Below are 57,671 nucleotides of genomic sequence, written 5' to 3' on the forward strand. Positions count from 1 at the left end.
TTCTCTTCCTTCGGGGCCTCGGCCACGGTGGCGTCGGTGGTGAGGATCAGCGATGCCACAGAGGCGGCGTTCTGCAACGCCGTCCGGGTGACCTTGGTCGGATCGATCACGCCAAGGGCTACCAGATCGCCATAGCTGCCGTCGGCGGCGTTATAGCCGTGGTTGCCCTGGCCCTCTTCGACCTTGGCAACGACCACCGAGGGCTCGTCACCCGCGTTGGCAGCGATGGCACGCAAGGGTGCCTCGAGTGCACGCAGCACGATCTGGATGCCGGCATCCTGGTCGTGATTGGCTCCCTTGAGGCTGCCAGCGGCATTGCGGGCGCGGAGCAGCGCCACGCCACCACCGGGCACGATACCCTCCTCCACCGCGGCGCGGGTGGCATGCAGGGCGTCGTCTACACGATCCTTCTTCTCCTTCATCTCGACTTCGGTCGCAGCGCCGACCTTGATCACTGCCACACCGCCAGCAAGCTTGGCGACGCGCTCCTGCAGTTTCTCGCGGTCATAGTCTGACGTGGCCTCCTCGATCTGGGCGCGGATCTGCTTGACACGCGCCTCGATGCCGGACTGTTCGCCCGCGCCATCGATGATGACGGTGGATTCCTTGCGCACTTCCACGCGCTTGGCGCTGCCCAGCTCGGCCAGGGTGGCTTTCTCGAGGGTCAGACCAGTTTCATCGGAAATCACCGTGCCGCCGGTCAGGACGGCGATGTCTTCCAGCATGGCCTTGCGACGGTCGCCGAAGCCCGGTGCCTTGACCGCGGCAACTTTGAGCACGCCGCGCATGCTGTTGACCACCAGGGTGGCGAGCGCCTCGCCTTCCACATCCTCGGCGATGATCAGCAATGGACGGCCGGCTTTGGCGACTTCCTCGAGCACCGGCAGGAGGTCGCGGATGCTGGAGATTTTCTTGTCGAACAGTAGCAGCATCGGGTCATCGAGCACCGCGACCTGCTTGTCCGGATTGTTGATGAAGTAGGGCGACAGGTAGCCGCGATCGAACTGCATGCCTTCGACCACGTCGAGTTCGTTCTCGAGCGATTTGCCTTCTTCGATGGTGATGACGCCTTCCTTGCCAACCTTCTCCATGGCCTGGGCGATGATCTCGCCGATGGCTGCGTCAGAATTGGCGGAGATGGCCGCCACCTGGGCGATCTCCTTGTTGGTATCGCAGGGGCGGGAGATCTTCGCCAGTTCGGCAACGACGGCGCCAACCGCTTGGTCGATGCCGCGCTTCAGGTCCATGGGGTTCATGCCGGCAGCCACATGCTTCATGCCCTCACGGACGATGGCCTGAGCCAGCACGGTGGCGGTGGTGGTGCCATCGCCCGCTACGTCGGCCGTCTTCGAGGCGACCTGCTTGACCATCTGGGCACCCATGTTCTCGAACTTGTCCTTCAGTTCGATTTCCTTGGCAACGGAAACGCCGTCCTTGGTGATATGCGGCGCGCCGAAGCTGCGCTCGAGTACCACATTGCGCCCCTTCGGACCCAGCGTCACCTTGACCGCATCGGCCAGAATATTGACGCCCTTGACGATACGTTCGCGGGCGTTGTCATGAAATTGAACGATTTTTGCAGCCATGATTCTCAACTCCTTTTCGTGATCCCGTGTCGAACTCAGGCGGCCTTGCGCTCGGCCACCGTGTCCGCATCGAGGACACCCATCACGTCTTCTTCGCGCATCACCAGCACTTCCTCACCGTCGATCTTGACCGTCTGCCCGGCGTATTTGCCGAACAGAACCCGATCGCCGGCCCGGACCTGCATGGCGAGCAACTCGCCCTTGTCGTTGAGACGGCCGGGGCCGACTGCGAGCACTTCACCCTGCTCGGGTTTTTCAGCTGCGTTGTCGGGGATGACGATGCCGGACGCAGTCGTGCGCTGCGCTTCGAGCCGCTTGACGATAATCCGGTCGCGTAGAGGACGAATTTGCATTGACGCTCTCCTTAACGATTAAATATCACCAATAGAACAAAAGGTTATGCCGCGACGCCTTGCCCGGAAGGGCTGGCGTCGAACGGCACGCAGGGGGTCTCCGCTGCTGGGTCGTTTATTGGGGATGGGAGAAAAAAATTTCAAGCGTCCCGATGCAGATTTTTTCGCGCCGACCGGCATGCGCCCTGGCGCCCGAGCGTTATCCTCACCTCGATGGCAGGATGATGTGATCGATCCGGCCCAGGCGATACACCTCCGGCGCCCGCTCCGGTTCGGTCAACCGGCGCGGACTCACCGGACACGGCGGCTTGCGGCTGCCATCGGCTTCAAGCGTGTCGTCCACAGCGAGCGTGCGCCACAGGCTGTCGCGCACCGGACGGAACTGCCAGCGCACATACCCTTTGCGCGCGGCGACCCGGAGCATCTCGCCACGATCTGGTGCTTCGGCAATCAGGTGGGCTTCGTCGCCGGGTTTGAAGGGATTGTCACCGAAGGCCTGGCGGCATTCGAGCGCCTCCCGGCTCGAAGCGCCAATGGTCTCGCAGCCACGACGGTCACGCCGCTCCATGTCCCAGGCACCCATCTGCCAGGCCGCATCGAGCACCTCTGCCTCGATTTCCTCGACGCGAAGCCAACGTGTATTGAACTGCAAGGCTGAGCCGGGCACCGATTGCGCCTGCATCGGCGCCTGTGGATCGGCATCGCCGCCAGTGCGCCGGAAACCGTGCCAGTGGAGCATCAGCAAGGCAGGCGTATCCGCCGCCCGCGCTACCGTCACAGTCACGGCATAGAGCGGCATGCGCATACCGCCGATCTGATCCAAGATGGTCGCCAGTAGATTCATGGCCGTCCTCCTTTCAAACAGATGATCGACCCGTCGGGGCTGTGAAACGGGCCTGTGCGAAAAGCTACCGGCAGCGCAGGCACAAGGCAAGCACCATGGTCCTGCCGCGCCGGATGCGCGCCGACCGGGAGTCGGCATGAGCACACGATGCAAGCCGACGCCCTGCGGCAGCGCACAACTCGGTCATTGGCGCTAAACTCGCTACCTGCCCCAACCGTCGCCATCGATTCGACATGCAACTCCAGGCCTGGTATCACTCATGTTCTGCGGGCTACACGCTGCGCGGCGAACACTCCCTGCCCTCGGGCAAGCCGGTGCTGCATTTCCTGCATGGCAACGGCTATTGTGGCCGCACTTACGAGCCGATGCTGGCACGCCTGGCGCCGCATTTCGATCTCTTCCTGTCGGATGTGCAGGGGCATGGCGACAGTGACCATGGCGGACGCTTCCATGGCTGGAACCGTACCGCCGAGTTATGCCTGGAGGCCTGGCGGGCACGTGGGCAGATCTTTCGCAATGCGCCGGTATTTGCGGTTGGCCACAGTTTCGGTGGTGTCATCACCAGCCTGATGCTGGCCAAGGCACCCACGCAGTTTGCGCGCGCGGTGCTGCTCGACCCGGTGCTCTTTCCGCCCGCGATGATCGGTCTGATGGCCTTGTCGGATGTGGTCGGCCTGTATTCGCGCAACACGCTGGCCAGTCGCACGCGCAAGCGCCGCCACCATTGGCCGGACAGGCAGTCTGCGTTTGCGTCGCTGCAGGGGCGCGGCATGTTCAAGGGCTGGAAGGAAGAAGCCCTGTGGGCTTACGTCAACCACGCGTTGCGCAACGTGGCCGACGGCGGCGTCGAACTCAAGTGCAAACCCGCGCGCGAAGCCGAGATCTTCAGCTCCTACCCACGTCGCCTGTGGTCATCGCTGGAGAAGATCCGCACGCCAACGCTGGTCTTGCGTGGCGAAGACACCTACCCCTTTGCCATCAAGGGGATCGAACGCTGGTGCGCCAGCAACGACGCCGTCAGCCAACGGGTCATGCAAGGCGGCCATTGCTTCATGCAGGAAGACCCGGCGGCAACGGCGGCGGCAATTACGGACTTTCTGTCGGCAGGCTAGACTGCGCAAGACGGATACGGGCCTGCGCCACGGCCACACGAGACGGGCGGATCAGTAACGCGGCGGCCCCATCAGCAGTTCGGGCGCCACGTCGACGGTTTCCAGTCCGTTGGTCGCCCAGACATGGCCGTCCTGCAGTGTGAATTGCAAGCGCATCGTGCGATCGGTGAGGCGGGCAAGTGCCGGGGCCAGCTCGGGGGCGAGCCGGATCACGGTGAGACTTTGCTGCCGTAACAGCTTGCTCTTGATGCCGTCCCACCAGATGCCGGCAGCACGGCCAAAGCACACCACCACTACATGGTCAGACCGTCCGCATGCCTTGCGAATCCACTTTTCGTCCGGCTGCCCGACATAGATCCAGCGCTGGATGGCGCCGGTCAGGTCGCGCTGCCACAGGTCGGGTTCGTCGTCTACGCAGAGTCCATTGCCGAACGTCAGCGCCGGATCGGCATAGAGTGCAAACGCAAGCAGGCGCACCATCATGCGCTCGTCGGTTTCCGACGGATGGCGGGCCAGCGTCAGAGCGTGGTCGCCGTAGTAACTGCGATCCATATCGGCGATCTGCAGTTCGGCCTTGTACACCGTTGATTTCAAAGCCATTGTGATCGCCTCAGTGCACGGTGTCGGACGGACGGCTTGCGCGCTGCCACGCCATTACGGCTTGCGCGGCGTGTGCCATGATGACATCGCGTTCAGCCTTGGGCAGCTCACGCGATAGCGCCGCAAAAAGCGACTGCGTGGCCTCCTGGGCAATGCCCTCCGTCGCGAGCCCTTCCGCAAGGCAACGAAGCTGCACATGCGCCAGTGCATCCGCCACCAGGCGCCAGCCCGCAATCGGCATGTCCCGCACCAGCGCCATCAACAGACCGCCCAGTTTGGCCACGATACGCATCGCCTCATCGCGTTCTTCGCTGGCAATCGCGGCATGCCACAGCGCAAGGTGAATGCCACGGCGCAACTCCACCTTGAAGTCGATCGCGTTGGCCTCGGCGGCATTGACCGCTTCGAATTGCTGCAGAAAACGTGACTCGGCCTGCGGATCGAGACCGGTGCGAAGCGCGCCGAGCAGTTCGGTCAGACCTGGAATGGCCGCCAGTTCGAACGCCTGGCTCCATGCCAGCCCCCATTGATCCGCACCGGCAATCAGCATTGCCAGCCGCAACGCGCTGGCGTCGTCGCCCTCGCCGGCCTGCGCCCAGTTGCGCATGGCTTCGCACAGCGCATTCACGCCTTCTGCACGTGCCTGATCAGTGGCTTCGAGACTGAGCCGGAACACGCGGCCGAAGGCGTCCTGCGCCATGCGCGCCGCCTGGCGCTGAACGTCGGGCACCGCGAGCGCACTCAGTGGGTCGGCAGGCAACACGGCGTCGGGCGCCCCCGAGAAAGCTGAAGACATGAGACGGATCCGGAAAACGGGCGCACATTGTGCCGATCAGCGCCCGATCGGGCAACGATCATGATTGAGCGAAGATCCCCTGCGCCAACGCGGACGCTGCGCGATTGCGCCGGTTGCGCGTCAGGACGCCCAGCGAAAACTCGAACGCGGTTTCTCCAGCGCAGGCACGCCATCGCGGAAGGCATTGAGCATTCGCGTCAGGGCCGCGGCGTCTTCTTCGGTGAAACCGCGCTTGAAGTCGGTGAGGATGAGGCGCGAACGGCTGAGCCAGTTGCCCGGCGCATCGTCGATCGCGCACCAGGCCGACGCCGAGATGTCGGCCTCGTGCTGTGCCAGCCACAACATCGATTCACGCTCGCGCAGGCCATGGAGTTCGGCCCCTTGCTTGGGCAGCATGTGCGGGGTGACGCCCGCCACGCGGGGCCGGATGTCCTCCGAAAAGCGCGCGACGAGCTTTTGCAGCGAGAACAGCATGCGCCAGTCGGAAGAGATGACGATCTTCACTTCTTCGAACTCGCGAATCACGGACTCGATGAGCGGCAGGCAGCGGAAATCCTCCACCTCGCCCCAAGGGTGGGTCACCCCGTCAAAATCCATGAAGATATAGGTCGTTCGATTCATTTATTTGCTCTACGTCATTGCCCGTGCAGGTTTTTCCCCGGATCGGGTGTATTGATGCTGCAATGCAGAATATACTGGAAACCATGTCTTTTGCACGACGCCAGAAGATTTCTTTCGCGCCTGTATCCAATGGCCGTCATCTTTATCGGCTTCAATAGTGCACTGCAACCAAATTGATCACACTCATACAGCGGAGAGCACCATGACCCCCATCATCAACCTGGAAGGCAAGATCGGACTCATCACCGGTATCGCCAACGAGAAATCGATCTCGACCGGCGTCGCCGAGGCGTGCGCCCAGGCCGGCGCCACCCTGATCATCACTTACCAGAACGAAAAGACCCGCGCCTTCATCGAGCCGGTGCTGCACCGCCTGGGCGTGAAGGACGCCTATCTCCTCGACGTCACCCAACCGCAGACCATGAGCGACGTGTACGCACAGATCGATGCCAGCTACGGCAAACTCGATTTCGTGCTGCACAGCATGGCGTTTGCCAAGCGCGACGATCTTCACGGTCGCGTCGTCGACACCTCGGCCGACGGCTTTGCGCTGGCGATGGATGTCTCCACCCATTCTTTCGTGCGCCTGGCGAAGATGGTCGAACCCCTTCTGATCAAGGCCGGTGGCGGTTCGCTGGTGACCATGACCTATCTCGGCTCGGAGAAGGTCATCCCCAACTACGGCGTAATGGGTCTGTGCAAGGCGGCGCTCGAAGCCGCCACCCGCTATCTCGCGGCAGAACTGGGTGAAAAGAACATTCGCGTCAACGCGGTGTCGCCCGGTCCGCTGATGACGCGTGCCGCCTCGGGCATCGCCGGCTTTGACGGATTGATGGCAGCCGCCGTCGAGCGTTCGCCGATGCACAGCTTGGTCACGCCCGAGGACATTGGCGCGCTCACGGCTTTCCTCGTCTCCGACGCCGGCCGTCTGATCAGCGGCGGCGTGCACTTTGTCGACGCCGGCTACAACATCATGGGCTGAAAGAGGCCAGGGCCTTGATCGACCTGTCGGACGCACGCGCACGGATGGGCCGGGAGAACCTGGTCCTCCCGGACCCGGTACCGCCCCACCCGCTGCTTGACGGCAAGCCGGAGATCGGTCGCGGCGAATACTCGATCGTGCTCGACAAGGGTGACGGCGAGCGGGTGTACAAAGTGGTCAGCTCACCGGCCGACTATTTCCTGTACACCGCCGCCGATCGTCCTCAAGGAGAGCACTTTCCGATCGTTCACGCCGATCATGGCGTGATCGGCCGGGCGCAGTCCGGCTACCCGTTTCATCTGATCGAAATGGAGCGACTGTATCCGCTCAAGGCCGACTCGCCCGCCGCCGATCTGGCCACGCGCCTGATCGAGTACTACTGGTCGGCGTGCCAGCAGTGGAGCCGTCTGGGCATGGACATGGGCCGCATTGCGCTCTACCACATGACGGTCAATCCGCTCGACATCAATGATAGCGTGCAGCAGGCGCTCAAGGCGCTGTCGGACTTCGTCGAGGAGTACCACGTGCTGCCCGACATTCTCAACGCCAACAACCTGATGATGCGCAAGGATGGGACGCTGGTGTTCTCCGACCCGGTGTTCATTGCCTGATTTCCGCCCGTGACGGACTGCGGGCGTATGATTCGGGTTCAGGCAAGGAAACATCGTCATGGATCACGATCATCACCCCCCACCCGCGGATACTCCGCGCAGCATCGGCATTCCCCGCCACGGCAATTTCGACGCACCTGCATTCGAGCGCGCAATCACCGACCTGTTGCATGCGTGCGGCATTACGCCCGACTCCAGCCACACCGGCCGCACGGCGGTAAGGGTGCGCGAACTGTGGCAGAAGCGTCTTCTCGGCGGATACGAACTCGACCCAGCCGAAGCGCTCGGAGAGGGATTTGAAGACGACCGCCGCGACATGGTCGTGGTGCGTGGCATCGCCATTCACGGCGTCTGCCCGCATCACCTCGTCCCGTTTCGCGGCTATGCGCACGTCGCCTATGTACCGGGCGGCCGACTGCACGGCTTCGGCCGCATCGCACGCCTGGTCGACGCCATCGGCCACCGTTTCACCTACCAGGAGTGGATGACGCGGGACATTGTCGAAGCGCTGACGACCCATGGCCAGGCGGCAGGTGCGGCATGCGTCATCGAGGCGGAACAACTCTGCCTGCTGCTCGGCGAAGACCGCCGCGGCGACGAACGTGTGGTGACGCAGGCGTTTTCGGGGAGCTTCGAGCAGTCGGACCAACTGCGCAACGAGTTCCTGCGCGCCATCGACCACCCCAAACGCTGAATTGCGGATGCACGGCCCGCACCATGGTTGCAGTTGTGCCCGAGCGCGTCAGGGAAACAGCGGGTACACGTTATTGCGATGCTCGGTAATGTCGAGCATCGCCACCTCGCGCCCGAGCAGCACCACCGATCCGCGATATCGATCGAAGCCCGAATCCGAGTACTCGAAATCGTAGGCCCGCTGGATCATGAGGCGCCCGTCCGCGTCCCGGGCAAGGCGCAGCGACCGCCCTGAGACGGTTTCATCCAGCAGCTGCACGCCCTCGCGTTCGCACGCATTGCGCGCCGCCGCCACACCGACTTCGCGGGCCTTGAGGCTGTCGAACCAGAACCAGACACCAAAGCCCAGCACCAACAGCGCGGATAGTTCGGCAAATGACATGGTGCAAGCTTAACAGGTCATCAGCTGACCATCATGCCCCGGATCATGTAGAAAATCATCGCCGCCATCAGCGCGGACGCCGGCACCGTAATGACCCATGCTGCGGCAATCCGGATCAGTTGCGAGCGCTTCACCAGTTGCCGCTTGTAGACCTTGCGCAAGCCACGACGCTCGCCCTTGGAGAAATTGGCCGGATCCTGGCGGCGCTTGGAGCGCGCCTTGAGATCCTTGAGCATTTCACCCTTCTCGTCGATCGAGGCCTTGTTGAACACGACCAGGAAAGCATCGATTGCAGCCTGGTCGCCTTCCGGGTGGTGGGCCTTGATCTCGGCCATCATGCGGTCGTAGTTGCTCTTCAAATATTCGCGCAGAAAACCGACACCGAACACCCCCCCGACCGCGATATGCGTGGAACTGACCGGCAGTCCGAGCTGACTGGCGACAATCACCGTGATCGTGGCCGACATGGCGATGCAGTAGGCGCGCATCTGATCGAGCTCGGTGATCTCCGAACCGACGGTACGGATGACCTTGGGACCGAACAGGGCCAGCCCCAGCGCAATGCCAAGCGCGCCGACCCCCATGACCCACACCGGGATGGCTGCGCTGTCGTTGATCGCGCCGCCCGATGTCACGACATCGACGATGGCGGCCAGCGGCCCGACCGCGTTGGCGACGTCGTTGGAGCCGTGCGCAAAACTGAGCAAGGCGGCGGCAAAGATCAGCGGCAGCGTAAACAGCTTGTTCACGTCCCCCTTGGTGTTGGCAATGACATTGCCAATGCGGTTCGCGCGCTGCCGCACGAGCAGGAACACGACGACGGAAAACCCCAGGCTGTAGAGTGCAGCCGCCATGAAGCTCAGTTTCCAGACCTTGCCCAGGCCCTTGAGCAGGATATAGGTCCCGAAGCTCCAGGCCATGAAGGCGATCAGCATGGGCACCATCTTGCGCGCCGCCGCCGCCATGTCCGGCTGATAGGTGATGCTGCGCTTGATCAGATACAGGAAGCCGGCCGCAACCACCCCGCCCAGCACCGGCGAAATCACCCAGCTCGATGCGATCGCGGACATCGACCCCCAGTTCACGATGTCGAAGCCCTTCGCGGCCACCCCGGCGCCGAGCACGGCACCGACGATCGAGTGCGTGGTGGACACCGGCGCACCCACCGCAGTGGCGAAATTCAGCCACAAGGCACCTGCCAGCAAGGCGGCAAGCATGACCCACACGAAAGTCTCGGCGGAGTCGCGCAGCATGTCCGGGTTGATGATGCCGCTACGGATGGTGCCGACCACCTCGCCGCCGGCAATCAGGGCACCAGCGGCCTCGAAAATGGCCGCAATGGCCAGCGCCCCGCCCAGCGTCAGCGCCTTCGAGCCGACCGCAGGACCGACGTTATTGGCAACGTCGTTTGCACCGATGTTCATCGCCATGTAGCCGCCGATTACCGCCGCGATGACCAGCACGATGCTACCTTCGCCCTGACCGCGGATGGCGGTGTACAGCATCACGCAAACGATGAAGATCAGGGCAAAGCCGATCCGGAACAATTCGCCACGACCTTGCTCGGTCGCGCGTTCGATGTCTTTGATGTCTTGCAGATCCACGCCGAATATCCGGAAATCGGAAAGGCGCCATTGTTTCAGAAAAGTGACAAGTCCCCAACGACAACCGGCAATTAAGGGCTGCGGGCCGGTCAAGGACGCGGCGTTGACGCCACAGATGCAGGGCGGCGGCGCGTCGTCATTCAGAGCCGGTCGTACTTGTCGGACCGCCCACGCGCCTTTTCTGCCGGATAACGCGCCGCATTGATCACCAGCTTGCGGCGTGCGGCATCGGCGAGATCGACATTCAGCACGTCGGCCAGACGCACCAGGTACAGTAGTACATCGGCGAGCTCGAGTGCGACTGCCTCGCGGGTATCTTCATCGAGCGCGCCAGATTGCTCGGCACTCAACCACTGGAAGTGCTCGATCACCTCGCCCGCTTCGCCCGCCAGTGCCATCGCCAGGTTCTTGGGTGTATGGAAGGGCCCCCAGTCGCGCTCGTCCGCAAACCGGCGCAGGCTGTCGCGCAATTCGTGAAGAGCGTCCACTTTCATTCGATGTGATGCTCCAGGTCGAAACCGGCCTCAGCATCCTCGCCCAGCACCTCGACCAGCCACGGCATGACCGCCTCGAGGCGCTCGGGCAGCACCCAGGGTGGATTGATTACGAACAGCCCGCTGCCGAACATGCCGAAACCATCCTTGGGCGCCCCCTTCACCGCGAGGCGCACGTCCAGCCAACTTTCCGCCCCAAGGGCAGCCAGCCGCTCGGGCAATTGCCGCGCTTCGGGTCGCGCCAGCAGCGGATACCACAGCGCGTAGGTTCCGGTCGGAAAGCGACGCATGGCATCGCGCAGGGTATCGACCGCATGGCGATAGTCGTCCTTCACCTCGTACGGCGGGTCGATCAGCACCACCGCACGGCGCGAGGGCGGCGGCAGAAGGGACCGCAGGCCGGAGAAGCCATCCGCCTTGCGGACCTGCACGCGGTCGGGTTCGGTGGAAAAGGTCTGCTGCAGCGACACCGTGTCGGCCGGATGCAGCTCGAACAGGCGCAACCGGTCTTGCGGTCGCGCCACCGTCATCGCCAATGCGGGCGATCCCGGATAGAACACCAGCCGACCGTGCGGGTTGAACTGGCGCACCGCCTTGACATAGGCTTCGAGCGGCGCCGGCAGATCGTCACGGTCCCACAGGCGAGCGACACCATCGACGAACTCCGACGTTTTTTCCGCCTGCTCGGCATCGAGCGCATAGCAGCCGGCGCCAGCGTGGGTGTCGATGTACATCCACGGCTTGTCTTTGCGATTGTAGTAGTCGAGCAGTTCAAGCAACACGAAGTGCTTGAGCACATCGGCATGATTGCCGGCATGAAAGGCGTGGCGATAACTGAGCATGGGCACAAACGGAGAGCGAAGGCGTGGAATGCTACCACCGCCAGCCGCGCTCAGGCGTTGCACCGCTGCTGCGCGCTGCCAATCCGGTTTACAATCCGTGCTTCTGGCGAGTCGATCGCCCATTGCCATTACCGGATCACCCATGCTGCGAATCACCGAGCTCAGACTGCCTCTTGACCATCCCGAGGAGGCGCTCAAGTCGGCCATCATCGAACGTCTGGGCATTGCGGCGACCGAGCTGCGCGCCTTCACCGTATTCAAGCGCAGCTACGACGCCCGCAAGGCGGCGGCGCTGAGTTTCATCTACACGATCGATCTGGCGGTCGCCAATGAGGCCACCGTGCTGACGCGTTTTGCCGGCGACCGACACGTCAATCCGGCGCCGGATACGACCTACCACTTCGTCACCCAGGCGCCGGCCACGATGGCCACTCGCCCGGTGATCGTCGGATTCGGCCCCTGCGGCATCTTCGCCGCACTCGTGCTGGCGCAGATGGGATTCCGCCCCATCGTGCTCGAGCGCGGCAAGGCGGTGCGTGAGCGCACGCAGGACACCTGGGGCCTGTGGAGAAAAAAGGTACTCAATCCGGAGTCGAACGTGCAGTTCGGCGAAGGGGGTGCCGGCACCTTTTCCGACGGCAAGCTCTACAGCCAGATCAAGGATCCCAAGCACTACGGCCGCAAGGTGCTTACCGAGTTCGTCAAGGCAGGCGCACCAGAAGAAATCCTGTACGTGAGCAAGCCGCACATCGGTACCTTCCGTCTCGTGGGCATGGTTGAAACCATGCGTGCCGAGATCGAGTCGCTCGGTGGCGAGATCCGTTTCCAGCAGCGTGTCACCGACGTCCGCATCGAGGATGGTCATATTCGCGCGGTCGTGCTGGCCGGCGGCGAAGAGATTCGCACCGATCGCGTAGTCCTTGCCCTTGGCCACAGCGCGCGCGACACGGTCGAGATGCTGCACGAGCGCGGTGTATTCATGGAGGCCAAGCCATTCTCGGTGGGGTTCCGTATCGAGCATCCGCAGTCGCTGATCGACAGGGCCCGGCTGGGAAAACATGCCGGACACCCGCTGCTCGGCGCGGCCGACTACAAGATCGTGCACCATGCCCGAAACGGACGCTCGGTGTATAGCTTCTGCATGTGCCCCGGCGGCACGGTGGTTGCCGCCACGTCAGAGCCCAACCGCGTGGTCACCAACGGCATGAGCCAGTATTCGCGCAACGAACGCAACGCCAATGCCGGTATCGTGGTCGGCATCACCCCGGCGGACTACCCCGGTGGCCCGCTGGCCGGCATCGCCCTGCAGCGCGAACTCGAATCACGCGCCTTCGTGCTCGGCGGCGGCACCTACGAGGCACCTGGACAACTGGTGGGAGATTTCATTGCCGGCCGCCCGTCGACCGCACTGGGTTCGGTCGAGCCTTCTTACAAGCCCGGCGTCAGGCTCGGAGACCTGTCGACCGCCCTGCCCGCCTACGCCATCGAAGCCATGCGCGAGGCGCTGCCTGCGTTCGAGCGCCAGATCAAGGGCTTCGCCATGCACGATGCGGTACTGACCGGGGTCGAGACACGCACCTCGTCCCCGGTACGGATCACACGCGGGGAAGACCTTCAGAGTCTGAACGTGAAAGGGCTCTATCCTGCGGGCGAAGGGGCGGGTTACGCAGGTGGCATCCTGTCTGCGGGCGTTGATGGAATTCGTGTGGCGGAAGCCGTGGCCTGCGACATCAACAAAGCGGCTTGAAAGTCGCGCGTCTTCGCTGCAAAGGCGATTGGCAGAATCAACTGCCACGATGCCTGGCCTCAGCATGAATTGCGGCGCCCGGCGTAAACGGGTTACATTTGCGCCCACACAACACCGGCCAGACACGCGAAGACTTGTCGCGCGAGTCAGATACCCCATCCATGCGCGTACTCCACATCGGCAAGTTCTTCCCGCCCGACCCCGGCGGCATGGAAACGTTTCTGGCCGACCTCGCCGAGGCCCAGCGCGCTGCGGGCGATGAGAGTTTTGCTCTTGTACATGGCACCCCCATGGACGAAGATCCGTCATGGCTGATCAGGGTCCCCGTTTCGCGGCAAATCCTCTATACGCCGATTGCACCAGCATTCCGCGCCCATCTGAAGTCAGCCATCCGGCGCATCAAACCGGACGTCCTGCATCTGCACATGCCAAACCCGTCAGCGTTTTGGGCGCTCACGCTGTCGGAAGCATGCGATATTCCGTGGGTGGTGCACTGGCATTCGGATGTAATCCCGACACTTCGACGCTCTGCGCTGTCTCTCGCATATCAAGTCTATCGCCCCTTCGAGCAAGCCGTTCTGAAGCGTGCGCAGCACGTCATCGTAACCTCGCCGGACTATTTGGCCGCTTCAGTCCCATTGCAACGCTGGCGCGACAAATGTCGTATGGTTCCGCTTGCGCTCGACACACGGAAGCTGCCTGCACACCCACCTGGCCTGGCCGTTGACCCCTGGCCCGCGGGCACATTTCGATTACTGTCGGTAGGCCGCCTCTCGCATTACAAGGGGTATCAGACACTGATAGACGCGGTCGCCGGCATGGATGGCGTCCATCTGGTGATTGCAGGCGATGGCGAAGATCGGCTTGCACTTCAGGCGCACATAAAGGCGCAGGGGCGTGACGCGAGGACAACCCTCGTCGGGCGGATCGATGAGAGTACCAAACATGCGCTGCTCGCCCAGTGCGACGCGTTTTGCCTGGCCTCACGAGAACGTACCGAAGCGTTCGGCATTGCGGTCATGGAAGCGATGTATTACGCCCGCCCATGCCTCGTCAGTGCGCTGTCGGGCTCTGCCCTCCCCTGGTTGGTCACTAGCAGCCAAGCCGGACTGACCGTACCGGTAGGCGATCTGCCACGGTGGCGAGCGGCAATCAGCACATTGCGTGCCGATCCTGACCTCGCGGCAATCGCCGGCACCCGAGGTCGAGCGGCAATTCTCAAGCGCTTCGACATCGCGCCCTCAACGGCCGCAATACGCTCGATCTACCCCCGACCCGAAATCGATCCAGTTCGCTTCAGCCAACCGCTCGTCGTGATTCCGGCACGGAATGAAGCCCCGACGATCGAGGGCGTCATCGCGGCCGTGAGAGCCCAAGGACTGCACCACATTGTCGTGGTGAGTGACCAAAGCACGGATGATACGGCGGCCATCGCCCGTGCAGCCGATGCGGTGGTTCTTGAACCGGTTCTGTCCGTCGGTGCTTGGGGAGCGATGCAAACCGGTATCCGTTATGCAATGCGCAACGGATACCGTCAAGTGATCACCCTGCATGCGAACGGCCAACACGAGCCCAGCTGCCTTCCGGAAATACTCGCGGCAGCAATGACCGCCGACGTCGTGATCGGCGCTTCCACCGGACACGGCAGCCGGACTCGTCGTCTGGCGTGGTCTTACTTCAGGACGATCTCCGGATTTCGTATCGACGACCTGACTTCCGGACTACGCTGCTATAGTCGAGCAGCATGTGAAATACTGGCAAGCGAAGAGGCAACACTCCTCGACTACAAGGACCTTGGGGTCCTGCTCTTACTACGCAACGCCGGGCTGTCGATCATGGAGGTGCCTGTCGAGATGCACCCTCGCGCGAGTGTATCTCCGCGCGTCTTTACCGGCTGGGCGCGAATCGCCCGGTACATGATGGAGAGCACACTGCTTTGCATCTCGCGCGGGCATCCAAAACACTTCCTTAAGCAATGACACCCTTCCACCTGACGACGACATTACTGGGATTCGGGCTTGCCATCACCATCATTGCACTGGTCCGACGCGATAAATTGCAGGCACGCCAAGGGGTATTCTGGATCTTTGTAGCGGCCGCCGCCGCGTTGCTGGGCGTATGGCCGGGTCTTATCGATCGTCTGGCCCTCACCGTTGGCATCAGCTACGCCCCAACGCTACTGCTGCTGGCCGCAGTCATCGTCCTGCTGATCAAGTCCTTGCAGAGCGACATTGAACTGGCGCGACTCGAGCGCCAGCTGCGCCGTCTGAACCAACGTTTGGCCTTGTCCGAATTCGAGCGCCCGAACCAGAAGAATCCAGACGATTGAATTTACCCGGCAGGACCGCCATGCTGAACCGTCATCGACCAAGCGACGCTGCCAGCCATCGCCCGATACGGCGTTCTATTCTGTAGAGCGACGTGCTCTGGTACCTTGCGCGCACACTGGCCCGCAACCAGAGCAGACGACTCCTCCATGGAGACGCTTGATGCGACTCAAGCGTGCGGTAGGGCGCGGTGAACTGCGCATCCGCTGCAATGATCGACTTCGGCAAGAGAATGGCGTCGTCTATGCCGTAATCGAGTTGATGGAGCAGAGATGGGCGCACATGGCCTTTTGCCACCTCATCTTCAACGAAACCTCTCGATATGGCCCCCTCCTGTAGCGCCTGACGAAGCGTCCTGACCCAAAGGTAGCCCAGCGCATTCAGGTGCGACACCCACGGTTGCGTGTTCATGTCGGTATAGTGCAGCAAGGCCGTCTGGCCCGCTTTGTACGTTTCCAGCGCATTCCAGTCGGGTTCGATTACCGCGTTTGCGTGGGCGAGCGAAAAATCGTACATCAACTGTTCGTAGCTCAATTCGCCGGCGTCCAGCGCACCTACAATATCTTGAATACTCCATTCGAGCCGGCTGCAATCCATCACCATCACGCTGTACTGAGGCTTTCGACCACTGGAAGTACTCGAATATGCGGATAGCACATTGGCCGTTCCGAACGGGCGACGCCAAAGATCTACGATATCCCTGAATACGAGCATGTCAGAATCGAGATAGATTGCACGACCAGCGAAACCGCACACCTCGGGAATGATGAAGCGCTGAAACGAAAAGGGCGTACGAGCACGATTCTCCGGCGCAATCGGCTTCGGGATGGAGATACCCGCGTCGCACAAGGGGACGACTACGACCGTGCTGCTTGCGTGCTTTTTGATCGAGTACTCAAGCACCTTTACCGGCAACGCCTCACTGGCGCTTGACGCGACGCAGACGCGAATCGGCGTTTCCATGTCCAGCGGAGCATAATCCACGCCCGTCCTTGCGATGACCGTCGCGAAGGATTCGAATTGACGGTCAAAGCTCCGATGCCCGTTGGCCAACAGAGATACGGATGTCAGATCAGAGAACTCTGCGCTGTAGGTCGTGCCGCCATCGACACCCAAAGATCGCACTTGCCTGACGCCAGCCGTAGCCAGCAGGTCGAAGGCGGCTTCCGAGCTGAAATAGTACGCCGAGATGACCGGGTAATCACCGCGCCTTACGGGAGACGAACTCAGGTCGTACCAATACAAGCGTCCTTCCGCTGCAAGCTTGGCCAGCGCCACATGGCGGGCAGCGAGAGTGAGCAGATCGGTGCGCCCCGCTTCGTGATTGAAATGTGGAAACCAGGGCAAGACAACGAGAATGTCCAGCCGTTCCGACAGCGTATCAGCGCACCGCTCGTAGGCATCGAAGTCGACGAAATGCGCTATGGCGACGGCTTCACATTCGCGCAGGCTGTCGTTCAAGGACAGGACCTTGTACTGAGACAGATCATAGTTGCCCCTTGACGCAAAACTCGGCCCTTTGCCCAGAATGAGCCATGGCCTCTCCAGCACCTCGGGGTGATCGGTGAAGTGCTCGAAAATATGCCTAAGCGCAAGCGGCATGACGCACCTACTTCTTGAATCCAATCATATTGATCATCGCTGGTGCCAGCGAATATGCCGGTACGTCGCCACCCTCCAGCTTGTTTCGCTTGCGTTCCAGTTTTTCCTCACGCGACTTCGGCCGGAACAGGAAACGGTTCATCTTCTCCATGTTCCTGTTCCTGAGCGACAGCGTATCGCCCTCCTCGAGTGTGGAGACTGACGAGTATCTGTACTCCTGAAAGTCGATACCGGGAAACAGATAGCACACGGCTTCGGGTGTGAAGCGCCAAAGATCACCCGGATACCCGTGATACCGAAAAATAAAAGGCACGGATATGAAAATTGCACCACCCGGGCGTAACAATTGCGCGATATTGCGGCACGCACCGAAAACATCCGGAATGTGCTCGAGGAGGCTGATGCAGAAGACCGTATCGAACCTCCTGCCACCCAACGCTGCTTCGATCTGATCGAACGATGCGGTGAGATCCAGAACGATATCGACGTTCTCGCCGGCCGCCATGTCGCATCCGGTAAAGTTGATCTCCTTGCCCTTGCCGATCAAGAGATTGCGGAGATCCAGGTATGCATGCTCCTTGTATCTCTTCGAGCCAAGCTCGAGCACGTCGGTTCCGGCGTGGCCGATGTTCTTTGCAATCCATTCTGCTACGTTAGCCGAAGCCATCATTAATCCTTGATTGTTCCGCAAGCATTCACGGCGGCCGATTTCAGCAAGTAATCCGATTTGAATGCCGAGTAGATTTCACGTGTGGCAAGTATGTCCGCAAACCCTTCAAACCGTGAAACATCCAGATCCGACAGCAGGGAACTCGGGAGAAACCGTTCCGGGACAAGGCGCGACATGTACAAACCCAGCCGTCCGCGCGCCAGATGCCGCACGTAGATTTTTTGCAGGATACGTTGCCATGTCGGGCTGAAGGGGCGGAGCAGCCTGAAAAAGAGACGCGAAAAAAGCGGCAACGCACGAAGTCTGCGTGAGTCGATGCGTGCGTTCAATTTCTTGGCGGACGAGCGCTTGTCAGCGGCGAGACCTAGACGGCTCTCGATAATGCCATAGAATCTGTCCGCGTCGCTCTTGAGCAGTTCGACCGGGATGGTAATGACGCGATCCCCGAACGCTTCCTGATAAGTTCCAATGAGGTAGTTGTAATCGAGCAGATCCAGGATTGGATTCGCGTAATCCGTCAAGAATTCCGAAAAGAAGAGCACCCCGCCCTTTGAAACGTACTGTGCGTAGAATGATTCGAGAAACTGCGAAAAGCCCCGTGTTACGATCAGCACGTAAGCATCCGGAAATAGATCCCTGAGCTCCTGACAGCGGCTGCTCTGGTACGCCTTGATCGAATCAGCATTCGCGATCAAGCCACTCGTTGCATCAAACGCCAGACCAAGGGATAAGCGCTCATCACTCAGCACACACACTTTCTTGTCTGCCGCTGCGCCTTTGACAAGCCCCTTTTCGGAGAATCGCCAGATCTCCGGATGACGCTCGAACCAGTCCTGCAAGGTAGTTGAGGCTGCCTTGCCATATCCAATGTGAAGTAGGACTCGCATTGCCTATCCCGCTTCGGAAAGGGATGGCTTGCGCCTCAGATAGCCTCTCGGGTTGGAGGTGAGAATGAAGCGCTCACGCGTCATGTCCAGTTCGTAGAGCTCGGCATTCTGTTTGAGGAAACGCCTGGCGGCAGGCAATGGCCCGCCCTCGGGAAAGCTGTGTGCCATTCGGCTTTGCAGCGGATTATAGAGATCCACGACGCCATCCTCGACGATGAGGTATTGACCCGCGGTCACAAATTGAGCGTAGAGCGCCAGGTCACGCGTCACGGCCTCCTGGGTATGGTCGGCATCGTGAATGACCATGACGCTACCGTCTTGAACCAGACTCCTGACTTGATCAACGATCTCTGACGAGGCGCAATCCCCCGTCAACTCGACTATTCGGGGATGACTGACGCGATAGTTCTCGCGGGAAATATCTATGGAAATGATTGATCCATGGCCCATCATGTCACACACGTTGGCCATGAAAAGCGCGCTGCCCCCAAAAAGGCTACCGATTTCCACGATGTAGTCGGGCCTGCACTCGTGGATAATCTCCTGATAGACCCACATGTCCGGCAGCATCTTCCTGGTCGGGATACCCAGCCAGCTGATGCTATGCATCATGCGCTTGTCAGCAAAATACCAGTGAACGTACTCGGCAATACTGGACGACCAACGTTCACGATAGTCAGGATCCTTGATCAGCGCACCGCCCTGGGCGCAGCCTTCGTCATGAATCAAACGGAAGGACGCGAGTGGATGCCGGATGACGCGAAGGATTGTACTCAAGGTCGATCTTGCCGTAATCGGGTACGACATCCTCGAGGGGCGACGAAATTTCTTTGGCTTTGGCCGGTCCGGCTTCGGCTCTATGGTTTCAGGCGAGTTCGCTTGCATCATGTGATAGACAATTCTCAATTGATAGTCCGGAGACATCCAGCTGCAGACCGCTCGCTTTCGGGGAATTGGTCTGCAGCCCGAATACAATCAGCTTGATCTCTCCCGTGGCGCTCGTTGCGGCCCCCTGTTTGACAAGGTGCAGTGCCAATCCGTAGTGGTTCCTGGGCAGATCGGGTATTAGAAGCTTGAAGCGAATCTTGCTCGGCCTGCCTTGGCGAAAATGTACCGCATGCACCATCAGGACCGTGCGCCCGACCTCCAGCCCATGGCCCGAATGCAGGCTAAGCTCAACAGCCTCGCACGGGAAAGACGCATTGGGAAGGAGATCAACGCTTACATCCAGGGTTTCGCCCGGCCTTCTCAGAAGTCGCAACCTGGAACGCTCATATTGTTCACCGTCGACAACGATGCGCTTCGCGATCGCGACATGGCTCAATGCCTGTTTGGCGCTTCGGCGCTGGAAACGCTCATCCTCCTCCTGCATCGACGCTTCTGCATCTTCCGACTGAAACGCTGTCAGCCGCCCAGCCTCTTCGACATGCGCAATCCCGCCCATCTCGTCTTCCGGGTCGAAGACGGCATCTGGTTCCAGAGCGAGGTCAGATGTGGGTTCAAGGCCCATATCCGACCCATCGGACTGCCGCAGGAAATGCTCAAATGCCAACTCGGTGTGAAATGGTCCATACAGTCGCCCCTGCTGCAGCACCATGGACTGGTCGGCGACCTCCTTGAGGAATTCGAAATCCGTACTGACGACAAGCGCCGTACTGGCCAGAATGCGCTCGATCAACGCCGCCCGCGTCGCCAATCGGGCCTCGCCAGCCCCTGCACCAACGAGTTCATCGATCACGAGCATCTCGGCAGGAATCTGCAAGAGCAAATCCATCCCCAACTTTCTGATCAGGTAAGGCGAAAGATTGCCCAGTGGGCGCTCCGCCACTTTGCTGTCGATGAGATTGCCCTGCAACACCCTTCCGACGGCACGGTCCAGATTCTCTCCCAGCAGGCCGGCGAGTGTCCCACGAAAAGCCAGGTTCTCCCGCAGACTCAAAGCAAGCTTGAAGCCCGCCGTGGGCCGACTGACAAGCAAGCTCGAAGACCTTGCCGCAACTCGCCCTCGAGTCGGGTGTAACACCCCACTGGCGATCCCAGCCAAGGTGGATTTTCCGCTGCGGTGAGCGCCGATGACGCCCAACTTCTGCCCCCTGCGCAATTGAAGAGTGATATCTCGCAACGCAAAGAAACTGTCGGGTCGGGGACGATTCAGCAGCGAACGGGGCCAGAGCATCTCACGCAGTACCGCGGCCGGAACGTCTGCGATATCACGGGGGAACGACCGGCTGACCTGATCGAGACTCAGAACGATGTCGCAGTCTTGGGTCATCGTCAATGGCCGATATAGGCTGCCGCGAGGCGCACTTTTGCCTGGAAATAGTAGAGGCCAAGGCCGAGAAAAAGACACACGAGAAATAGCAAGCCCAGTACTGCGCTCGCATCAGGCATCGTACCGGTCAGCATGTCCCTGAAAGGTACAATCATGTAGCTGAATGGATTGATATGATTGATCAGCGCCAACGGGCCAGACTGCGGTGCAGTGTAGAAGACTGGCGTCGCGAGCAGAAGGGCATACTGGACAAAGGGCATGGCATAACGGACATCCAGCAATGCAAGACTCAGCGGCAACGTGAAACACGCCATCGCCGCGCCCGCCGCCAGCAGGATGCACACAGCGAGTGGAAACCATGAAATGGACGCGGTAAATGGCACTTGAAACCAGATCAGGGCAGCAATCAGAACCGGGAGTTTGAGGGCGAATGCGACCAGCGCCGACAGTGCGCCTGCGCCCAGCAAGACTCGAGCATCGAAGACGACAGATCGAAGGAGCATGTTGGCACGTCGTGCAAGCCTCATGGGCTCGAGCCACGTATCGGCTACCAATTGCCACAAAAGGAGTCCCGCGAGCAATTGAACCAGGTAGTTCTTCGATTGCCCTTCGCGGTACAACCCCAGGTCCTGCCCCACGAACAACGCCATCGAAACAAGGGTGAAGAGCGGCACGAGAAACCAGACGACGCCCAATAAGGTCCGTCGAAAGCGCACTCGAAAATCCCTCATGACGAGTGACCACGCAGCCCACAGAAAAGGCTTCATGGCTTGGCTCGGGATCGCTCGCGCAGCCTTTTCACCGCGGGACGGGCCGTCATCGAATACAAGACGTAGGCGGCCCGAAATCCAAGACTCGGAAGGCGCCTCAAGAATCGCAAAGGTCTTCTGAAACCTTTCAGCCGAGACTTCAACGTGCGACTCTTCGCAACTTTGCCTGATCCCTTTTTCAGCTTGGAATAACGGACCGTCCGACGTTGCAACTCGTCTGAGTGCAGAAGCAGATACTGCTCTGCAGTAAGGCGCTGTTCTGGCACCACGAAGAGGGAATCCAGCGTCAGGTCCGGCATCTGTGGTGCGACACCCCCCTCGAGCAATGCGTTGACATCGCATTGCAGCGAGGGACGAACGAGTCCGGCGCGAATATCGTCATCCACCATACCCGCATCGAGCACGCCCATCGCCATTGCCTGCTTCACCCATCCAAGCCAACGTATGCGCGCAGGAGAGAATGCAGAATACCAAGGCCGCTGCGTAAATAGCAGCGCGCTGGTCAATCCGTCGGCGCCGATCTGCATCGGAAGGCTCCCCGCACTGAAACCCTCATACCGGCTGATCGCCTCGTAATCGGCCCCACTTGAAACAAAGTCCTGAAACTGCCGTACTTGAGCGTGCGCATTATCGACGACAAACAAGTCGAGGTCTGCGACCGTGGTAAATCCGTACGCTGCAAGCGCCTCGGTCCCGGATGCCAGCAACGCGATCTCTCCCGGCACGATATGACCAGGCAGAAAAACTGTCACCAGATCCGGAGCCGATTCGAGCGCCAGCAGGCGCAGCGCCAAGCGACGAGACGATTCCGCAGGCACATCGTCCCACGTCCGCCATTCGGTCAGCTGCGAAGATCTGACGATCTCTCCCTGCGCACGCTTCTCGAGATCGGCTGCGAACGCGGACAAGACCGCGCGCTGCGTGTTGCACTGCGTTGCGTCGTCGAGAATAAAGCGGACTCGGGTCACATCAGTTTCCTATAGAAGGTAGGCCAGAAAGTGCTTGTGAATCGCACCTCGCCAGATCTCCTTGATCAACTCCAGACGCCCCACCGCACCAGCCCGGACAGCCTCTCTGAGCCACTTGCCCCAAAATGCCGTCAATGGATGACCCGGATTCTTCCAGGGCTGGGAACGAACGTAGCTGAAATGGGTGAGCTTGCTGTCGGGCTCCACGATATTGAAATGATTCCAGCGCGGATCGATCGGCTGGATCCTGTCCTGATCGAACCAGGTCAGCATCATGAAATCGCGGTAATGGATCTGTCCCTCGCCAAGCTCGGCGCGATTGGGAACCACGTTCTGGAACATGGTGTCGGGATTCCAGTCGCGCAATTTGGCACACTCCATTGCCATGACGCTCGTCTGGTTGTGCTGCCCAACGGCCTTTGCGCCAAACGTCCCCTTTGGCTCCTTGACAAGCGCAATGCTATGGTCATCGTCAAGCGAGTCCGCCAACTCGTTTATGTCCGTGAATACCAATTGATCAGCGTCGAGATAAATGGCCTTTCCCTGATAGCCGTTGAGCTTGGGCACCAGGAATCGTACAAAACCGAAATTCGTGCCCCCCACCCGTTCGATTTCCTGCTTGACAGCGCGCACCTGGACGGGCCGCCTTGCATTCTTGTGAATCGAATACTCAAGAACCTTCTGCGGAATCAGCTGGTCGTCCTCGGTTCCGATATAAACAGTCAATGTCATGGCGCCTCACTTTCAACGGACAGTTTGGTGAACTCGGCGACTATTTCATCGGGCCCGATGTCGCCCTTCAGCACTTCGTATTGATAATCAACCAGATGATAACCAATGACTGGCGACAGATTGAGGACACGAACGCCCTTACGGCGCAGAAAATCCTGCACAACCAGTGTTCCTTTGACATAGCTGTCATAGTTTCTGACTTGCCCGCGCTTCAGTACCTCGTCCTCGCGGAACTTGTTCTTGTCGTATTGAGCGTAGTGTTTACCGCCCAGGGTCGTGCTGTCGCAACCGATCGTGTAGATAGTCCGAGCGCCCATTATCCAGGCCAGTTGCAAAGCCCCGTGCAAAGAACACCCTTCCGGGGTGTAGTACAGATAGTCGCCATTCTTCGACATTTCGTAAATCTGGTCGATGTCATGACTCCAGTCAAAGAAATAGAAATATGGATTGTCCCAATCGACAGCCGCCTTGCGATTCCGGCCCGTCCCTTTGACAACAGGATATTTGATACCGGAAAAATTCGGATGCAGGGGGGCGTCTACCGTATTGCCCTCTCTGCAATACGTCTGATGGTGCATGAAGGCAATCGGTGTGATATTTGAATTTATCTTGAAGCTATCGTTCAACGACATGCAGATCTTGTCGGCCAGAAAATCCATTGGGAAGACGTTGGCCGTTGGTCCGCTGCCAACGATGTATATTTCCTGGCCCGAATAGATATCTCTTAGATCGGATAAACGCATTCACTTTTCTCCCACCACTCGCATGTCACGTGGATCCTGCTGTTTGAACATGGCGCGCTCCTGGCGCACGTTGCGGAATCCGCAGCGCATGAGCAAGTCCACCAGAGTTGTCGGCGTGTAACCCCAACGATGACACATCAAGGGATCCTTCCAGGCCGGATCACCATAAAGCGGCCACATGGCCATCTGGCCGTCTTTTCCCACCGCACGAGCTGCACGCTCCGGCTCCTTGAGCAGCATGGCAGCAGCAGTCAATATGTTGGGACATTCCAGCACCAACGAGCCCCCGGGCTTCAGGATGTCACGCCAATGATTCAGCAGATCCTCCGCTTCCCAGGGGTAAAAATGCTCAATGACGTGGACCGACAGAATCTCGTCGGCATACTCCCGATCAAATTTCAGCGCACGCAAGTCTGCAATGACATCCGGCCTGTTGCCTTTGCGTGATTCGGCGAAATCCACATTGACGTAGCCCTCCAGGATCTTGTCTCCGCACCCCAGGTTGAGTCGGACCTTTCCGTCAGGAGGTGGTGGGGACCACTTCATCTTCCTGACACGGCCAACGTCTCCCAGCCCTTTGACGGCACCTTTGCCCAGCAGCCTGCAGAGCATCTCCTTAATGACCTGAAGCAACTCTGCTCCTTCGCTTTTCAAGGACATTCTGGAAAAACCCTTCGAATTGATTCGCGATGCTAGTGATGTGAAAACGCGGCGCCACTTCAAGAAACCGCTCGTGAATGCGAAGTCGGAGCGCATGGCTGTCGATCAGGCGATCGAGCTGTCGTTCGAACGATCCGGGCTGGTTGGTGAAGAACAACACATCACCGGTATCCGTGTCATGCGCCGACATTTCTTCGTAATGAACGAGCGCCGGCGTGCCAGATCCAATGGCATTCGCCAGTTTGACGTTCGACTTGAACTGCCGCGCGAGAAAACTTCCATGCTCTCCACCGCGGGCCAGGATGACAATATCGAGGTCGGCCAGACGCTGGGGATTGGCAACAAATTCGATCCCCCGTCGCGCGCAGGCCTGCTCGATTCTTGGCCGCCATTCGCCGAGGTAATCGCCCCCTTCATACCCAATGACGGTGACTCGCTCACGAATCGCATTCTTCTCGATCCGCGGCCGGAAGTGGTGATAGATCGTTATTTTGTCTCGCACCAGGCCGCCAAGACTCTCCTGCATGCGCCGCGTCGGAAAAATGTATCCGTCCGCATCGATGCCCTTCCAGACCTTCGAGAAGAACTCGCGCGCCTTGACGGTGTCGGTGTACTTCATGCCATCTTCGGGTTGCGCCCACGAGTCGACGATATCGAATACGAGGGCCTTGCCCATCCGACGCGCTCTCTCAATCACCCGAGGATCGGGTCTCTTGACCAGACACACGACATCGGCTTTCTCGAGATCTTCATCAGAAGGTTTATTCAGGGCCGTCCAGTTGCTTCGCATGGATGCAATCTGCACCCCCCGAATCTGCCACGCCCCAGCAGATGATCGACTGGTAAAGCAGACATTGACTGGCGAGGCGCCAACGCTGTCGGCCTGCGGCGGAAGCTCCACACCCGGACTCGCATTCCGGGAAAGCACATTGAGGGTCATTGACGCTATGGATTCCTTGGCAACGCTGCCACAACCAGGCCGATTTCGCGCAACGGCGTTCGTCGAAATATGCCAGGACACATCAACCCGTGCAGCCGGGATCGAGCGCCACCCCCTTACACTTCCGCGCAGCGTCCCGACTTGCCACGAATTGCCGGTGTGCGCCGCGCGCAACATTCGTGGGCCGAAAAATTCTCACCAGGAGGCGGAATTCGCCCCGCGGCGGACGATCTTAGCTCGACTATGCCGTCACGACAACTCCGAATTCATGACAGCCAGACGTGCCTTAACGCGCCCCCCTCACCCGATCGTCGATCGCCTGGGCATGTATCCACGAGATGATCACCGCGGCCCGACCGCCCCAAATGGAGCTGAAATTCGAGACAAAAGGCGTTTTCTTGCAAGAAGCATCCTAAACATCAGAAAAGCCGCCCTCCAATCCAACACATGATCGGACGAATCCGCCGCTTGGCGACCAAAGGCACAGGCCAGCGTGTGCCAGATTCTCCCGGACATGTCTTGAGATATACTGCCGGCACACTCAACGGATCGACTCCGAAAGAGAGTGATTTGGTTGGCTCCGTTGATTTCAGAGCTTCAAACATCGCCATTGCACGGACGCAGTGCGTCGGCAGAGACAACCCAACAGATGCCCGAACACCATGAGTGAAGCCATTTACCTCCAGCTCAATCAGATCTTCCGTGATGTGCTGGACAACGATGATATCAACCTCACTGCGGACACCACCGCTGCTGACGTGCAGGGCTGGGATAGTCTGGCCCACATCAATCTGATGCTGGCGGTCGAGCGGCACTTCAAGGTGCGCTTCGCGACGACGGAGATCGGCAGTTTGTCGAATGTTGCCGAACTGGTCTCGCTGCTCGAAGCTCAGATCTGATTGACGCCGGATGCCTAACCTCGCTTCGTTACCCTGGCTGCCTCAAGCGCCCGAAGATTTCCGTGCCAGATGCAGAAACATGGGCAATGGCGACGATGCGCGCCAGCTTTCTACGCATGCGCTGGATCTGACTCAATTGGGTCAGTTGGCCCGCTCGATGCGGCGCCTGACCTCGCTCGCGCCGTTGACACCCTTCAAACTGGCCATATTGGGCAGCGCGACCGTCGATTTTCTGATCGAACCCCTCGTTGCAAGCGGGGCGCGCTATGGTTTGGCCCTTGAAGTGTTCGGTTCGCCCTTCGGTCAGGTGATGCAGCAGGCGCTGGACCCTCACTCTGACGTCATGCGCTTCGACGCGAATGCGGTGCTACTGTATCTGGATTACCGTTTCTTCAAGCCCCCACAGGAAATCGGCAATCCATCCTCCCTGCAGGCTGCCGTTGACGAGGCGATCGAACAAACCAATTCATTGCGGCAGTCTTTACGGCAGTCGGGGGCCACGGTCATTGTGACCACCATGCCTCCGCCCCCCTTGCCGCTGTTCGGCCATCTGGATGCCCGTGTAGCCGGCACAGGACGTGCGTTTGCTGAGTCATACAATACAGCCCTTATCAGGTCCCTGTCGCATACATCCGACATCCTCCTTGATGCGGCAGCCCTTGCGGCGACGGTCGGCCTTGCGACGTGGCATGATGCCCCGCAGTGGCTCGTGGCGAAGATCCCCTTCAGCATGGATTGCGTTCCCCTGTTTGCAGACCATGTCAGCCGTATCGTGGCCAGCATGATGGGTAAGGCACGCAAGTGCCTCGTACTGGATCTGGACAATACGTTGTGGGGCGGCGTCATCGGCGATGACGGTCTCGAAGGCATCGAGATCGGCAATGGATCAGCCACCGGCGAGGCACACCTTGAATTGCAGCGAGCCGCCCTTGCCTTGCGCCAGCGTGGCATTGTGCTTGCGGTCAGTTCAAAAAATAACGACGACGTTGCCCGCAAGCCATTTCGCGAACATCCGGACATGCTGCTTCGAGAGGAGCACATTGCCGTCTTTCAGGCCAACTGGCAGGACAAGGCAACAAATCTGGTTGCAATTGCAAAGTCGTTGAATATCGGTGTCGATGCGCTCGTATTCCTTGACGACAATCCGGCCGAACGCGCACTGGTGCGTCAGGCCTTACCCCAAGTTGCCGTTTGTGAGCTCCCCAAGGACCCCGCGCTCTATCCCGAAGTGTTGATGCAGGCCGGCTATTTCGAAGCGCTCGCATTTTCGGAAGAGGATCGTCTGCGTGCCGGGCAATATCAGTCGAATGGGGCCCGGGCTGCACTCGAACAGGCCGCAGCGGATCTTTCGACCTATTTGCACTCTCTGCAAATGGTCATCGCCTTCTCGCCATTTGATGTGATCGGGCAGGCACGTATTGCGCAATTGATAAACAAATCGAATCAGTTCAATCTGACAACCCGTCGGTATTCCGAGACCGATATCGAGTCCATCCGCAACGATCCTGCGCTCTTTACACTGCAGGCCAGATTGACTGACAGGTTTGGCGACAATGGCATGATCAGTGTTGTGATCTGCCGTCCCGAAGGCCAACACTGGTCAATCGACACATGGCTGATGAGTTGTCGCGTACTGAAGCGTCATGTCGAACTTGCCGTCCTCGACCAGATCATGGCCGCTGCCAGCGAGAAGGAGGTCCGAGAGGTGCGAGGCCGCTATTTACCGACCGAGAAGAACGATCTCGTTCGCAATCATTATGAAGAATTGGGATTCACACAGATCTGTGCACACGAGGACGGCACCACGGAATGGCGGATGAACGTCGCGGGATATCAAGCGCACGACCTCCCCATGGTCATCAAGACCTCGCTCCGCAAAGCGCCCTAGCAGTGAATGTGAACGCACTCGACCGTCGTCGCTTCTGCCACACCGATCAGATCGAGTTCGCCCGCTTTTCGGGAGACCGCAATCCAATTCATCTCGACCCGGTCATTGCTCGGCGCACCATTGCCGGACAGTGCATTGTGCACGGCGCGCACAGCGTCCTGTGGGTACTGAATTCCCTGGCCCGAGTGTCGGTCGTAGCGGGAAGACTTCGCGCGCGCTTTCTCAAGCCTATTTTCCTGGACGAAGAGATTTCTTGTGTATGGAATTCACAGGCCGGGAAGGTGCATCTGAGCGTGGACGGCATCACACTTGTCGATATCACGTTCTCCACCGCGCAACTCCCCACCAGGTCCGCCCTTACCCTTCCACCTCTGCCTGGTCGCGACACGCCCGCCGAACGCTCATTCGCGGAGTGTGCGACGCTTACTTCTCAAGCATTCGATCTACACGGCGATACGCATCTCGCTGCTGCTCTGTTTCCCGATGCCGTCCGCCTCTACGGCCAGCAAACTGTCAACGAGATCGCCGCCCTGTCGTACATCGTGGGCATGGAGGTGCCTGGAATGCACTCCTTGCTTTCGGGATTACGCTTTAGCCTCCGCGAGACAAGTGGCAGCTCAGTTTATTCCGTCACCGAAAGTGACGAACGATTCAAGCAACTGCGCCTCGCAGTAGCGGGGCATTTTCTTGATGCCGAGGTCGAAGCATTTCACCGCCCACTGCCCACGCGAATGCCCTCGTTGTTCGGATTGCGCTCCCGAGTCCACCCCGGGGAACATGCGGATGCTCACGCTCTTGTCATCGGAGGGTCGCGTGGATTGGGCGAGATTGTAGCCAAACTCATCGCTGCAGGTGGCGGGCGCGTCATCATCACCTACAGTACGGGCGCCGAAGATGCAGAAAGGGTGGTGGACGAGATCCGGAATGCCGGCGGTCAGTGTCAGGCCATTCAGTTGACGCTAGGCGCGTACGCCGCAATGCCCACCAACCTGCCGCTGATCAACCAGCTTTACTACTTTGCAACACCGAAAATCTTCGGCAGGCGTACAACTCCCTTCAATGAGGATCTATACCGGAACTTTCGATCCGTCTATGTAGCCGGTTTCGAGACCGTCTGCACGTGGCTCATCGGGCGCGGCAATCGCTGCTCCGCCCTCTTTCCGTCGAGCATCGTCGTCGAGGATCCGATTCCTGAACTGGCCGAATACGCCAAGGCCAAGGCTGATGGAGAGGCACTGTGCCAACGCCTGAATGAAAACCACCAAATAGACATACTTACGCCTCGTCTGCCTCGCACAGTCACGGACCAGACACAATCCCTGCTGCACACTGCAGGCGAATGCCCCGCCGACGTGATCGCTCCGTTCGTACGCCGGATGACTGAACTCATCAAGTGACATCACCTATCGCCCCCAACAGGCACGGCGCGCATGCTCTTCAACGACTATTACTTCATCTTCTGGTTCCTGCCCCTGACCCTGCTGCTCTACCACACGGCGCTGGCCACACGCCGGACTACGGCTGCGAAATGGGTGTTGCTTGGATCTTCCCTCCTTTTCTACAGCCTGTGGAAGCTCGCATTTCTACCGCAATTTCTCCTTTCCATTCTCTGCAATCACTTAATAGGGACGCGGTTTCAATCACGAACGGATGTCAGCGCCTCCCGCCGTACCAACCGTGAAAAGGCACTTCTGTGGCTTGGCATGGGCGCAAATCTGGCCCTTCTCTTCTACTACAAATACCTGACTTTTTTCGCCAGTCAATCGAACCTGCTGCTCGGTACCGATTTTGTTCTGGCAAAGATCGTCATGCCTTTGGGTATCAGCTTCTTTACATTCATGCAGATGTCCTATCTTTTTGAATGTTATCAAGGCCGGGTAAAATCGAGAACGACCCTTCTTGACTACGCTCAATTCATCACATTTTTCCCGCATCTGATCGCAGGACCGATCATTCTCCACAAGGAGCTCATACCGCAGTTCAATGACCATACCCGAATGCGGACCATACCGTTAAACATGGCGGTGGGTCTATTCTTGTTCGCACTTGGTCTGTTCAAGAAAGTCGTCATTGCAGACAGCCTGGCTGAGAATGCGACACTACCATTCGACCGAGCCGCCTACGACGGGGTAAGGGTCTGGATTGGCGTGCTGAGCTACACGCTACAGTTGTATTTTGACTTCTCCGGCTACATGGACATGGCAATGGGTATCGCCCGCATGTTCAACTTCGACCTCCCGGTCAACTTCGAAAGTCCGCTACGCGCCACCAATATCAGTGCCTTCTGGCGGCGGTGGCATATCACCATGACCCGCTTTTTCATGAACTACGTTTTCATGCCGCTCGCCATGCGCGCAGCGCGTCGGCATGCGGACATTCCCCCAGGCCGGCAGCGACGCTTTATTGAGGCAACGGCCATGCCAATCCTAGCAACATTCATTCTGGCCGGTATTTGGCACGGAGCGGGCTGGAACTTCATCGTTTTTGGCCTCTGGCATGGCTGCGGACTTGTGATTCATCGCCTGTGGGAAATGTCCGGACGCAAGATGCCCACTGTCCCGGCATGGATGCTGACATTCCTTTTCGTGACCGTTGGGTTCATCTTCTTTAGATCGCCAGATCTGGAGGTTGCGGGCAAGGTGCTCAGTGGGATGCTCACCCTGAACGGCGACCCCGCCGAATGGAGGCGCCTCCCCTTGATCGGCGTGGCCATTGCCATTGCACTTCTGCCAAGAAACAGCCAAACCTTGGCAAGCGCATTCCAGCCAACATGGCGCACCTTCGGGTGGACAATGTCAGCCATCATGGCATCGCTCGCCCTGATAAACCGTCAAACAGCATTTCTGTACTGGCAATTCTGATATGACAGAAAAAGGCAGACTCTCACTCTGGGTCTGGGGCGTATTGGCCTCGACCCTGGTGTTCCTTCTCCTCAATTTTGCCGTGTGGTTCTTCAATCTGAATCTGCTTTTCATGCCCTATCCGAACTGCGGCGATCTGGCGCGAATGGCATTGGCACCGGAAATCAGTCAATGTCGCGAGGAAGAGCGCAATCTTTCCAAGCAGCTTCAGAACCCGACACTCGACAGATCATCGACTTTTCCCATTCTGACTTTTGGTGACTCGATATCGCGAGGACGCGGTGGCGGTGAGAACAATTACTGGCAAGACTTCGTGGCAACCCGATCAGGACTCGACATCGCATGGGTCTCCGAAATCGATGAGAACAACTACACTCAAGACATCGTTCGCTTGCGCAATAGTGGTTATCTGCAAAGTCACAAGGTGCGCTATCTGATAGTCCAGGCGGCCGAGCGTACGGCCGTGAACCGCTTTACGAAGAACGTGAACTGGCACGAGACCATGCCACTCGATCGACTCGAAGCAAGACTTTCAGAGCAGTCCGCTCAACTATTTCTCGGTCACCAGTACATCGAGGAATGGGAAGCCCAAAGCGTTGTGCGGCAGGCACCATTTTCCGCACTGACCGCAAAAGCAATGCTGACGCAACTGATAACCATGCACTCTGCGCGCCTCGCCCTCGCCCTTGACAACACTTACAGGTGGGTCGCCAAGTATTACATGTCGCCGCAGGAGGCAAGTGAAGCCGAACCTGTCACCAACGCCATCGCATCCATCTTTTCCACCGACGAAGCGGTTTCCGACCTTCCTCGAGCTGCACGCATGAGTTTTCTGGCGGACGGCATACGGAACCAGATGCCAGCCGCCATCAACAACAACTACAAATGGCTGCAGCGCAAGATCAGCAACCTTATCGGTGCAGACAAATACACGGAAGCCGCGCAACGCTGGAAACTCCGTCACCCCCTATTCAGCGCCGAATATGGCGACACACTGATGTTTCATCTCGGGGACTACAAGGCCAACCGAAAAAACAGAGATGACTCCGGAATCATTGAGATGCATGAAAATTTGAACCGTCTATCGGATTTTCTCGCACGTGACGGCATCCGACTCTTCTTCATGCCGACTCCCAACAAGTTGACGATCTACCAGGACTATCTGGAGGAACCCATTGAGACGAGGAGCACATTCTTCCCTCGTCTCCGAAGCATGGAAGGCAAGCGATACACGTTCATTGATACCGAACAGGTGTTTTCAGAACTAGTGAAAATAGGCGAAAGGGATCTCTTTTTCATTGACGACACACACTGGTCCAACAAAACTTTGCCGCGGATCGCGGAGCTATTCCAATTTCCTTAGCGCGACATCACCGGGCAGATCGCTCAAATACCGTTTATCTGAAATAAGTCGCAAATCATAAACCATTTCCCAAGACCCCGGAATCAGGAAAATGCTCGGGTACTACCGATTAACGGCGGCGATTGGCGTGCTAATAGCACACGCCAACCTTGGATCGGACAGCATGTCACGTGCGATGGTGGGGGCATTCTTCATCCTCAGCGGCTACCTCATGGCGATGACGCTCTCAGGAAACTACAGCGGAAACCCGCTACCCTTCTACTGGAACCGTTTTCTGCGAATCTATCCAATGCACACAATAGTGGCCTTGGCTATTTTCGTCCTGACCCCATCCTTTGCCCGTGAGGTATTGGGATCAGGCCCCACCGAGGATTACGTTACTGCACTCTTTGGGTCCCTCACGCTAATGTTCGGATATCAGCCGCTAATCGGCCCAGCGTGGACACTACCGTACGAACTATCCTTCTATCTCATCGCGCCAATCTTTCTTCCACTTCGATGGAGATCCATGCCCATCGGCTTGCTCATTCTGGTGACAGCCTCCACGGCATGGCTCTATGTGCATGCCGCACTACCCTTCATGCTGAGGCCTTTTGCGATCGGGTACACTCACCCCGTCACCATTCCGACTTCCATGCTCATGTTCGCCTTCGGAGCCATATTGCATGAATTGCGTAATCACATTGGCCACACTCGCGCCGATGGAGCTCTTGAATGGACTGGTATTTTGCTCCTTCTGGGATTAATCATCCTGGGTTCTCGCTACATCAATCCGGACATGAAAGAACTCGACGCAAATTTCGGCAACACTTTTCAGATTGTCACGTATCTTTCAGCAGCACTCATGCTGTTGGGCTGGCGACGCTCCGAATCGCCGACATCGAAGCTCGCAGGCGACCTGACCAACCCGACATACTTGGTACATTGGCCCCTCCTTCACGCAGGAATTTTCAATCTGACGATTCTTCGCCAGACAACCGACTGGTTTGGAAAGCTCTTCCCACTCGGTCACCTTGTGGCAATTTCGACAATCGTTCTATCCCTTACGCTTCTCCTCTCCTACGTACTGTTACGCTTCGACGCTCGCTTTATCCAGATATGCAGATCTCGAGAAAGAAACTCCATACGCCGACGCATCGCTCTCAGCTAATCCGAACCCTCTGCGCGATGCTGCCGCCCCCTGGCTCTTGGACTTAGCATCGAAAGGCCTCATGTTACTCCTCGGACCGCACGAAATCATTCACTAATCATCAAACAACCGACACTTCGCGAGTCAACTCCTGTCTTTCAACTTCCAGAAAAAAAACAGTTGCCTGATCGCACTTCTAAGATAACCCGGTTCATAAAACCATGGGGTAACGAAATAGCCAAGCCTATGAGCGGGTTCTGCAGAAACGCTTTCGAAGATCTTCCTGCGCTTTCGAAGAAGATGACTCCAGTTTCCGAACCCGTCTCGATATATTCGTAAGGTCAATCCCAATTTTCCACGCATCACGTGCCGCAAAACAATTCCGGCATGAAGCAGGAGGACCCAGTGCAGATTCCGGACCAGCAGAGCCACAGGGAAGGACTTTATCAATGTCCAAATTGAGTTTCTAATTCCATGATAATAGACAAAATCGCTAAACCCCCCTCCACTACTCGCTTGACCTTGATGATAGGCAACAATTTCATCGGTGTAGGCTGCAACATATCCCATTAACCTTGCACGAATGCACAGATCGGTGTCCTCCGCGTAACAGAAATAGTCCGGATCAAAGACATAACCGTGCACACGTCGCATGGCCTCCAACATTCTTCTGGAAAGAAGTGCGCACCCACCCGTCGGACCGAGAAAGATCTCTTCATCGTGCTTGCGATTGGACGCCAGAAGTGTCTTGTAGAGTGCAATACCATGTGACTCAACAATACCCGTAAGGGTTACGCTTCCATCATCGGCGACCAGAAGCCGATTCACTTTTCCGCCAGTCAGATCGGCCTCACTGGACATTGCTTTCCAGGTCAGTTCACGCAAGCCGTCTCGCGCCAGAATTGCATCACTATTCAGCAATAGAACATGACTGCATTGCGCGTCGCAGAGCGCCTCTTCAATCAGAAAATTTGATCCCGCTGCAAATCCAAGATTTGACTCTGACCTCAACAAACGACAAACCGATTCAGGACGAAAGGCACGTTGTAGAAACTCATAGTCAGCACTTTCGGAGCCGTTATCCAGCACCAGGACACGCTCAACGCCGCTCTCTAATAGCGAGTTCACGCAACGCACCGTGAGCGCTGCGGTATTGAAATTAATGACGATTGCGGTTATACAGCATGTCGTCTTCGTATCTGTCATTGCCGCAATATCCCTGTACATTGAAGCGGGACATGGATCAAGCCCTGAAGTCCAAGTGTGGTCGAGGATGTGCGGGTGACCATGGTGTTGCACCTTATCGAGCGTGCAGGTACGGTGCTTTCTGCTTGAGACTCACGCGAAGACGTTTCGTATCCCCGCTCTTCCAGGCATCGAAAGGCCCAAGCTGCTTACACCCCCCGCTGCTGCAAAGCTCAACCGACGCCTGACTATTCTACCGATGAATGAGGGTCTACAATCACGGCTTCAGCATTGTTATGCATCACGACATGCATTCGAGGATGCGTCGCGACAACACCCTGCAAGTCATGCATTTTCGCCTCCCGAGCCAAGAATCTTACTACCCGGAAAGAGTTCGACGCCTCAATCATGACAAACTGCTCAAAGGGCCTTGTCGCCTTCACCATCGCATTGTTGACGCTGACCGCTGCGATCTACCTGCCGCATCTTGGCAGCGAGCTCATCTTCGACGATAACCGCCTGATCGATGGTACGGTTTTTGGCGCGTACGCCGACCCTCTACAGATCAAACAACGCCTGGTGTCTTACGGTAGTTTTGTCTGGAGTACCAGTCTCCTTGGCGAGGGCTGGTGGAAACAACGACTGATTAACATCCTCTTTCATGTCGGTTCATCCATCGGCTTATTCGTCCTGGTACGTGGTCTGATGGCGAATATCGCTTGGCCTCGAAACGATGACGGTCACGGCCCGACGGATTCGTCGCTCACCTCTGCCGCCGCAATCGGTACTTTGCTTTTCGCGCTGAATCCGGTTGCGGTTTACGGTGTTGCCTATCTGATTCAAAGATCAATCTTGATGGCAACCCTCTTTTCAATCTGGGCACTGGTATTCGTTTTTTTTTCCGCACGGCGCGAGCGGCCAGGCCTTCTGTGGATTGCGCTACTGCTTTATTTTTTCGCGCTGCTCTCTAAGGAACATGCATTGCTACTTCCGCTACCAGCTGCCGCACTTTACCTATTTTCCAGTCGCTTCTCACGCAAGCAGCGCATAGCAATTTCAAGCGCTGTATTTTTTCTGGTCGCTTTCAGCGCAACTTTTTTTATCAATCGATACGGCGATATCGTTGGATCTGCATTCGACAGGCAATCTCAAAGCTACCTAGCACTACTCGAGACGATGAAGCCCGGTGTCGGACAGGAAGTTTATGGTCTCAGCATCTTGAATCAAGCATGGCTTTTTTTCCGGTACGGTGCGCTGTGGATGATCCCGAATGTGGAGTGGATGTCGATTGATTTGCGCCCAGCATTTCCACTCGAATTTGCTTCAGTTCCACAGGTGTTTGGCCTTCCGCTGTATCTCGGACTCCTGTCAGCTGCTACCTTCATGATGTTCAGGTTCGCCGATTGGCGCCGATATGCAGGCTTCGCCATTTTTACGCCATCGGTGCTTTTCGCTACGGAGTTCGCGACGGTCTGGATTCAGGATCCGTTCGTGCTGTACCGAAGCTACCTGTGGGCAATTGGCATGCCCTTCCTGTTTGCGCTGCCATTCGTGGGCGCCAAACCCAGGACAATCCTGCTTATTGCAATGATCATCTGCCCTTTGTTTGCAGGCCTTGCATTTGAACGAGCCCATTCGCTCTCAACGGAGTTCAATGCATGGAACGATGCTGCTGAAAAGGTGGACCTGAGTGCAGCCCCGAATGCCGTGGGACGCTCGCGCGCATTTCTTAACCGTGGTAACCAGTTCGTTGCGAGAGGCATGCTGAATGTCGCAACCAACGATTACATGATTGCGCGCCAGCTGGGCGATAGCAGCGGTACAGCTGATTACCACCTCGGTGGCGTCCTCCTGGCAACGGGCAAGCTTGATGACGCCTTGGCCGCATTCAAGAGAGCAGAAGCAGGCAATGACACGGCTGGATTTGCGCACTTGCTGTTAGTGCAGAAGGCCGACACGCTTTTCCGGATGCAGCGCTTCCAGGAAGCTGAGGCGGAAGCGGAGCGGGCGTTGTCCATGGAGCTCGACAGGGAGAACCGAATCCGCACACTGTCGATACACGGTGGCGCCAGTTTCCGTCTTGGCAATTTCGAGAGTGCACTTCAGGATTACTCGAGGCTCATGGAAGAAGAGCCCTCGAAGCGCTCGCACAAGATTGCATACGCGATGACATTGAACGGCATGGGGCAACACCAGGAGGCCATGGCAACGATCAGTGCGATCTCGCAACAGGCTGAGGGCGCAGATGTCAGCTTTGCGCGAATCATGATCCTTCACGCGGGCGGGAAGACAGCCCGTGCCGTGGCCGAACTGCGATCCTCATTGATCAAATGGCCCGGCGACAAGGGGCTGAACCTGCTACGCGAGAAACTGCAACGGGCCCAATAATATGTCTCACACCGATGCAATCGATCGTTCTCCGCGTTGGTAGGCATCGGTAAAGCGGTCCAGTCCATGACTGCCGCCATTGACCAGCCGGCGGGCATGGCGCAGATCACCTTCCAGCAGGGCGATCTTGATACCGTTCTCCTTGTCCTTGAGAAATGCCGCCAGTAGGCGGCCGGCGATCAGGGGGTCGGATGCAAGCTCCGGCTCTCGAATCAGACGATCGCCCAGCCCCAGCTTCTCGCCGAAACGGGCGTAATTGAAACGCCCGGTCAGCTGGATGTAGCCACGCCCTCGATAGCGCTCGCCATCGGGCGCCCCCTGATTGCCGAGATCGCGACGCGCATCGTAAAGATCGAAGGGGTGGCCGCGAGGCGAGGTATTGAATCGCGACAAACCTTCGGCCACGGGTCTGAAACTCTCGGTTTCCGCACGAATCGTGGCCAGCGCCATCAACACCATGGGCTTGTCTGTCAGCCCCAGTTCCGCGAGGGCCTCGCTCACCGGCGGCAGATTCTCGCGAATGTTGCTGATCGGCGTCGATGGAAACATTTCAGACACCGCCTGGACCGTCACCCCAGGAAGCACATCGGGCCACACGTCACCTTTCCTGGCAAGCTCCAGGGCCGCGAGCGTTCGCGGCCCTGCGATGCCATCAGCCAGTAGCCCCTCGCTCAGCTGGAATGCCATCAATGCGGCCTCGGTGCCGCCCCCGAACTCGCCATCGATCAGTCCCGGGGAGAATCCGCGTGCATCGAGTGCCTTTTGCAGGCGTTTGACCGCAGCCCCGCTCATTCCCCGCCTCAACGCTGTCATCGCCTTCCCCTTTATTGAACGACGATCTCAATATAGGTCAAGCACATGGCATCGCCACAAAGATCGTGGGGCGATCGAAGCCGTGCTGGATGGAAGCCTGCGCGCTCCGCACCTATACTGCATCGACGCGATCCGTCATCGGGTGCAATCCCTGACCGGACTGCGTGCCCCTTCATCGCTCCGGAGCAAGCGCATGGCCGCAACGACCGATGCGACGCTGATCACGACCGGCATGCTGCCCATGCTTCTGCTCGCGAGTGCGGCGCTGACGGCACCGGTGTCGATCGCCCTGCTCGCGCTCTACCGTCGCGCAGTACTGCGCTCGATGGCTTCAAGCGGCACCGCCGGGCCGACCCCGGAACGGGAATCATCCGATCGGGCCCCGCCGCCGACGTCCGCGCTGGCGTTCGAGTTTGTCGATACGCCTGCTTCTGCCCCCGCCGCCTCGGTGTTGATCCGGCGCTCGCTATGGCGGGCTGCGCTGGTCTATGCCGTTGCCGGACTGTGCTACGCAGGCACGCTCGGCGGCGCCTGGATGATCCAGGCCGGAGGCGATAGCTTTGTGCCGATGCGTTTCCTGTGGCTGCTGTCGTGCTACGCATGGCCGACTGCCCTGGGCATCGGCATGCTGCTTGCCGTGAGTACGCGCCAGCGCCTGATCACAGCCGGCGTCTACTTTGCATTGCTGTTTGCCGTCGCCGTGGGCGCCATCGTGCGCAACGACGAATTGACCTTTGCCGAAGTCGCGACCTTCTGGCTACTCACCAATGCGCCGGCCACGGCACTGCTGCTTGCCTTTCTTCATCGCCGGGTACGTGCGGTAGGCCCGCTGGTGCTGGCCTTCATGGTGCTGGTGGTCACCGGATCACAGGTGGCGCTTTCCCTCGTCGGCAGTAGTGAATCGGCAATGCGCAGCGCGATTGTCGCAGGCAGCGCGGTCGGGCTGGGCGGCGTGGGCACTTTTGTCGCCACGCTCGTCATCGGCGCACTCGCCGCTACGGCAGCAGGCTGGCAATGCCTGAAATGGCTCGGCCATCGGCATCGCGAACGCCGCAGCAGCGATCAGGCGCTGACGCTGGACGCAATGTGGCTGCTGTTCGGCATGGTGCAATCGATCACTTTCGCATTCGCCGGCTGGGCATGGATCTTCACCGGAATCGTCGCCTTCGGCGCATACAAGTCGGTCACGCTTGTCGGCTTCCATGCCGCCGGCCTGCACCGGGCATCGCAGAATGGGGCGTCCTTGCTGCTGTTGCGCGTCTTTGCGCTCGGTGCCCTCAGTGGAGAGCTTTTCGACGTGCTGGCCAAGCGCTGGATGCGAATTGGCGACATCAGCATGATTGCAGGTCCTGATCTGGCCACGACCACCATCGAGCCCCATGAGTTTCTGGACTTCGTCGGCGGCAGACTGTCGCGCCAGTTCGTACGCGACGCCGACGACCTAGGCTCCCGGATGCAGACACGCGCGCTCGGACCGGACCCCGACGGCCGCTATCGCGCCAACGAGTTCTTCTGCCACGCCGACACCTGGCAAATGGCGATGCAGCGCATCGCCACCACCGCGGACGTCGTCCTGATGGACTTGCGCAGCTTCTCATCCGGCAACCAGGGCTGCCAGTACGAATTGCAGCAACTCATCGACATCGTCCCTCTCGAACGCGTCCTGCTGCTCATCGACGGCAGCACCGACCGCGACTTCCTGCTGCAGACGCTGCAGACTCTGTGGTCAAGGGCAGCGCCGGACTCTCCCAACCGATCGCAGCCAGATCCGCGATTGCGCATCGTCGATATCGGGCGCCATGTCGAACACGTCATACCGTCGCTACTCCACCGATTGAGCGCGCCGGTAGAAGCTTCCGGCATCGGCGACGGTCGGGTGACGCTGCGAAGCAGCTAGAAGTCGAGCCGCAGCGAGACCCATTGCCGCGTCTCGACCACGCGGTCCGACGGTTCGCCGCTCGACTTGAACTCACCGTGAGCGCCGTTGATCGATTGCGCGATGTACGCCAACTCGCCGCGTTGCCCGGCGAGATTGAAGGGACGGCCCAGGCGAAGGTCGAAACGACGGTAGAAGTCGACCGAACTGTTGCGAGTCCACTTCATGTTTCCGACCCAATAGCCCGCCAGGGAGAAATCGACCCCGCCCGGCAAGCGTTGCATGAACAACAAGGAACTCGCACTATCGGGCGCCGACTCCCGGGTCAGGCGGCTGATGCGGTCACGGTTGCCGGCAGTTTCAAGTGTCGTGACGCCGCCCGCCAGGGCAGCATCGAGAAACGCTGACGAGATTGCGGTCCACGCCTGTCCGACTTGCAGCCGGGTGCCCTCTCGCGGTTGCCAGCGCCACTGGAATTCAAGCCCCTGGATCGCCACGCGCTGGACTGCCGTGGTGAAATCGGCGGCGCCCGCCACGCAGGGACCGGGATAGACTGGTACATCGCATGCGACCGAGAGCGGAAGACGACGCTCGACCGTCAGCATGCGATTGGGGACACGCTCGTGGAATAGCCGCACATCGAGACTGCTGCGCCACGCCTTCCAGTCTCCCAGGTAGCCGATCTCCACCGTATCGATCCGCTCCTGCGCCATGTCGCCGTCGCCCAGGAACTTGTGGCGATAGACCTGTCCCGGCGGAATCGGCACGCCGCCGGCAGTCGCAAACGGTGTGATCAGGCGGACACCGATGTAGTCCGCGGTGCTGCCGGTGCGGAAAGCACGTGAGGCGCCGAATCGCAGTGTATCTTCCGGCGTCAGATGAAAGTTGGCACTCAGACGGGGGGAGAAATTGCCGCCCGCGAGCGAGTCGCGTTCGCCGGCGACGCCAAAATTGCCCGTGAACCATTCGGCCGGCCGCCACTCCACGTTGCCGAAAATGCGCCCTACGCGGCGATAGGCGGTATCGTGCCGCGGCAGATAGCTGTCCGATTGCAGGCTGTCGAGCCTGTATCCAGCGCCCCACGCCACGCGCGTCGCTGCGGTGGGTGCAAAGGTGTGCTGGACTTCGATCTCGTGGCGATCGCCGACATCGCCGTACGCATCCACGCGGTAGCGCAGCGCCCGGTTGCCATTCCAGCTCAGATCACTGCCAAGTTCGACATGGTCCTCGGAGCCTCGATCCTGCGTGTAGGCGTAACGGAGTTGAAGGTCGGCTTCGGCACTCAATATGCGCCGCCAACCCAACTGCAAGAAGGTATTCGACTGATCGAAATCTCGAAAGGGGTTGCCCGGATCCTCGCCGCCCGACAGCACCTTGACGCCGTTCACATCGATGCGGGCAAGCCGCCCGAGCCTGGTCACCGCCTCGACGTGCCCCAGGCTCAATTGCAACTGCTCGCTATTGCCGAGCCAATACGCTGCATTCAAGGTCAGCAGCCTGGAATCGAAGGAATCCTTCCAGTCGAACTGATCGGTCAATCCGAAATCGTTCTTCTGTTGGTAGGTAAAGCGGAAATCGCCCGCGTCCCCAACACGTCCGCCAACACGCAACGTGCTGTCGCTCACGCCCTGCGTACCCTGATTCGTGCTCACCGACACCCCCCGCACCAGTGCAGGATCGACGGTGATGATGTTGATCACGCCCAGAAACGCGTTGGAACCGTAGGACACCGCATTGGTACCGCGTACGACTTCGATACGCTCCACGTCCTCCAGTGCCACCGGCAGCGTCGCCCAGTTGATGCCATTGCGAAATAGCGGCGAATACTGCGAGCGGCCGTCGATCAGCACCTGCACCCGTGGCGAAAAATCCTCGTTGGTCAGGCCGTGATAGGTCACGCGTGCGGCGTCGGTATTGTTGGGATAGGTCATGAAACCGGGCACCAGCCTGAACACATCGCTCAGGTCGCGCGCGCCGCTGGCCTTGATCATGTCGCGGTCGATCACCGTCACAGCAGCCGAAGCGTCTGCCAGACGCTGCGGCAGTCGACTGACCGAGGCGACGATGGGCAAGTCCGAGAAAAAGGGATTGTCCTCATTCTGCGCAAATCCGTTCGACGCCACCAGACCGGTCAAGGCCACGAGCAACCGTGCAATCCGTCCCCTCGCATCCCTATCCGGCAAGCCGGAATGGCATGCTGCGTCGTGCGACGGACGCACGCGCCCGAGCGACGCAAAAAAAGAACTGGATGGAACCGGCATTGGTGAAGGCGCCCGAACGGAACAGCGACAGCGGATTTTTTGCAGGCAGTATCCGGTCCGGCGGCAACAAGGTCAATGGTCGTCCGTCACGACATCGCTGCCGGACGACAGAACGCAGCCACACCCCTACAGCGTCAGGTTTCCCGATACCGTGCAGGCTCCAACCCGAACCGGGCGAGCTTGTCGTACAGCGTCTTGCGCGGCACCCCGAGCGCCTCCGCGGCGGCGGTGACCTCCCCTTGCGCCCCGGCCAGCGCAGATTCGATCAGATGCTGCTCGAACGCAGCCACCCTTTGCGGCAATGCGCTGCCAGGCGCCACCGCGCCAAGGTCGGGCGTCCACACCCCGAGCACATGCCGCTCCGCGAGATGCTGCAGTTCGCGCACATTTCCGGGCCAGTTCTGGCTCATCAGCCAATCCACCACCGCCGTTGACACCTGCGGGAGCGCCCGTCGATAACGTTCCGCGGCCTGCAGACAGAAGGCGTTGAACAGCAGTGGAATGTCCTCCCGCCGCTCGCGCAGCGGCGGCAGCATGATCTGTACGACGTTGAGCCGGTAGTAGAGATCGGCACGGAAACGACCTGCGCGGCTTTCTTCGGCCAGGTCGACCTTGGTCGCCGCAACGACCCGGCATTCAACCGGAATCAGCCGGTTCGCGCCCAGGCGTTCGACCACCCGCTCCTGCAGTACGCGCAGCAGCTTGGCTTGCAGGGCCAGCGGCATGCCTTCGATCTCGTCCAGAAACAGGGTGCCGCCGTGTGCGTGCTCGATCTTGCCGGCACGACTGCGCGTGGCACCGGTAAATGCGCCCGGCTCGACACCGAACATCTCGCTCTCGAATACGCTCTCGGGCAGTGCGGCACAATTGATTGCCACAAAATTGCCTGCTCTGCGACGCCCGGAATCATGCAAACCACGCGCAATGCGCTCCTTTCCAGTGCCGGTTTCGCCGTGCACAAGCACGTCGACGTCGGTATCGGCCAATTCGGCGACCAGTTCGCGCACCCGGCTCATGGCCTGGCTGTTGCCCAGCAATCCCTCCAGACCGCTCGACTGCGCCAGCTGTCGGCGCAACGCCCGGTTCTCGAGCACCAGACGGCGCTTTTCCGTCGCGCGGCGCACGACGTCGAGCAACTGCTCGGGCGCAAACGGCTTCTCGATGAAATCGTAGGCGCCCGCGCGCATGGCCTCGACCGCCATCGAGACATCGCCGTGCCCGGTCACCAGGATCACCGGCAGGTCGGCATCGATCGCCACCACGCGACGCAACAGGGCCATGCCATCCATGCCCGGCAGGCGCACATCCGTGACCAGCACGACCGGGCTCCCCGTACCCAGGCGCGCCACCACCGTTTCCGCACGGGCATGCCCTTCGACGGCGACATCCGCGAGCGCGAAAGTCTGAATACCTGCCGCACGCACTGCATCGTCATCTTCGACGTAGAGCACCTTCATTGCCGTCTCGCTCATGTTTCGGCCTCCCGTGCCGCGCCCTCTGCCCTTCCCGCTTCCCCGCCCGGCCAGCTCACGCGAACGACCGTTCCTCCGCCGACGCGATCATGAAATGCGAGTCTCCCGCCAGACCCGGAGACCAAGTCGCTGACGATCGCCAGCCCCAGGCCCAGACCTTGCCCCAGCGGCTTGGTCGAGAAGAAGGGCTGCGCAACCTTGTCGATCAGCGACGCATCGATCCCCGGTCCGTTGTCCGCCACTTCCAGCACCCGTTCCGCACCGTCGCCGCTCACGCGGATCGTGATCTTCGCGTCAGTGCGCCCATCCAGCGCATCCAGCGCATTGCCGAGCAGATTGAGCAGCACCTGCTCGAGCGCCTGAGGCTGCAGCGGCAGCGACACGGGCTCGCAATCGATCCGCAGATCCACAGCCGAGGTCTCGATACGATGTGCCAGCCAGCCAGCAACTGTTTGCACCGCCTGAGATGCCGCCGTGCTGCCGCCCTGCGTCTGTTGCCTCGACGCAAACACCTTGAGCTGGGCGGTCAGCCGCGCCATCCGTTCGACCAGCCCGATCATCTGCCGCAGATTGTCGCCCAACGGCGCATAACGGGCACGTTCGAGAAAGGTCAGCCCATTGCCGGCAAAGGCACGCATGGCGGCCAGCGGCTGGTTCAGTTCATGTGCCACCCCGGCGGCCATCTGGCCCAGCGCGGCCAGACGGTTGGCTTCGATCAGGGCCTGCTGCGCGCCGCGCAATTTCTGCTCTGCCGCCGTGCGCTCGCCGATTTCGCGCACCAGTTGCGCATTGGTATCGGCCAGGTCTGCAGTGCGCTCCGCCACGGTGCGCTCCAGCACGTCCTGCGCGGCCAGTCGTTCGCGGATGCGGCGCGCACGCTGTGCCCAATACAGCACAGCCACGCCCATCACGCACAGCGCCAGCATCGCAGCCAGTACCTGCAGCCACGCGGCCTCCACCGCCTGCGCGCTGTCGAGCATGATCATCATGCGCCAATCGACCCAGTCCAATGGCGCCTGCCTGACTACGAAGGTCTTGCCGTTGAGGCGCAAACGACGTGCGTCGAGCCACTTCAGCGGCAGGGGCGCCAGGCGCTCGGTAAAGTACTGCCGCGTGTCCGCCAGTGCGCGCCTCGACTCGGCAGACAAAGGTGCCAGCGTCGCAAACTTCCAGTCACTGCGTGAAGACAGTGCGACCACGCCGTGGCGATCCACGACGACGACGGACTCTCCGCCTTCTGCCCACGTCTGTTCGAGCAAGGCGAGTTCCACCTTGACCGCCAGCACGCCGACGACCCGTTCATCGTCGAGCACCGCATGCGCAATGAAGAAGCCCGGCACCCGCGTCGTGGCGCCGACCGCGAAAAATGCGCCGGACTCGCCTCGCAGTGCATCCTTGAAGTAGGGTCGAAAGGCGTAGTTCTCGCCCACGAAACTGTCCGGGCGTTGCCAGTTGCTCGCCGCCAGCGTTCGCCCCGATGGCGCGATCAGGTACAGCATGCCGGCGCCGGTGCGGGCATTGACCTGCTCCAGCAAGCGGTTGGCGAACGCGACCCGCTGCGGGTCGTCCGGATGCGCCAGCACATCGCGCAGACCCGGATGCTGCGCCAGCACGGCCGGCAGGCTTTCATAACGCAGCAGTTCCGCATCCAGGCTGGCCGAGAGCAGTGCCAGGCGCTGCCCGGCACTGCTCTCGAGTTCGTCGATACCGGCCTGCAGGCGCATCTGGTAGCCGAACCACAGCAGCGGAAAAAACACGACCATGAGCACGGCGACACGGACACGGGTGGCACGCAACAAGCGCGAGCGTGATGTCATCGTTCAGGGCCCGGCCCGGGCCGCCGCATCGCAGGCACGCACCTCGGTGACATCACCATCGGAAGGCAGGACCTCGGACATCGGTACACAGTCCGACCCGGGTACGCACCACTGATAGTCGGCGGTGAACGCGGACCGGGTCAAACGCAGCAGCGCTTGCGTGGTGCGCGGATGCCACTCCCACACCCCGTCGCGCAGCACCGCCTCCGGCGCGGGCTCCATGCCCGCGCCGTACCCGCGCACGCGCACGGCGTCGAGCACCAGCACCGTGTCCTGCACACGCCAATCCTCCTCCCACAGGATCTTTTCGATCGAATGCGTCCATCCGAGCGTGAAGTGGGTGGCCGCCACGGCGACCGCGGCCACGGCGTTGGCCAGGCAGACAGCCATCTCAGACAGTCAGCGGCGCAATTCTGCGCGCACGCCAGATATGCCAGCCGATCACGATCGACGCGAGACTGAAACCCAGTTCGTCAGTGATCGGCAGAGCCGTCACCAGCAGCGATGCGGCCACGAATGCGAGCACGCGTTCAATCACGTTCATCGGTGTCCGGAAATACCCCACGACAGCAGCACCCCACAAGATGACGGCCAGCAAGGCCTTGAAGAAGACGTAGATTGTGGCATCGAAGCCCTTGTCCCCCTGCAGCATCAGCTCCGGCGCATAGACGGCCATGTAAGGCACAACGAAACCTGCCACCGCAATCTGCACTGCACGCACCCCGATCTTGAGCCCCGATTCCTTCGCGATCGGCGCGGCGGCAAAGGCGGCCAGCGCCACCGGCGGCGTCAGGTCGGCGAGAATACCGAAATAAAACACGAACATGTGCGACACCACCAGCGGCACACCAAGTTCGAGCAATGCGGGGGCCGCGATCGAACTGGTGATGATGTAGTTGGGAATGGTCGGAATCCCCATGCCCAGCACCAGGCAGGTCAGCATCGTCAGCACCAGCGACAGCAACAGACTATGCGCCCCGAGCTGGATGATATACCCGGCAAAGGCGGTCGCCGCACCGGTCAGTGTCAGCGATCCGATGATCACCCCCACCAGCGCACACGCCACCCCGACCGGCAGGGCGTGCATGGCGCCGTCGGCAAGCGACTGCACCGCCACTTTCAGCGTGGTGCGCCCATCCTTGTAGCCGGCCAGCAGCACCGCCAACACGCCGATCACGACCATCACCGCAACGATACCGATCGACGCAAAGGCCGAGCACGCCAGTCCGAGCGCAACCCAGAACAGCAGTCGCAGCGACAGCCCCTTGAGCCGGCCCGAGTACGACGCACCGAAGATCAGCACCACGGTCAGCGCAAGGCCGACCATGCCCGAAAACAGCGGGGTGAAGCCCGCAAACAGCAGATATACCAGCGAGATCAGCGGCGCCAGCAGATACCAGCGCTGACGGATGGCCACCCACGGATCGGGGCAGTCGGCCTTGGCCAGCCCCTTCAACCCGGCCCTGCCCGCCTCCAGATGAACCATCCAGAACACGGTGAAGAAATACAGTACGGCCGGAATCGAGGCGGCCTTGCAGATCTCGATATAGGGCACGTTGATGGTCTCGGCCATGATGAACGCGACCGCCCCCATCACCGGCGGCATCAGCTGCCCGCCCATCGAACTGGTGGCCTCGACCGCACCTGCAAAGTCCGCCCGGTAGCCGAACTTCTTCATCAGGGGAATGGTGAACTGCCCGGTGGTGACCACGTTGGCCACGCCCGAACCATTGATCGTGCCCATCAGTCCGGACGACACCACCGACACCTTGGCCGGCCCGCCCTTGGTATGGCCGACGGTGCCGAGTGCGAAATCGTTGAACAGATGAATCATCCCGGCCTGTTCGAGGAAGGCCCCGAACAGGATGAACAGAAAGATGTAGCTCGACGACACATAGGTCGGCGTACCGAAGATGCCCTCGGTTCCGAACGCCAGCTGCCCGACCACCTGGTCCACACCGTAGCCCCGATGCGCAAACGCCCCCGGCAGATACTCGCCGAACAGGGCGTAGGCAAGAAAGCCGAGACAGATCAACGGCAGAGCAAAACCCATGATCCGCCGCGCAGCTTCGAACACCAGCACCAGCGTCACCACACCCACCACCATGTCCATGTTGGTGAGTTCGCCCGCCCGCTGGATGAGTTCGGCTTCAAACACCCAGTGATAGGCACCCAGCGCCAGTGCGCAAAAACCCATCAGCTTGGTCAGCAGGCTGGTACCAGCCGCGCTGCCCCCACGCCATGGGTAGATGAGAAAGGTCATCAGCAGCAGAAAGCCGACGTGCATCGCTCTCACCACCGAACTGGAGATGGGGCTGAATGCAGCCGTGACGATTTGAAAAACCGAGAACAGGACGGCCACGCAAAAGACGATGCGCAGCATCCCGTGACCGGCATCGGCGGCCGGCAAGGAGGCAGTTTGAGTCATGGAAACTCCGGGCTGAGTGTCGACCGCGACGGGTCGACCGGACGACAGGGCGCTCCGGCCCGGCAAGACGGGACGTCAAGCCAGGTCGGGCATTGCGGCAGGGACGCCTTACTTGATCAGCCCCTGTTCGCGGTAGTACTTCTCGGCGCCCGGATGCAGCGGCAGCGGCAACCCCTGGATGGCGTTCTCGAGCTTGATCTGGCGCGCCGCGGCATGCGAGGTGCCCAATCTTTCGAGATTCTCGAAGATACCCCGTGTCATCTCGTAGACGACGTCCGTCGGCACCTTGTCGTTGGTGATCAGCAGATTGTTGATCGCCACCGTCGTCACATCGGCCTCTTGGCCGTCATAGGTATGGGAAGGGATCAGTGCCGAGCGATAGGCCGCGTCACCGACCTTGGCCACCACATCTGCCGGAATCGGCACGAAGTTGACCTTGACGGCCGACGAGAGATCGCGCAGCGCCGCCACCCCCAATCCGGCCGACTGCAGCGTGACATCGATCTGACGATTCTTCATCAGCTCCACCGACTCGCCGAAAGGCAGGTACTCCACCTTGGAAAAATCGCCATAGCTCAGCCCTGCAGCCTTGAGGATGGCACGCGCATTGATTTCGGTACCCGAGCGCGGTGCGCCGACCGAGATGCGCTTGCCCTTCAGGTCGGCCAGCGACTTGATGTTCGCGTCGGCCAGCGCAACGATCTGAATGTAGTTCGGATACACCGACGCCACCGCGCGCAGGTGATCGAGCGGTTTGGCGAAGCCCGCGTCCGCATTGCCCTTCCATGCGTCGGATACCGCATCTGCCAACGAAAAACCGATCTCGCCGCGGCCACTCTGCAGCAGGTTCAGGTTCTCGGCCGAGGCCTTGGTCGACTGAACCTGCACCTTGGAATCGGGGATCTTCTCGCCATAGATCTGCGACAGGGTCACGCCCAGCGGGTAGTAGACACCGCTGGTGCCTCCGGTCAGCACATTGACGAAGGTCGCCGCGGAAGCGGTCTGGGCCGCAACCGATACCAGGGCGCCGAACAGGCAGTTGCGCACGATGCTCTTCATTGATTGTCTCCTTGAATAGACTTTTTGTATGTACTCATGAATCTTGAGCATGAACAGCATTGCAATCGCCATGCCATCTGAACACACACGCAGGAAACTCGTTTAGAACTGATTTATATGAATTTTTTCACCAACCGGCAGTCTGGCGTCGTACCAGTTGTCCGAACATCCGGAATCTCGCCTGAGAAAGCGTGCGGAAATCCGGAACATTCAAGCATCGGCGGCTGCGCGGCCCCGACGTCCAACGAACAGCGAGCCGTCCCGATCTGGTAAAAATCGCCGCAACGAACACACTCGCCGCCAAGGGCGAGGAGACAAATTGCATCGGAGACCGGAAAACATGGAGACAATCGACTGTGTCGTCATCGGCGCGGGCGCGGTGGGCCTGGCCTGTGCGCGCGCGCTGGCTCAGGACGGGCGCGACGTCATCATCATCGAGCGCGAAACGAGCTTCGGCAGCGGTATCAGCGCGCGCAACAGCGAGGTCATCCACGCCGGGCTCTACTACACGCCGGGATCGCTCAAGGCACGCCTGTGCGTGAGCGGCCGCGACCTGCTCTACCGTTATTGCGCCGATCGCGGCATCGGCCACCAGCGCTGCGGCAAACTGCTGGTTGCGCCGCAGCCGCAGCAGGTCGAGGCACTCGACACGATCCGCGCGCGCGCCGAATTGAACGGCGTGCACGACCTGCGCTGGCTCGACCGAGATGCCATCCGCGCCATCGAACCCGCCCTCGATGCCCATGCCGCCCTGCTGTCACCCTCGACCGGCATCGTCGACAGCCACGGTCTGATGCTCGCGCTGCTGGGCGATGCCGAACAACACGGCGCCATGCTCGCATTGGCGAGCCCGGTGCGCAGCGGGCGAATCGAGGCCGACGGCATCGTGCTGCATATCGAGGATGACTGCGGCACCGCAAGCGCGCTTCGCGCGCGGTGCGTGGTCAATGCCGCCGGGCTCGACGCCATTGGCCTCGCGCAGCACATCGACGGCGTCCCACGCGAGTCGATTCCGCAGGCGCACTACGCCCGCGGCGTGTACTTCGGCTACCGCGGCCGCGCGCCCTTCTCGCATCTGATCTATCCCATCCCGGAGGCGGGTGGGCTCGGCGTGCATCTCACCCTCGACCTCGGCGGTCAGGCAAAATTCGGCCCCGACGTCGAGTGGATCGACGCGCCCGATTACCACGTCGATCCGGCACGCGCCGAACGCTTCTATCAGGCCATTCGCAGCTGGTGGCCTGCGCTGGAAGACGGTCGGCTCGAACCCGGCTACGCCGGCGTCCGCCCCAAGATCGTCGGCCCCGGCGAAGCCGACGCCGACTTCCGTATCGACGGTCCCGCGCAACATGGCATACCCGGACTCATCCAGCTCTTCGGCATCGAATCACCGGGGTTGACGGCGGCCATGGCCATCGGTGCGCACGTGGCGGCACTGGCCCGCAGCACTTCAGACTGATCGGTGACGCAAGTGCCGATCATGTGCCGGATGGCCTACCCGCGATATGATGCGGAGCACATCATTCCGTGAACAGACAATGGACAACGACAGGAAACAGCACCACAACGCACGCATGCAGCGCAAGAAGGCGGTTGTCGATGCCGCCATCGAGCGCGCGCAGGACACGCGCGGCATCGTCATCCTGATCACCGGCAACGGCAAGGGCAAGACCACGTCGGCCTTCGGCACCCTGTATCGCGCGCTCGGTCATGGTCAGCACCCCGGCATTGTTCAGTTCATCAAGGGCACCCAGCCCACGGGCGAAGTCACCTTTCTGCAGCAGTGCGCGGCCGGTGCCGACCTGCCCTATCATGCGATGGCGACAGGCTTTACCTGGAACACTCAGGACTGGGACGCCGACAAGCGCGCCGCCGACGAAGCCTGGTCGAATGCCGCGCAGATGCTGTGCGATCCGTCCATCGATCTGGTGCTGCTCGATGAACTCACCTACATGCTGAAGTACAACTATCTCGATACCGAAGAGGTTGTGCGCACGATTCGCGCGCGTCCGCCCATGCAAACGGTGATCGTCACCGGTCGCGCCGCCAGGCCCGAACTCGTTGACCTCGCCGACACCGTCAGCGAGATCGCCGATCACAAACATGCGTTCAAGGCCGGCGTGAAGGCACAGGCCGGCATCGATTTCTGATGCACGCTCGTAACATCATGTGCGGCGGGATCGGCTTGCGGATCACGTCCCCGGTAATCGCTCCAACGCCTGCCGGAGCGCGGCAAAGCACCGTGAATCGATCGCCGTGCCAATGGTGCCGGCCATGATCTCGAGCGTCTTCGGGATCGGCACCGCGCCGCGATAGGGGCGCTCGGCGGTAATCGCATCGAAAATGTCTGCGGTTGTGATGATGCGGGTTTCCAGGCAGATGTCCTCTGCCATCAATCCGCGTGGATAGCCCTTGCCGTCCAGCCTTTCGTGGTGTGCGGCCGACACCCGCGCGAGTTCGGAAAAGGCGCCGATGCGGGAGAGGATGGTCTCGGTATACATCGCGTGCGCGCGGACAGCCGCCCATTCCTCTTCGTCGAGCTTTCCCGGCTTGTCGAGCACGCTGTTGCTGACGCCGAGCTTGCCGACATCGTGCAACAACGCGCCGCGCTTGAGCCATCGCCGCCGTTCGGGCGGCAGGCCAAGCACCTCCGCGACCATGTCGGTATACAGCGCAACACGTGCGCTGTGTCCGCTGGTGTAGGGGCTCTTCGAGTCGACCACCTGTCCAAAGGCCGCGGCGATGTCGTCGAGGTAGTCGTCGTCCAGTTCGACAACATGCGATGCCGGTTCCTGCGCCAATACGGCCTGACCAACCTCCTGTGAAGCCAGCGTGGTCCAGAATGCACCGCCAGTCGCCACGGCCTCGAAGGCCTGCACCAGCGCCGGATCGAACCAGCGACCCGAGCGCGAGCGAATCTCCTCCAGCGCTGCGGATGCACCACTTGCGGTATGAAACACATCGATGACCTGGGCCAGCAGCGCGATACGGGAAAACAGCGGTATGTCCTCCCCCGCCAGGCCTGCCGGCTTTCCCTGTCCGTTGAAATGTTCGTCGAGGCTGTAGATACCGTGCGCAACGCCCTCGGGAAAACGCAGCAGACGGGCAATCTCGGCACCGCGCTGGCAGCGCGTGGCGATCAGCTCCCGTGCAATGTCGCTGCCATCGCGCATGATCGTCAACACGCTGCGAAAACGCTCGGCGAGACCAGCCTTGAGGCCGGTATGCCTGAGCACGAAATTGAGCACTTGGGGCAAACTGTCGCCAACCGTCTTGAAGTCGCGCTTGAAGGAAAGGTCGTCGGTCAGATACAGCTCGCAGATGCGCGCGGCGTTGCTGCTGCAACCGAGATCCTTGAGCAGCAGCGTGTAATAGAGCTCCCACAGCGCATCGTCGTCCAATCCGATCTTGCGGCCGACCTGCATGCCGATCCAGCAGCAGCGCACACAATGGCCTGCAGGTTGTCCTTCGGTGATATCCAGTGCATGACTGAGCGCCGAAATCAGTTCGGAAAGCTTCAGTTCTGCGGTCGGGCACGAAGCGGCCGACACCAGGGAAAGGCGCGTCATTGGCATATCAGGGAAATACTCGCACTCCATTCGTTCGGCACCGGAAACCGGTCACGCCCGCTGAAACGCCCCACGTCGCGTCGGACAAGGCGTTCCGCGTGTATCAGCTTGAGCTTGAGCGGCTCACTTTGCAGTACGAGGTCGCTTTCATCAAGGGTCACGACGGCTTCGCGAGGCGTTCGACACCGACTCGGGTTGCAAGGCTCGGCGTCGAGCCATTGAATGCGAATTCGAGAATAGCGGACGGCTGTGCTTGAATTGAATGGTCGAACCCCGTGTTACCGGCTCCTGCACCTGTGATCATCCACGGAAAGTGATAATGATTTCATGCAGTACTTTACCCAGACGACGAACAGCGCACTCGAGGCTCCAGATCCGTGACGACCGAATCAAGACTTGACACCGTCCCAGGCGTACCGGACGCGGAAACCCGCATTGCCACACTTGAATCGGCGTTGGCCGAAAGCCGCGCGGCCGAGGCACGATTACGCGGCATTCTCGAATTCATACCTGTGCAGGTCTGGTGCACCGACGGCGCCGGCCACACCGTATTCCAGAATGCGCGCTGTCTCGAGTATGTCGGACGGCCCACCTCGATGGCCACTGGACGGGGATGGCTCGACGTCATCCATGCTGACGACGCCTCAGACTATATGCGCAAGTGGCACGACATATTGGCATCCGGGAAGGCAGGCGAAGCGGAAGCGCGTTTCCGCGGCCGCGACGGCAGCTATCGATGGTTCATGATGCGGGTCAATCCGGTGCAGGATGTAGCCGGGCATATCGTGGAATGGTGCGGCACCCATACCGATATCGAGGATCGAAAGGCCGCCGAAGAGGCACTGCGTGGGAGCGAGGCCTATCTTGCGCAGGCGCAGGCACTTAGCCGCACCGGCAGTTTCGGTTGGAATGTGCGCACCGATGCGCTCTACTGGTCACGCGAAACCTATTGCATCCTTGGCTTCGCGCCCGATATCACGCCGACCCTGAAGCATGTATTCGAGCGGATTCATCCAGACGATGCGCAGATGGTGACGGATGCGCTCGGCCGCGTCCGCTCAGGTGCGGCCCACATCGATCTCGAGCATCGCCTGAGCATGCCCGACGGTTCGATCCGGCATCTTCACCTGCTTGCGGATACGACCCGCACGGTCGAAGGCGACACCCTGGTCGTTGGCGCAGTCATGGACGTTTCCAGCCGAAAATGCGCCGAGGCTGCCTTGTTGCGCACACAAGCCCGCTTCGAGGGCATTCTCGACATTGCGGAGGATGCCATCATTTCCATCGACTCCGAGCAACGCATTCTGCTATTCAACCAGGGGGCGGTGAAGACTTTCGGCCATGCAAGCGCCGACGTGCTTGGCCAAACGCTCGACATTCTGCTCCCAGCCAACACGGCAGATGCACACCACACGCACATCGCGGAGTTCTCGGTCAATGCCGATATCTCACGCCCGATGGCACGACGTCGGGAAGTCTTCGGGCGACGAAAGGATGGCAGCATATTTCCTGCAGAAGCATCAATCTCAAGGCTCGAACTCGGTGACGAAAAGATCTTCACCGTCATCCTTAGAGATGTCAGCGAACGTAAGCACTTGCTAGAGAGTGCGCTCGCTTCGGAGAAAGTCGCACGCGGGCAGGCACGTGCGTTGACCAGCGCGCTGAACGTGCTCGCCAGCGAGGCCGATCCCGAGCGAGTAATCGAACACGCTCTGCGGGCCCTGATCGGGCAACTGGATGCCTGTAGCTGCAGTGTTTGGTTGCATGGGGACGATGGTTTGATGTCTTTCGCCTTCGCCCTCGAGCACGGCCTCTTCAAGACTCGTGACGACGGCGGGCTCGCCGCAATCAGTCCCTCACTGCCCGTAGAGGCCGTCTGGCCCTGGCCCGAGGTGTTTCGCACCCGGTCCGCCTTCCTGCTCGCGGACATACGTGAAGGAGAGGATTTTCCCTGGCGGCAGCATGTGCTCGAACACGGCGTCGTCAGCATTCTGGTCGTACCGATGCTGATGGCCGACCAGGTTTCCGGCGTAATTGGCATCCGTTTCATGCGTACACCGGACTGTCGACCGGAAGACATTGCGCTCGCACAGGCGCTGGCCAATCACTGCATGCTCGCCATCCAGCTCGTAAAACTGATGGGGCAGGCACGCCAGTCAACGGTCATGGCCGAGCGCAACCGCATCGCGCGCGACCTTCACGACACCATCGCACAAGGCCTGACCGGCATCATCGTGCAACTCGAGGCCACTGCCGATGCGTACGCCAGAGGACTGCTGACAGAGGCCGAAGGGCATGCCGCACGCGCCCGCGAGCTGGCCCGCGAAAGTCTTCATGAGGCCCGACGTGCAGTGCATGCCCTACGCCCACAGGCGCTGGAGGATCAGGATCTGTGCGAGGCGCTCCGCCAGCTCGCCCGACAATTGACACGGGAAACAGGAACGCGTTTCGAACTCACGGTGGCGGGGCAGCCCGTACCGCTGGCCTCGCGCTGGGAGGAGAACATCCTGCGCATCGGCCAGGAAGCGATGACCAACGCCGTCCGCCATGCTTCGGCAACACATGTATCGGTGGAACTGGCTTTCGGACCGGCAAAAATCCAGCTGCATATCCGTGACAACGGCACGGGCTTCATACCCGTTCGCCGGCACGACGGTTTCGGCCTGCAGGGCATCGCCGAACGCGTCGAGGAAATGGGCGGTCAGATGCAAATCAACAGCACACCTGGCGCAGGCAGCGAACTTGCGATCACACTATCCATTTCCGCCATCGCCGGCTAACACGCGACACGCACATGAACACCATCGACCCGACCCAACAACAGCCCGAACCGCGGATCCACGTGCTGGTCGCAGATGACCACGTGACCGTACTCGAGGGCCTGGCTGCGATCATCGATCGACAACCGGACATGCGCGTCGTGGCGCAGGCGGCCAATGGCCGGGAGGCCGCCGAGCAATGGCGCGTCCATCGACCCGACGTCGCTGTGCTCGACATCCGCATGCCGGAAATGGACGGAGTAGACGCGATCGAAGCCATTCGGCAGCTCGATCCCTCGGCGCGCATTCTCATGCTCACCACGTTCGACACCGACACCGACATCGCACGCGCGATCCGCGCCGGCGCGCACGGTTTCCTGCTCAAGGATTCGCCACGCGAAGAACTGCTCGCCGCCATCCGGCGGGTCGACGCCGGCGAGACGGTCATCCCGCCCGCCCTCGTCAACAAGCTCGCCGCGGGCATCAGCACCGAAGCACTGACCGGTCGCGAACTCGAGGTCCTGCGCCTGCTCGCCGAGGGGCGCAGCAACAAAGAGATCGGCAACCAGCTTTACATCAGCCAGAGTACCGTCAAGTCGCACCTGCGCAGCATCTTCAACAAGCTCAACGTACTCAGCCGTACCGAGGCCATTGCCGTGGCGACCCGCCGCGGCCTTCTGACTCACTGAGCACCCGCCTGCAGCCCACCTCTTGAGCCGCCTCGTCCAAAAGGACGAGACGGCAGTCACCCATCGGGCTGTTCAGCATTTCACCCTCCTGATCGATGACGCGTACGTGTCCGTGCGCGCATGCTCACGGCCATGGCATTCAAGTGCAGGGACTGAGCATGATGAGTATGCTTTCAACGGATAGGGGGCTACTGACACCGACCAACTGCGCCCTCGTGCTCATCGATCACCAGTCGTGGATCCTCGCCGGCATGCCCCGCGCGGCGACCCACGCTTTGCTCACCGCGCTGGAGACGCTCGCCGTCGCCGCGCGTCTGAACAACCTCCCGGTGATCATCTCCGCCCTGTCGGGCCACGGCTTCGATGGCCGTATTGCACCCGAGCTGCTCGATCTGTTTCCCCACGATCAACCCATCCTGCGCACACGGATGAATGCATGGCAGGATCCAGCATTCGTCGACGCCGCGGGCCGCATGGGCCGGCAGAATTTTGTCGTCGCGGCGCTACTGAGTGAAGCCTGTCTCGTTTTTCCCGCGATGCAAATGCTCGACGACGGCTACGGCGTGTATGCCATCGACGACGCCTCGCACGGCACCACGCTCCGGGCCCACGACAACGCCCTTCGCCGCATCGCCCAGGCAGGCGGCGTCGCAATCACCGCGTTTCAACTCATGCTTGAACTGGCGTGCAGCACGCCCGCATCGTCGAACGGCGACGACATCGTTCGCCGCCTGCATGTACACCACCCCTCCAAACGACCTTCTTAGCGGACGTCCGACCAATGAGCACCATCATTACCCCGAGCGCAGGGTAGCACTGGGCGACGCCGACACCGCAGACCTGATTACCGAGACTTCTCGTGGCATCGACAAGCCACTGCGGAAGATCGAAACCCGTGCTCAATCTCGAGCATGAACGCAGCCCCCCACCCTAACAGGAGAAATCCATGAACCCCTATCACAAGCTCTACACCCCGGACGATACCGCCATCGTCTTCATCGACCACCAGCCACAGATGACCTTCGGCGTCGCCAACATCGACCGTGCCACGCTGATGAACAACGTCGTCCTGATGGCCAAGGTCGCCAAGGAGTTCGGTGTGCCCAGCGTGCTCACCGCGGTGGAGACCGAATCCTTCAGCGGCTACGTGTGGCCGCAACTGCTCGACGTCTTCCCCGGCCAAAAGGTGGTCGAGCGTTCGTCGATGAACTCCTGGGACGACGCCGGTTTCCGTCAGGCGATCGAGGCCACCGGACGCAAGAACATCATCATGACCGGCCTGTGGACCGAGGTCTGCATCACCTGGCCGACCATCGAGATGCTCGGCGCCGGCTACAACATCTACGTGGTCGAAGACTGCTGCGGTGCCACGTCCAC

General features: G+C 60.1%; 51 protein-coding genes (2 of these 51 running past the window's edge). 21 read left to right on the forward strand and 30 right to left on the reverse strand.

From position 1 onward, the window contains the following. From groL to J5J83_RS07715, 3 genes are all read right to left on the reverse strand, one after another. Window positions 1-1,586: the 5' portion of a chaperonin GroEL gene (gene groL / locus J5J83_RS07705; protein WP_212347402.1), read on the reverse strand. 37 nt of this gene lie to the left of the window's left edge; 1,586 of the gene's 1,623 nt are visible here — the first part of the coding sequence; its start codon is at window positions 1,584-1,586; its stop codon lies beyond the left edge, outside the window. Window positions 1,587-1,621: 35 nt separating this feature from the next. Further along, window positions 1,622-1,939 carry a co-chaperone GroES gene (locus J5J83_RS07710; RefSeq protein ID WP_212347405.1) on the reverse strand — a complete coding sequence of 106 codons (318 nt, stop codon included), beginning with the start codon at window positions 1,937-1,939 and terminating at the stop codon, window positions 1,622-1,624. Window positions 1,940-2,144: 205 nt separating this feature from the next. Next, complete coding sequence (locus tag J5J83_RS07715; protein WP_212347408.1) at window positions 2,145-2,783, reverse strand: hypothetical protein; 639 nt, start codon at window positions 2,781-2,783, stop codon at window positions 2,145-2,147. Between the two features lie 233 nt (window positions 2,784-3,016). On the opposite strand from J5J83_RS07715, the gene J5J83_RS07720 reads away from it, so the two are divergent. After that, window positions 3,017-3,895, forward strand: coding sequence for an alpha/beta hydrolase (locus J5J83_RS07720; protein WP_212347411.1), 879 nt, complete (start codon window positions 3,017-3,019; stop codon window positions 3,893-3,895). Window positions 3,896-3,946: 51 nt separating this feature from the next. On the opposite strand, the gene J5J83_RS07725 is transcribed toward J5J83_RS07720, so the two are convergent. The 3 genes from J5J83_RS07725 to J5J83_RS07735 form a co-directional block, all read right to left on the reverse strand. Then, window positions 3,947-4,495: a YaeQ family protein gene (locus tag J5J83_RS07725; protein WP_212347414.1), complete on the reverse strand. Its 549-nt coding sequence runs from the start codon at window positions 4,493-4,495 to the stop codon at window positions 3,947-3,949. 10 nt (window positions 4,496-4,505) lie between these two features. Beyond that, window positions 4,506-5,291, reverse strand: a complete 786-nt coding sequence (locus J5J83_RS07730; RefSeq protein ID WP_212347417.1) for a hypothetical protein — start codon at window positions 5,289-5,291, stop codon at window positions 4,506-4,508. Between the two features lie 120 nt (window positions 5,292-5,411). Continuing rightward, complete coding sequence (locus J5J83_RS07735; protein WP_212347420.1) at window positions 5,412-5,912, reverse strand: HAD domain-containing protein; 501 nt, start codon at window positions 5,910-5,912, stop codon at window positions 5,412-5,414. Window positions 5,913-6,114: 202 nt separating this feature from the next. On the opposite strand from J5J83_RS07735, the gene fabI reads away from it, so the two are divergent. Genes fabI through folE form a run of 3 tightly spaced genes read left to right on the forward strand, consistent with a single transcriptional unit; the run spans window position 6,115 to window position 8,199 of the window. Beyond that, the gene (fabI, locus tag J5J83_RS07740; protein ID WP_212347423.1) at window positions 6,115-6,894 is read left to right on the forward strand and encodes an enoyl-ACP reductase FabI; all 780 of its coding nucleotides are present in this window, start codon (window positions 6,115-6,117) and stop codon (window positions 6,892-6,894) included. Window positions 6,895-6,908: 14 nt separating this feature from the next. Next, a complete protein-coding gene (locus J5J83_RS07745; RefSeq protein WP_212347426.1) occupies window positions 6,909-7,505 on the forward strand; it encodes a hypothetical protein in 597 nt (198 codons plus the stop codon). 58 nt (window positions 7,506-7,563) lie between these two features. Then, window positions 7,564-8,199: a GTP cyclohydrolase I FolE gene (folE, locus tag J5J83_RS07750; protein ID WP_212347429.1), complete on the forward strand. Its 636-nt coding sequence runs from the start codon at window positions 7,564-7,566 to the stop codon at window positions 8,197-8,199. Window positions 8,200-8,247: 48 nt separating this feature from the next. On the opposite strand, the gene J5J83_RS07755 is transcribed toward folE, so the two are convergent. The 4 genes from J5J83_RS07755 to rlmJ form a co-directional block, all read right to left on the reverse strand. After that, complete coding sequence (locus J5J83_RS07755; RefSeq protein ID WP_212347432.1) at window positions 8,248-8,580, reverse strand: DUF3301 domain-containing protein; 333 nt, start codon at window positions 8,578-8,580, stop codon at window positions 8,248-8,250. 20 nt (window positions 8,581-8,600) lie between these two features. After that, complete coding sequence (locus J5J83_RS07760; protein WP_212347435.1) at window positions 8,601-10,184, reverse strand: inorganic phosphate transporter; 1,584 nt, start codon at window positions 10,182-10,184, stop codon at window positions 8,601-8,603. Between the two features lie 140 nt (window positions 10,185-10,324). Next, a complete protein-coding gene (locus J5J83_RS07765) occupies window positions 10,325-10,678 on the reverse strand; it encodes a nucleotide pyrophosphohydrolase (RefSeq protein WP_212347438.1) in 354 nt (117 codons plus the stop codon). After that, complete coding sequence (gene rlmJ, locus J5J83_RS07770) at window positions 10,675-11,520, reverse strand: 23S rRNA (adenine(2030)-N(6))-methyltransferase RlmJ (RefSeq protein WP_212347441.1); 846 nt, start codon at window positions 11,518-11,520, stop codon at window positions 10,675-10,677. The genes J5J83_RS07765 and rlmJ overlap by 4 nt, the downstream gene beginning before the upstream one ends. A 142-nt stretch (window positions 11,521-11,662) precedes the next feature. Between rlmJ and J5J83_RS07775 the strand changes: the two genes are divergently transcribed. The 3 genes from J5J83_RS07775 to J5J83_RS07785 all read left to right on the forward strand — a co-directional run bounded on the left by J5J83_RS07775 (window position 11,663) and on the right by J5J83_RS07785 (window position 15,596). Continuing rightward, on the forward strand, window positions 11,663-13,267 hold the full coding sequence (locus J5J83_RS07775) for an NAD(P)/FAD-dependent oxidoreductase (protein ID WP_212347444.1): 1,605 nt from the start codon (window positions 11,663-11,665) through the stop codon (window positions 13,265-13,267). A 161-nt stretch (window positions 13,268-13,428) separates the two neighbouring features. Continuing rightward, window positions 13,429-15,246 carry a glycosyltransferase gene (locus J5J83_RS07780; RefSeq protein WP_212347447.1) on the forward strand — a complete coding sequence of 606 codons (1,818 nt, stop codon included), beginning with the start codon at window positions 13,429-13,431 and terminating at the stop codon, window positions 15,244-15,246. Continuing rightward, a complete protein-coding gene (locus J5J83_RS07785; RefSeq protein WP_212347450.1) occupies window positions 15,243-15,596 on the forward strand; it encodes a DUF2304 domain-containing protein in 354 nt (117 codons plus the stop codon). Before J5J83_RS07780 ends, J5J83_RS07785 begins: the two co-directional genes overlap by 4 nt. A 31-nt stretch (window positions 15,597-15,627) precedes the next feature. On the opposite strand, the gene J5J83_RS07790 is transcribed toward J5J83_RS07785, so the two are convergent. Genes J5J83_RS07790 through J5J83_RS07840 form a run of 11 tightly spaced genes read right to left on the reverse strand, consistent with a single transcriptional unit; the run spans window position 15,628 to window position 25,838 of the window. After that, window positions 15,628-17,196, reverse strand: a complete 1,569-nt coding sequence (locus J5J83_RS07790; RefSeq protein WP_212347453.1) for a hypothetical protein — start codon at window positions 17,194-17,196, stop codon at window positions 15,628-15,630. A gap of 7 nt (window positions 17,197-17,203) precedes the next feature. Continuing rightward, the gene (locus J5J83_RS07795; RefSeq protein WP_212347456.1) at window positions 17,204-17,863 is read right to left on the reverse strand and encodes a methyltransferase domain-containing protein; all 660 of its coding nucleotides are present in this window, start codon (window positions 17,861-17,863) and stop codon (window positions 17,204-17,206) included. A 2-nt stretch (window positions 17,864-17,865) separates the two neighbouring features. Further along, a complete protein-coding gene (locus tag J5J83_RS07800; protein WP_212347459.1) occupies window positions 17,866-18,753 on the reverse strand; it encodes a hypothetical protein in 888 nt (295 codons plus the stop codon). A gap of 3 nt (window positions 18,754-18,756) precedes the next feature. Further along, a complete protein-coding gene (locus J5J83_RS07805; RefSeq protein WP_212347463.1) occupies window positions 18,757-19,641 on the reverse strand; it encodes a CmcI family methyltransferase in 885 nt (294 codons plus the stop codon). After that, window positions 19,619-21,025: an ATP-binding cassette domain-containing protein gene (locus tag J5J83_RS07810; protein ID WP_212347465.1), complete on the reverse strand. Its 1,407-nt coding sequence runs from the start codon at window positions 21,023-21,025 to the stop codon at window positions 19,619-19,621. Before J5J83_RS07810 ends, J5J83_RS07805 begins: the two co-directional genes overlap by 23 nt. 2 nt (window positions 21,026-21,027) lie before the next feature. Next, a complete protein-coding gene (locus J5J83_RS07815) occupies window positions 21,028-21,792 on the reverse strand; it encodes an ABC transporter permease (RefSeq protein WP_212347468.1) in 765 nt (254 codons plus the stop codon). After that, window positions 21,789-22,763: a hypothetical protein gene (locus tag J5J83_RS07820; RefSeq protein ID WP_212347471.1), complete on the reverse strand. Its 975-nt coding sequence runs from the start codon at window positions 22,761-22,763 to the stop codon at window positions 21,789-21,791. Before J5J83_RS07820 ends, J5J83_RS07815 begins: the two co-directional genes overlap by 4 nt. Window positions 22,764-22,772: 9 nt before the next feature. Next, window positions 22,773-23,495 (reverse strand): glycosyltransferase, encoded by a 723-nt coding sequence (locus tag J5J83_RS07825; protein WP_212347474.1) that lies wholly within the window; start codon window positions 23,493-23,495, stop codon window positions 22,773-22,775. Continuing rightward, entirely contained in the window at window positions 23,492-24,238 is a 747-nt protein-coding gene (locus tag J5J83_RS07830; protein ID WP_212347477.1) for a hypothetical protein, read from the reverse strand. Before J5J83_RS07830 ends, J5J83_RS07825 begins: the two co-directional genes overlap by 4 nt. Then, window positions 24,239-24,871 (reverse strand): methyltransferase domain-containing protein, encoded by a 633-nt coding sequence (locus J5J83_RS07835; RefSeq protein WP_212347480.1) that lies wholly within the window; start codon window positions 24,869-24,871, stop codon window positions 24,239-24,241. Beyond that, window positions 24,855-25,838, reverse strand: a complete 984-nt coding sequence (locus J5J83_RS07840; protein ID WP_212347483.1) for a hypothetical protein — start codon at window positions 25,836-25,838, stop codon at window positions 24,855-24,857. The genes J5J83_RS07835 and J5J83_RS07840 overlap by 17 nt, the downstream gene beginning before the upstream one ends. 662 nt (window positions 25,839-26,500) lie before the next feature. Here J5J83_RS07840 and J5J83_RS07845 point away from each other — a divergent pair. The 6 genes from J5J83_RS07845 to J5J83_RS07870 all read left to right on the forward strand — a co-directional run bounded on the left by J5J83_RS07845 (window position 26,501) and on the right by J5J83_RS07870 (window position 33,999). Then, a complete protein-coding gene (locus J5J83_RS07845; RefSeq protein ID WP_212347486.1) occupies window positions 26,501-26,737 on the forward strand; it encodes an acyl carrier protein in 237 nt (78 codons plus the stop codon). A gap of 79 nt (window positions 26,738-26,816) precedes the next feature. Next, the gene (locus tag J5J83_RS07850) at window positions 26,817-28,625 is read left to right on the forward strand and encodes an HAD-IIIC family phosphatase (RefSeq protein WP_212347489.1); all 1,809 of its coding nucleotides are present in this window, start codon (window positions 26,817-26,819) and stop codon (window positions 28,623-28,625) included. A gap of 8 nt (window positions 28,626-28,633) precedes the next feature. Then, a complete protein-coding gene (locus tag J5J83_RS07855) occupies window positions 28,634-30,022 on the forward strand; it encodes an SDR family NAD(P)-dependent oxidoreductase (RefSeq protein ID WP_212347492.1) in 1,389 nt (462 codons plus the stop codon). 33 nt (window positions 30,023-30,055) lie between these two features. Then, window positions 30,056-31,486 carry an MBOAT family protein gene (locus tag J5J83_RS07860; protein WP_212347495.1) on the forward strand — a complete coding sequence of 477 codons (1,431 nt, stop codon included), beginning with the start codon at window positions 30,056-30,058 and terminating at the stop codon, window positions 31,484-31,486. Window position 31,487: 1 nt separating this feature from the next. Beyond that, window positions 31,488-32,849 (forward strand): hypothetical protein, encoded by a 1,362-nt coding sequence (locus J5J83_RS07865; protein ID WP_212347498.1) that lies wholly within the window; start codon window positions 31,488-31,490, stop codon window positions 32,847-32,849. Window positions 32,850-32,940: 91 nt separating this feature from the next. Further along, window positions 32,941-33,999: an acyltransferase gene (locus J5J83_RS07870; RefSeq protein ID WP_212347501.1), complete on the forward strand. Its 1,059-nt coding sequence runs from the start codon at window positions 32,941-32,943 to the stop codon at window positions 33,997-33,999. Between the two features lie 123 nt (window positions 34,000-34,122). On the opposite strand, the gene J5J83_RS07875 is transcribed toward J5J83_RS07870, so the two are convergent. Next, on the reverse strand, window positions 34,123-35,184 hold the full coding sequence (locus J5J83_RS07875; protein ID WP_212347504.1) for a glycosyltransferase family 2 protein: 1,062 nt from the start codon (window positions 35,182-35,184) through the stop codon (window positions 34,123-34,125). 387 nt (window positions 35,185-35,571) lie between these two features. Between J5J83_RS07875 and J5J83_RS07880 the strand changes: the two genes are divergently transcribed. Then, a complete protein-coding gene (locus J5J83_RS07880) occupies window positions 35,572-37,551 on the forward strand; it encodes a tetratricopeptide repeat protein (protein ID WP_212347507.1) in 1,980 nt (659 codons plus the stop codon). A gap of 6 nt (window positions 37,552-37,557) precedes the next feature. Here the strand turns inward: J5J83_RS07880 and J5J83_RS07885 are convergent, their stop codons facing one another. Next, window positions 37,558-38,343 (reverse strand): peptidoglycan-binding protein, encoded by a 786-nt coding sequence (locus tag J5J83_RS07885; protein WP_249115651.1) that lies wholly within the window; start codon window positions 38,341-38,343, stop codon window positions 37,558-37,560. 214 nt (window positions 38,344-38,557) lie between these two features. Between J5J83_RS07885 and J5J83_RS07890 the strand changes: the two genes are divergently transcribed. Next, complete coding sequence (locus tag J5J83_RS07890) at window positions 38,558-40,261, forward strand: hypothetical protein (protein WP_212347534.1); 1,704 nt, start codon at window positions 38,558-38,560, stop codon at window positions 40,259-40,261. Here J5J83_RS07890 and J5J83_RS07895 read toward each other — a convergent pair. The 6 genes from J5J83_RS07895 to J5J83_RS07920 form a co-directional block, all read right to left on the reverse strand. Further along, a complete protein-coding gene (locus J5J83_RS07895; protein WP_349251944.1) occupies window positions 40,258-42,381 on the reverse strand; it encodes a TonB-dependent receptor in 2,124 nt (707 codons plus the stop codon). The genes J5J83_RS07890 and J5J83_RS07895 overlap by 4 nt on opposite strands. Before the next feature lie 254 nt (window positions 42,382-42,635). Then, the gene (locus J5J83_RS07900; RefSeq protein ID WP_212347540.1) at window positions 42,636-43,973 is read right to left on the reverse strand and encodes a sigma-54 dependent transcriptional regulator; all 1,338 of its coding nucleotides are present in this window, start codon (window positions 43,971-43,973) and stop codon (window positions 42,636-42,638) included. Next, the gene (locus J5J83_RS07905; protein ID WP_212347543.1) at window positions 43,970-45,790 is read right to left on the reverse strand and encodes an ATP-binding protein; all 1,821 of its coding nucleotides are present in this window, start codon (window positions 45,788-45,790) and stop codon (window positions 43,970-43,972) included. The genes J5J83_RS07900 and J5J83_RS07905 overlap by 4 nt, the downstream gene beginning before the upstream one ends. A gap of 3 nt (window positions 45,791-45,793) precedes the next feature. Continuing rightward, the gene (locus J5J83_RS07910; protein WP_212347546.1) at window positions 45,794-46,180 is read right to left on the reverse strand and encodes a DUF1850 domain-containing protein; all 387 of its coding nucleotides are present in this window, start codon (window positions 46,178-46,180) and stop codon (window positions 45,794-45,796) included. Between the two features lies 1 nt (window position 46,181). After that, entirely contained in the window at window positions 46,182-48,218 is a 2,037-nt protein-coding gene (locus J5J83_RS07915) for a TRAP transporter permease (protein WP_212347550.1), read from the reverse strand. Window positions 48,219-48,326: 108 nt separating this feature from the next. Further along, the gene (locus J5J83_RS07920; RefSeq protein WP_212347558.1) at window positions 48,327-49,277 is read right to left on the reverse strand and encodes a TAXI family TRAP transporter solute-binding subunit; all 951 of its coding nucleotides are present in this window, start codon (window positions 49,275-49,277) and stop codon (window positions 48,327-48,329) included. Between the two features lie 340 nt (window positions 49,278-49,617). Between J5J83_RS07920 and J5J83_RS07925 the strand changes: the two genes are divergently transcribed. Both J5J83_RS07925 and cobO read left to right on the forward strand, forming a co-directional pair. After that, on the forward strand, window positions 49,618-50,736 hold the full coding sequence (locus J5J83_RS07925) for an NAD(P)/FAD-dependent oxidoreductase (protein ID WP_212347560.1): 1,119 nt from the start codon (window positions 49,618-49,620) through the stop codon (window positions 50,734-50,736). A gap of 79 nt (window positions 50,737-50,815) precedes the next feature. After that, on the forward strand, window positions 50,816-51,427 hold the full coding sequence (gene cobO / locus J5J83_RS07930) for a cob(I)yrinic acid a,c-diamide adenosyltransferase (protein WP_212347562.1): 612 nt from the start codon (window positions 50,816-50,818) through the stop codon (window positions 51,425-51,427). A 42-nt stretch (window positions 51,428-51,469) separates the two neighbouring features. Here cobO and J5J83_RS07935 read toward each other — a convergent pair whose 3' ends face one another. Beyond that, a complete protein-coding gene (locus tag J5J83_RS07935; RefSeq protein ID WP_212347566.1) occupies window positions 51,470-52,846 on the reverse strand; it encodes an HD-GYP domain-containing protein in 1,377 nt (458 codons plus the stop codon). 377 nt (window positions 52,847-53,223) lie between these two features. Between J5J83_RS07935 and J5J83_RS07940 the strand changes: the two genes are divergently transcribed. The 4 genes from J5J83_RS07940 to J5J83_RS07955 form a co-directional block, all read left to right on the forward strand. Then, on the forward strand, window positions 53,224-55,626 hold the full coding sequence (locus J5J83_RS07940; protein WP_212347567.1) for a PAS domain S-box protein: 2,403 nt from the start codon (window positions 53,224-53,226) through the stop codon (window positions 55,624-55,626). Between the two features lie 14 nt (window positions 55,627-55,640). Next, the gene (locus J5J83_RS07945) at window positions 55,641-56,294 is read left to right on the forward strand and encodes a response regulator transcription factor (protein ID WP_212347568.1); all 654 of its coding nucleotides are present in this window, start codon (window positions 55,641-55,643) and stop codon (window positions 56,292-56,294) included. A gap of 158 nt (window positions 56,295-56,452) precedes the next feature. Beyond that, window positions 56,453-57,061 carry an isochorismatase family protein gene (locus J5J83_RS07950; RefSeq protein ID WP_212347569.1) on the forward strand — a complete coding sequence of 203 codons (609 nt, stop codon included), beginning with the start codon at window positions 56,453-56,455 and terminating at the stop codon, window positions 57,059-57,061. Window positions 57,062-57,240: 179 nt separating this feature from the next. Continuing rightward, window positions 57,241-57,671, forward strand: the 5' portion of a protein-coding gene (locus tag J5J83_RS07955; protein WP_212347571.1) for a hydrolase. Its footprint extends 244 nt past the window's final position; the window shows 431 of its 675 coding nt (coding positions 1-431); it begins with the start codon at window positions 57,241-57,243; the stop codon falls past the right edge of the window.

The organism is Azoarcus sp. L1K30, assembly GCF_018122735.1.
In the GTDB taxonomy this organism is placed as follows: domain Bacteria; phylum Pseudomonadota; class Gammaproteobacteria; order Burkholderiales; family Rhodocyclaceae; genus Parazoarcus.

What these genes read in the sequence shown, in the direction of transcription:
- J5J83_RS07710 (WP_212347405.1), bottom strand. Translation starts at nt 1,939, where the DNA reads ATGCAAATTCGTCCTCTACGCGACCGGATTATCGTCAAGCGGCTCGAA.
- J5J83_RS07715 (WP_212347408.1), bottom strand. Translation starts at nt 2,783, where the DNA reads ATGAATCTACTGGCGACCATCTTGGATCAGATCGGCGGTATGCGCATG.
- J5J83_RS07720 (WP_212347411.1), top strand. Translation starts at nt 3,017, where the DNA reads ATGCAACTCCAGGCCTGGTATCACTCATGTTCTGCGGGCTACACGCTG.
- J5J83_RS07725 (WP_212347414.1), bottom strand. Translation starts at nt 4,495, where the DNA reads ATGGCTTTGAAATCAACGGTGTACAAGGCCGAACTGCAGATCGCCGAT.
- J5J83_RS07730 (WP_212347417.1), bottom strand. Translation starts at nt 5,291, where the DNA reads ATGTCTTCAGCTTTCTCGGGGGCGCCCGACGCCGTGTTGCCTGCCGAC.
- J5J83_RS07735 (WP_212347420.1), bottom strand. Translation starts at nt 5,912, where the DNA reads ATGAATCGAACGACCTATATCTTCATGGATTTTGACGGGGTGACCCAC.
- fabI (WP_212347423.1), top strand. Translation starts at nt 6,115, where the DNA reads ATGACCCCCATCATCAACCTGGAAGGCAAGATCGGACTCATCACCGGT.
- folE (WP_212347429.1), top strand. Translation starts at nt 7,564, where the DNA reads ATGGATCACGATCATCACCCCCCACCCGCGGATACTCCGCGCAGCATC.
- J5J83_RS07755 (WP_212347432.1), bottom strand. Translation starts at nt 8,580, where the DNA reads ATGTCATTTGCCGAACTATCCGCGCTGTTGGTGCTGGGCTTTGGTGTC.
- J5J83_RS07765 (WP_212347438.1), bottom strand. Translation starts at nt 10,678, where the DNA reads ATGAAAGTGGACGCTCTTCACGAATTGCGCGACAGCCTGCGCCGGTTT.
- rlmJ (WP_212347441.1), bottom strand. Translation starts at nt 11,520, where the DNA reads ATGCTCAGTTATCGCCACGCCTTTCATGCCGGCAATCATGCCGATGTG.
- J5J83_RS07775 (WP_212347444.1), top strand. Translation starts at nt 11,663, where the DNA reads ATGCTGCGAATCACCGAGCTCAGACTGCCTCTTGACCATCCCGAGGAG.
- J5J83_RS07780 (WP_212347447.1), top strand. Translation starts at nt 13,429, where the DNA reads ATGCGCGTACTCCACATCGGCAAGTTCTTCCCGCCCGACCCCGGCGGC.
- J5J83_RS07785 (WP_212347450.1), top strand. Translation starts at nt 15,243, where the DNA reads ATGACACCCTTCCACCTGACGACGACATTACTGGGATTCGGGCTTGCC.
- J5J83_RS07790 (WP_212347453.1), bottom strand. Translation starts at nt 17,196, where the DNA reads ATGCCGCTTGCGCTTAGGCATATTTTCGAGCACTTCACCGATCACCCC.
- J5J83_RS07795 (WP_212347456.1), bottom strand. Translation starts at nt 17,863, where the DNA reads ATGGCTTCGGCTAACGTAGCAGAATGGATTGCAAAGAACATCGGCCAC.
- J5J83_RS07800 (WP_212347459.1), bottom strand. Translation starts at nt 18,753, where the DNA reads ATGCGAGTCCTACTTCACATTGGATATGGCAAGGCAGCCTCAACTACC.
- J5J83_RS07805 (WP_212347463.1), bottom strand. Translation starts at nt 19,641, where the DNA reads ATGATGCAAGCGAACTCGCCTGAAACCATAGAGCCGAAGCCGGACCGG.
- J5J83_RS07810 (WP_212347465.1), bottom strand. Translation starts at nt 21,025, where the DNA reads ATGACCCAAGACTGCGACATCGTTCTGAGTCTCGATCAGGTCAGCCGG.
- J5J83_RS07815 (WP_212347468.1), bottom strand. Translation starts at nt 21,792, where the DNA reads ATGAAGCCTTTTCTGTGGGCTGCGTGGTCACTCGTCATGAGGGATTTT.
- J5J83_RS07825 (WP_212347474.1), bottom strand. Translation starts at nt 23,495, where the DNA reads ATGACATTGACTGTTTATATCGGAACCGAGGACGACCAGCTGATTCCG.
- J5J83_RS07830 (WP_212347477.1), bottom strand. Translation starts at nt 24,238, where the DNA reads ATGCGTTTATCCGATCTAAGAGATATCTATTCGGGCCAGGAAATATAC.
- J5J83_RS07840 (WP_212347483.1), bottom strand. Translation starts at nt 25,838, where the DNA reads ATGACCCTCAATGTGCTTTCCCGGAATGCGAGTCCGGGTGTGGAGCTT.
- J5J83_RS07845 (WP_212347486.1), top strand. Translation starts at nt 26,501, where the DNA reads ATGAGTGAAGCCATTTACCTCCAGCTCAATCAGATCTTCCGTGATGTG.
- J5J83_RS07850 (WP_212347489.1), top strand. Translation starts at nt 26,817, where the DNA reads ATGGGCAATGGCGACGATGCGCGCCAGCTTTCTACGCATGCGCTGGAT.
- J5J83_RS07860 (WP_212347495.1), top strand. Translation starts at nt 30,056, where the DNA reads ATGCTCTTCAACGACTATTACTTCATCTTCTGGTTCCTGCCCCTGACC.
- J5J83_RS07865 (WP_212347498.1), top strand. Translation starts at nt 31,488, where the DNA reads ATGACAGAAAAAGGCAGACTCTCACTCTGGGTCTGGGGCGTATTGGCC.
- J5J83_RS07870 (WP_212347501.1), top strand. Translation starts at nt 32,941, where the DNA reads ATGCTCGGGTACTACCGATTAACGGCGGCGATTGGCGTGCTAATAGCA.
- J5J83_RS07875 (WP_212347504.1), bottom strand. Translation starts at nt 35,184, where the DNA reads ATGACAGATACGAAGACGACATGCTGTATAACCGCAATCGTCATTAAT.
- J5J83_RS07880 (WP_212347507.1), top strand. Translation starts at nt 35,572, where the DNA reads ATGACAAACTGCTCAAAGGGCCTTGTCGCCTTCACCATCGCATTGTTG.
- J5J83_RS07885 (WP_249115651.1), bottom strand. Translation starts at nt 38,343, where the DNA reads ATGAGCGGGGCTGCGGTCAAACGCCTGCAAAAGGCACTCGATGCACGC.
- J5J83_RS07890 (WP_212347534.1), top strand. Translation starts at nt 38,558, where the DNA reads ATGGCCGCAACGACCGATGCGACGCTGATCACGACCGGCATGCTGCCC.
- J5J83_RS07900 (WP_212347540.1), bottom strand. Translation starts at nt 43,973, where the DNA reads ATGAGCGAGACGGCAATGAAGGTGCTCTACGTCGAAGATGACGATGCA.
- J5J83_RS07905 (WP_212347543.1), bottom strand. Translation starts at nt 45,790, where the DNA reads ATGACATCACGCTCGCGCTTGTTGCGTGCCACCCGTGTCCGTGTCGCC.
- J5J83_RS07910 (WP_212347546.1), bottom strand. Translation starts at nt 46,180, where the DNA reads ATGGCTGTCTGCCTGGCCAACGCCGTGGCCGCGGTCGCCGTGGCGGCC.
- J5J83_RS07915 (WP_212347550.1), bottom strand. Translation starts at nt 48,218, where the DNA reads ATGACTCAAACTGCCTCCTTGCCGGCCGCCGATGCCGGTCACGGGATG.
- J5J83_RS07920 (WP_212347558.1), bottom strand. Translation starts at nt 49,277, where the DNA reads ATGAAGAGCATCGTGCGCAACTGCCTGTTCGGCGCCCTGGTATCGGTT.
- J5J83_RS07925 (WP_212347560.1), top strand. Translation starts at nt 49,618, where the DNA reads ATGGAGACAATCGACTGTGTCGTCATCGGCGCGGGCGCGGTGGGCCTG.
- cobO (WP_212347562.1), top strand. Translation starts at nt 50,816, where the DNA reads ATGGACAACGACAGGAAACAGCACCACAACGCACGCATGCAGCGCAAG.
- J5J83_RS07935 (WP_212347566.1), bottom strand. Translation starts at nt 52,846, where the DNA reads ATGACGCGCCTTTCCCTGGTGTCGGCCGCTTCGTGCCCGACCGCAGAA.
- J5J83_RS07945 (WP_212347568.1), top strand. Translation starts at nt 55,641, where the DNA reads ATGAACACCATCGACCCGACCCAACAACAGCCCGAACCGCGGATCCAC.
- J5J83_RS07950 (WP_212347569.1), top strand. Translation starts at nt 56,453, where the DNA reads ATGATGAGTATGCTTTCAACGGATAGGGGGCTACTGACACCGACCAAC.